This is a genomic window from Streptomyces sp. NPDC047982 (genome assembly GCF_043204165.1).
Lineage (GTDB): Bacteria > Actinomycetota > Actinomycetes > Streptomycetales > Streptomycetaceae > Streptomyces.
Genome location: NZ_JBIDBS010000002.1, coordinates 405,204 through 447,012, shown reverse-complemented (window position 1 = coordinate 447,012; position 41,809 = coordinate 405,204). Strand labels below are relative to the sequence as shown.

The window sequence follows — 41,809 nt, the reverse complement described above, 5'->3', positions numbered from 1 at the left end:
AGGTAAGACCGGGACTCGTCCCGGCACCGCGCAGCGAAGCGGGAACCCACCCGACACCGCAGCCTTCAACGGCGCGGTAGACGGGAATCGCCCTCGTTCACGGGGGCGAGGATGTCAATACGGCCGTCGGCTCCGGGCAACGGCGGTCTCCGGAAGCGGCGCCGCCTCTGAAAGGACGGGCGCCCGGCAAGGGCGCTCAGGACGTGTCCGCAGGGCGGCCGACCGGTCCGGCGGCGTGGTCGCGGCGCGGCTCGGGGCCATGCGGCCGTTCCTTGCGGGATCCGCTCGTCACGGCGGTCAGTTCCGCCACCAGCCTGACGAGATCGGTGGGCCGTTCCGGCCCCCACCAGTCCCCGAGCCACTCGGCCATCAGCCGTTCACGGGCCTCCGCGAGCTTCACGACCACTTCGCAACCGGCATCGGTGAGCACCATCCGCAGACCCTCGCGCCGGACCAGGCCACGTTCCTCCAGCTGCCGCGCCCCGTCACCGATCACCCGCAGGGGCACGGGAGTGGTGTCGGCGAGCAGGGCCGGTTCGACCGTGCCGTGATGCCTGATCCTCAGCAGCATCCAGCTCGCTGCGGGCAGCAGGTCGTACCCCGCCTCCCTGGTGATCTTCTCGTAGGTCTCGCGACGTCCCTGGCGGGTGGCGAGCACCGACAGGGCCCGGGCGCATTCGTCGTACGAGGAGCGCTCGACGGGGTTGGACGCCAGTGTCTCGCTGGGTTCCGGGGCGGTCACCGAGCCGCGCAGCCGGTCCTCCCTGAGGAACCAGGCGAAGACGAACGCGATCAGGACGATCGGAGCCGCGTACAGGAACACATCGGTGATCGATGTCGCGTACGCGTGGAGCACCTGCGTCCGCAGCGCGGGCGGCAGCCGGTCGATGGCGCGCGGGTCGGCGGCCAGCCGTCCGGCACTGGCGCCGTACGGCAGGGGGTGCCCGGCGAGCGCCGCGGCCAGCTCGTCGGTGAGCCGGTTCGTGAAGATCGTGCCGAAGACGGCGACACCGAACGAGGCTCCGATGGAACGGAAGAACGTGGCACCGGACGTGGCGACACCGAGGTCCCGGTACGTGACGGCGTTCTGCACGGCCAGCACCAGGACCTGCACCACCAGGCCGAGGCCGGCGCCGAAGACGAAGAAGCAGGCGCTCATCTGCCAGGTGCCGCTCGTCTCGGTCAGCCGGTGCAGGAGCAACAGGCCGAGCGCGGTGACGCCGGTGCCCACGATCGGGAAGACCTTCCAGCGGCCGGTACGGCTGACGATCTGCCCGGAGGCGGTGGAGGTGAGGAGCAGCCCCAGCACCATGGGCAGCATGTGCACGCCGGACATGGTCGGCGTGATGTGGTGCACCACCTGGAGGAAGGTCGGCAGATAGGTCATCGCGCCGAACATCGCGAAGCCGACGACGAAGCTGATGGCGGAGACGAGGGTGAAGGTCCTGCCCCGGAACAGCGTCAGCGGGATGACGGGTTCGGTGGCACGGCGTTCCGTGCGGACGAAGGCCACCACCAGCAGCACGCTCAGGGCGGAGAGCGCGACGACCTGCGCCGAGCCCCAGGCCCAGGTGGAGCCGCCGAGCGAGGCGACGAGGACCAGACAGGTGGCGACGGAGGCGATGAGGAACGTACCGAGGTAGTCGATGGTGTGCTTCGTACGGTGGACCGGGATGCGCAGCACGGCGGCGATCACGAGGAGCGCGACGACGCCGATCGGCAGGTTGACGTAGAAGACCCAGCGCCAGCTGAGGTGCTCGGTGAAGAAGCCGCCGAGCAGCGGCCCGAGAATGCTCGTCGCCCCGAAGACCGCACCGAACAGGCCCTGGTACTTTCCGCGTTCGCGCGGCGGCACGAGGTCGCCGACGATCGCCATCGAGAGCACCATGAGACCGCCGCCGCCGAGGCCCTGAAGGGCCCGGAAACCGATCAGCTGCGGCATGTCCTGGGCGACCCCGCAGAGGACGGAGCCGATGAGGAAGATGACGATGGCGGCCTGGAACAGCTTCTTGCGGCCGTACTGGTCGCCGAGTTTGCCCCAGAGCGGCGTGGCCGCGGTCGACGCCAGCAGGTAGGCCGTCACCACCCAGGAAAGGTGTTCCAGCCCGCCGAGATCGCTGACGATGGTCGGCAGCGCGGTGGACACGATGGTCTGGTCGAGTGCGGCCAGCAGCATGCCGAGGAGCAGCGCCCCGATGGCCACCAGGGCCGACCGGGTGGAGCGGTTCTGACCGGAGGTCGATTCAGATTCCGGTCCTGGTTCCGATTCCGGTTCCGATTCCGTGCCCGATGGCGATTCGGACGTCGGTTCAGGTTTCGGTGCAGCTTGCCGTGCCGCTCGCCGTTCAGCTCGCCGTTCAGTTTTCGGCCCGGATGTCGGTTCAGGTTCCCGCGCGGATGGCGGTTCCGGCTCCGGCGTCGGTTCGGATTCCTCTGCCGCTGTCCGTTCCGGTTGCTCTGCGGCTGCCCGTTCCGGTTCCGGCTCCGGGGGGCTCGGGTGCTGCGCCATGGAAACGTCTCCTCGGGTCCGCTACATCCCCATCCTGGATGTTTCATGCGGTTATGGCCTGCCGAGATCTCGGGCACCGAGCGGGACACACGGCGGTTGACCGCGTTTCGGACGGCATCGGCATTCCCGTGCCGGACCGCATAATCGCGGGCAGTTCAGAGGGGTCCACCATGACCGGGCATATGGGCCCGGAGTGCGGCATGCACATGTTCAGGCCGAAGAGCGCGGGCGGGGTCTCGATCATGAACGGCGATCCGGGCACCGGCCCCTGCGTGCGCGTGCGGGGAACGCGCCGCACGGTGGCCCCGGTGAGCGGCGGCGAGGCCGCCGAGCGCCGACGAGCCGAACGGCCGGCGGCCGACAGGGGCGCAGATCGCGGCGGAGGACTTCGATCCGCTACGCATCCGGCTGTACGTCAAGCTGCGGGGCGACGTGGCACCGGAGGCCGGCGACGCACGGCTCGCGCACCCCGGGCGAGCCTCACCACCGAGGACATGGGCATTCGGCCGGTCCGGGACTCTCCCCGGCCCGGCCGGCCCGTGATCCGGCTGTTCGCCGCCGCGCCCGGCAACCTTCCCGCCCCCGCCCCGACTGCCCCGCCGCTATCACCCGGTACCGCCCACCCGTCCCCGTCCGCCCCACCGCGTTCGGGGTTCGATTGGCGTTCCCACGCCGTTTTTTGTATCGTGATGGAACAAAGTAGCCTCCGCCCGCCACCCCCTGACCGGCGGGCGAGGCTGCTTGTTCTCCACCCCGCGCCGCCACCTCCCCGCGCCCTGGAGCAGCCCATGCCGGCCACCACCCTCACAGCCCGTGCTCTCCTCCTGGACATGGACGGCACCCTCGTGAATTCCGACGCCGTCGTGGAACGCTGCTGGCGGCGCTGGGCATCACGCGAGGGTCTCGACGCGGAGGCCGTGCTGAAGGTGGTCCACGGACGTCAGGGCTACGCCACCATGGCGGTACTCCTCCCGGACCGCCCCATGGAGCAGAACCACGCGGACAACCGGGCGATGCTCGCCGAGGAGACCGCCGACACCGACGGCGTCGTCCCGGTCACCGGAGCGCGGGCCTTCATGGACGCGATCGCCACGCTTCCGCACGCCCTGGTGACCTCGGCCGACGAGGCGCTGGCCCGTACGAGAATGACGGCCTCCGGCCTGCGGATGCCGTCGGTCCGCGTCACCGCCGAGCGCGTCGGAGCCAGCAAGCCGAACCCCGAGGGCTTCCTCAAGGGCGCGGCCGAGCTGGGCTTCGCCCCGGCGGACTGCATCGTCTTCGAGGACTCCGAAGCGGGCATCGCGGCCGGCCGGGCTGCGGGCATGCGTATCGTGGGCGTCGGCACCCGGGCGGCGGCGCTCTCGCCCGACGCACACGTCGAGGACCTGACGCGACTGCGAGTGGAGACGGCGGCCGACGGCTCGATCCGACTGCGCATCGAAGCGAACTGACCCCCTCCCCCTAGGGCGTCTTCCGAAAGTCCCGTCCGGCCCGCGACGCCTGACACGGCGCCTCGCCACGTCGCCGGGATCGTCCACGTACGCCCCGTACGAGGACGACCCTCCGCCTTCGGATGCACCGCACCGGACGCTGCGGGCCCCGCCCTTCGGGCGGACGACGCCACTTTCGAAACACGCCCCAGTGCCGCATCAGGCAACGTTCGCCCCGTCAGTCGGCCACCCGGCTTGCCCGTCAGCGCGATCACCCGCCCCGACCGTGCCCACCCATCCAGCCCCCGGCCGCACAACCACTCAGCCGCGGCCAGCCGCCCAGCCTCCCGGATCGCGAATTCCCCTTCCGCATGGCTCACTTGTCACCGTCTCAGCGCATACGCCCGCGCAGACGCATGCCCACGCCCCCGCACCCCAGTCCGGTTCACCAGACCCCTTGATGTGACGTGCTCATGTCGCCACCCTGTAACCTGGCGCCCACCCCACGGAAACCTGGCGCCGCCACGATGACCGGACCCGACCGGTCGCACGTCCAAGATCCCCCCACGTCAAGGGAGTTCGCATGTCAGGCGTCTACGCGCGTCACCTCGCCGTCGCCGCAGCATCCACAGCCCTCGCCGCAACGACCGGGCTGCTCAACGCACCGACCGCCCAGGCGGCCATGCCCACGCCGGTCTCGGCATCGACCGCACGTACGTATCTGAGCCAGCTCACCGTTGCGGCCGAGGGCTCTTCGGACGGCTACAGCCGGTCCAAGTTCCCGCACTGGATCACCCAGTCCGGCGCGTGCAACACCCGCGAGGTCGTGCTGGAGCGCGACGGCACGAACGTGCAGCAGGACTCCAACTGCGCTGCGGTCGGCGGGTCCTGGTACTCGGAGTACGACGGCGCCACCTGGACCCTCGCCTCCGACCTGGACATCGACCACGTGGTACCGCTCGCCGAGGCGTGGCGGTCCGGCGCAAGCGGCTGGACCACGGCCGAACGGCAAGGGTTCGCCAATGACTTGACGCGGCCTCAGCTCATCGCGGTCACGGACAACGTCAACCAGGCCAAGGGCGACAAGGATCCGGCCGACTGGCTGCCCCCGCGCAGTTCGTACGGCTGCACCTACGCGCGCGCGTGGGTGCACGTGAAGCACTACTACGACCTGGACGTCGACCCGGCCGAGAAGAGCGCGCTGCAGGCCATCCTGAACAACTGCTGAGCCCCACCGTCCCACCGGACACGACACAGCCACCGAACGACGGAGCCGCCGAACAGCGAAGCCACCGGGCAACGAAGCTGCCGGACCCGCGCAGCCGCCGGACACGGCGCGGCCTCCCGGCACCGCACACCCGGCGGACACCGAACACGACCGGCCGTCGAACGCGGCACGGAGCGCACACACCACCCCGCCCGGGCGGAAGCCCGGGCGGAAGCCCGGGCGGGGCTTTCCCGTGGCGCGGCCGGCCCGGCCGCGCGGGGGCAGCCGCCCACCCGGCGCAGACGCACCGGGAGACACGGGCAGCGCCGCACCCCCGAAGGCGCCGGCGCGTTTTCGGCCGACCACGACCGCCGCCCGCGATCACCCGAGCCCCCATGGGGGGCACCGTCCGGCACCTGTCGGCGATGAAGCACGCCGGACGAGCGCGAAGCCCCCACAGAACTCACGCCCGGAACCCGTTCCTCCCGTTTTCCGTGCATACGTGAGCTTCCCAACATCGTCCTTATTTTATGGATCATCGGATGAGTGTCGGGCGTAGGCTGGACAGCTGGCCGTGCCGCTCCTGCCGCTCCCCTGCGACGTCGCGGCGTTGTCCCGGACCGGGGAGTAGTACTTGCTTGAGAGTGTGGCTGCGTTGACCGGCAGCTCCTGGATATACGCGGTGGTCGCCGTTTCAGTGCTCCTGGACGTCTTCCTGCCCGTGCTGCCCAGTGGGGTTCTGGTCATCACCGCCGCCACCGCGGCCACCGCGGGCTCGACGACCGTGGCCGACGCCGCCTCCGTGGAACAGGTGCCCCAGGTCCCGTCACTCCTCGCGCTGATCCTCTGCGCGACCGCCGCCTCGGTCCTCGGCGACCTCGTCGCATACCGGCTGGCCTGGCGCGGCGGCGAACGTCTGGACCGGGCCATCGCCCGTTCCCGCCGCCTCACGTCGGCCCAGGAACGCCTGGGAGGCGCCCTTTCCCGGGGCGGCGGCATCCTCGTCATCATCGCGCGTTTCGCACCGGCCGGCCGGTCGGTGGTCTCGCTGGGCGCGGGCGCCGCGCACCGCAATGTGAAGGAGTTCCTGCCGTGGTCCGCACTGGCGGGTGCGGCCTGGGCCGGTTACAGCGTGGGGCTCGGCTACTTCGGCGGGCAGTGGCTCGGCGCGACCTGGGTGGGCACGGCCGTCTCGGTCCTCGCCCTGTTCGTGGCGGGCGCGCTGGCCGCGTACTTCATGCGCCGACCGGCCGCGGCAGTGACCGCGACCGGTCGTGCCTCCGCGGCGGCGACTACGGCGTCCTGACGGCGCCCCGTATCTCCAGTCCGTCCAGCAGCCTGGCGGTCGCTTCCGCGATCTCGTCGACGGCCCGGTCGAACACCTCCCGATTGTGCGCCGCCGGGGCACGGAAGCCGGACACCTTGCGTACGAACTGCAGGGCGGCGGCCCGGATCTCCTCCTCGGTGGCCTCTTCGGGAAGGGCGGGCGGTCGAAGCGTCTTGATACTGCGGCACATGAATCCAGTGTGACCCCAGCCACTGACAACGGCCGGGACGCGTACGCGCTCCTCGCTTCTCCGTGGCCCCGTACACGCCCCGCCCCGCGCATACCGACCCCGGGCATACCGACCCCGCCCCTGCCCACCGCGCCCCTGCCTCCCCGCCCGCCACGCCCACGCTCGGACCATCGAGCGATCAAGCAGTCGAACGGTCAGGCGGTGAAGCGGTCAGGCGATCACCGTCGACCGGTCCGTGCACAGGGCCCAGATGACGAAGGTGTCGATGGCGATGGAGATGATCGCCCAGAGCGGCTGGTACGGCAGCCAGGCGAAATTGACGACCAGGCTGACGGCGGCGAGCACCACACCGGCGGCGCGCGCCCACATCGCTCCCCTGAGAATGCTCGAGCCGATGATCACGAGCACGATGCCGAGGACGAGGTGGATCCAGCCCCACGAGGTCACGTCGAACCTGAACGTGTAGTTGTTGATGCGCGCGTAGACCTGGTCGGAGGCGAGGCCGGAGATGCCTTTGATCACCCCGAAGACGCCGTCGACGAGGAGCAGGACACCGGCGAACATGGTTCCGCCGACCGCCCAGGTGCTGGCTTCCCCGTGACCGCCGGTACGGATCGGGCCGGATGCGGGCGCTGAGTGTGCCATGGGAACTCCTTGGCCGGAACGGGACGAGCAGGACGTGTGGGCCGAGCGGCCGGTGAACCAAACGGAACCAGACGGAACCGATCGGAACCGGACGGAACCGAACGATTCGGATGGGTCGGATGGGACGGCGCAACAGAACCGACCTTGCGCCGCGCGTTTCGCCGCGACCACCCGTACGCGCCCGTGCGAGTGACGGCTCGCTGGGTGCCGGGGACGACTCGCGGTGGGCGGAGGACGGCGCGCGGTGGCGGCGGACGGTGGACGGTGGACCGTGGACGGAGGACGGAGGACGGAGGACGTTGGGCGGGGGACGGAGGACGGCGCGCGCGACAAGGGTGACTTTCGGCAGTGCCGGGACACCCTCCCGGCTGCGTACCGTCGTGCGGGTGAAGAGAGTGATGACCGGCGTCGCGGCCCGGCGGGGTGCCCGGGCGCACGCCCCGGACAAGGGCACGCGGCCCGCCGTCGTCCTGCGGTCCGCACGCGCCCTTGCCCCCTGGGCCCCGCCCGCCCTCGCCCCCGGCGGTCTGCTGACCGTCGCCGCTGCGGTCTGTGTCGGGCTGAGCGCCGTCAGTATGTGGTGGGCCCTACCCGCGGCGGTGGCTGCCTTCCTCGCCGGCCGGGAGCCAGGAAGGACCGGGCCCACGCTCCTGGTGCTCGTCGCCGTCGTCGCAGGCGGGGTCGTCGCGGTGGCGCTGGTGCCGTCCTGGCTGCTCATGGCGGGGCGGTACGTCGCCGTGGTGTCGGTGGCGGCGATGCTGCCCTGGTTCGCCGGGCGGTTCTGGCGCCAGTACCAGGAACTCGTCCGGGCGGGCTGGGAACGGGCCGACCGGCTGGAGCGCGAACAGCGGCTCGTCGCCGAGCAGGCCCGGTCCCGGGAGCGGGCCCGGATCGCCCAGGACATGCACGACGTCCTCGGCCACGACCTGAGTCTCATCGCCCTGTCGGCGGGCGCCCTCAAGCTCGCCCCTGGCCTGGACGAGGCCCAGCGGGCGGCGGCCGGTGAGATCCGGGCACGGGCAGCCGCGTCGGTGGAGCGGCTCGGCGAGGTGATCGGCATCCTGCGGGAGGAGGCGGACGACGAACCGCCGCGGGCATCCGGGACCGGCATCCCCCGCCTGGTCGACGACGCCGTGGCTGCCGGTCTCACGGTCGACCTGCGGATCGACGGCGACGGCGACACCGACGGCGGCGGCGTGCCGCCGACCGCCGCCCGGGCCGCCCACCGCGTCGTCCAGGAAGCCCTCACCAACGCCGCCAAGCACGCCCCGCTGGCCCCGGTGAGCGTATGGGTGACATACACCACCGAGGAGACCGCGGTCCGCGTGCGGAACGGCCCCTCGCCCGCGCGCGGCGGCCCGGAGACCGTGCCGGGCACCGGGCGGGGCCTGATCGGACTGGACGAACGGGTGCGGCTGGCGGGCGGCACCTTCGCGTACGGTCCCCGCGGGGACGGCTTCGAGGTCACCGCCCGGCTGCCGCACGCCCCGTCCGTCCGCCGCCCGGCGACGACGGCGCCCCACGAGCCGGCTCCGACACTGCCCCAGGAGCACCGCCGCGCCCGCAGCCGGGCCCGGCGGGCGCTGGTGACCGCGATCGTGCTGCCGCTGGTGGCCTGGGCGATGCTGAGTGCCGCCCTCATGGGCTGGGACATCCGCTCGGCCCAGCAGTCCGTACTGGCCCCGGGTGACTACGCCCGGCTGCGGGTGGGACAGGATCGGGACACGGTGCGCCCGCTGCTTCCCGAGCGTGAGACCACGCAGCGGCGGGTGGACGGGGAACCGAGGGAGAAGGGCATCGCATGCGAGTACTACGCGATGACGTCGGATCGCTTCGACGACCGGTCCGGGGACGCGTACCGGCTCTGCTTCCGCGACGGCAGGCTGATGTCGAAAGAGGCCCTGACACCATGAACCGGACACACATGCCCCACGCAGCGCATATGCCACGCGCGGCTCACACACCGCACGCACCCACTCGGAAAGGACGGTGACCGGCCGATGATCCGGGTACTGGTCGCCGACGACGAGCCGATGATCCGCAAGGGCGTACGCTCCGTGCTGTCCATCGATCCGGAGATCGACGTCGTCGCCGAGGCGGGCGACGGGCGCGAGGCCGTGGAGCTGGTCCGCCGCCACCGCCCGGCCGTCGCCGTGCTCGACATCCGGATGCCGGGCACGAACGGTATCCAGGCGGCGGCCGAGATCCGGCGCACGGTACCGGAGACCGGAGTCGTGATGCTCACGACCTTCGGCGAGGACGAGTACATCCTCCAGGCACTTGGCGGCGGCGCCACCGGCTTCCTGATCAAGTCGGGCGAACCCGAGGAGCTCATCGCGGGCGTACGCGCGGTGGCCGAGGGCGCCGCCTATCTGTCACCGAAGGTCGCGGCGCGGGTCGTCGCCCATCTGTCGGAGACCGGCGCGGGCGCCCGGGCCGGTCGCCGCAGCGCCGCGCGGGAACGGGTCCGCGCCCTCACCGCCCGGGAACGCGATGTGCTGGCCCTGCTCGGCAGCGGGCTGTCCAACGGGCAGATCGCCCGGCGCCTCCATGTGGTCGAAGGCACGGTCAAGGCGCATGTGAGTTCCATCCTGGCCCGGCTGGGGGTGAACAACCGCGCCGCCGCGGCGGTCGTCGCTCACGAGGCCGGAATCGTCGCGCCCGTTCCGCTTCCGGAACCGTCGCCCGAGCGCTGACGCCGCCGCCTGGGCGAGCGGCAGGAACGCGAGCAACACGGCCCCGACCACCGCGGCCGCGAGGAGCGCGCCGGCCAGCACGTCGTGCGGGTAGTGCACACCCACCATGACCCGCAGCAGTGCCGCCGCACCGGCCAGTGGCAGAACGACGGCCGCCAGGCGGGGCCGCAGGGCGGCCAGACCGACCGCGAGACCGGTGGCGAGCGTGGCGTGGTTGCTCGGGAACGACCAGTCGCCGGGCGGCGGGCACTCGGCGACCGCCTCCGCCGCACCGTGCAGGACCCGGCAGGGCCGTGCCTCGTCCACCACCAGCTTCACGGCCTCGCTGACCGCGTAGGCCAGTACGGTGCCGACGCCGGTGAGCACCATACCGGCGGACAGCCGGGTCTCCCCGCGCCGCACCGCGCCCCACCACACCCACACCAGCAGCAACCCGAGCACCACCAGGGTGCCCTCGGTGGCCGCCTCCAGCAGCGGTCCCGCCCACGACGGACCGTCCGCCACCGCCCCGGTCACCGACCGGTACAGGGATGCCGAGGCACCGCCCGTCACCTCCACCGGGCCGGCCGTGCCCCATCCGCCGGGCGCGAGCCACGCCACACCGAGGGCCCCCAAGCCCAGGACGGCGCAGGCGAGCAACGGCCGCGCCCCACTCCCGCCGCCGTTCCCGTCGCCGTGCCGGGCCTTGCTCCGGGCCCCGTTTCCGCTCAACGCTTGCTTCATGCAAGCGAACGTAAGTGCCGGGAGCACAGTGGATCCTGGCCGAACGGAAGGTCACGACCATGACTTTCGTCGGGGGCAGGGGCGCGCACGGCCCGAGCTACCAAGCACGGGCGCGCGTGCCCCCGTCCCCTTCCCGAGCCCGCTCCTACCGCGCTCCCGTCGACACGTCCCTGGCCATGGGCGCGTTCGAGGCGCCCTTCGCCGCCCCGGACCCCGAGGCCCGGGAAGGTGACCGCATGGCCTGGCGGCGCGAGTACTCGTGGCCTCTCCCCCACCCGCTACCCGCACCTGGCGTCCGCCGCCCCCTGCTTGGCCGAGGTCGACGAGGACGACCGCTTCGAGACCGCCCTGGCCCTGTTGCTGAACGCGGTCGAACTGCGCGCCCGGCGCACGCGGTAGGCCGGCCGCGACCAGACGCGGACCAACCGGAACCTCAGGGACGAGTCCGGCCGTCACTGCGGGGGTATGCAACTCGTACGAGCCACTCGTCCCGCCGGGAACGGACCACGTCCGTACGGTTGTCGGCGAGCGGCACGAAGTACAGGGTGACAGCGGCGGGTTCCACATCTGCGGCCCGTGTTCCGGGCGAAGGACCAGGCGGAGGAGTGGAGTCGGCGAACGGGACGGCCAACGGACGCGTGGGCCGGTTCCGGAATGCCGCGTGCACCGCAAGGCGAAAGGAGATTCCGTGGCAAAGCCTCTGAGTGCGGCACAGGTCATGTCCGCGCTGCGCGCCGAGGGCGTCCGTGTCGTCGAGGTCGGCAACTGGCGGACGCACAACCGAAATTCGAAGGGCGCGTGGGGCCCCGTCAACGGCTCGATCGTGCATCACACGGTCACCAAGGGCACCGCGTCCACCGTGGCCATGGTCCGTGACGGGTACTCATCCCTGCCCGGCCCGCTCTGCCACGGAATGATCGCGAAGGACGGCCGGGTCCACATGGTCGGCTGGGGCCGCGCGAACCACGCGGGCGGCGGCGACCCCCGCGTACTGGACCAGGTGATCGCCGAGTCGTACGGCAGTCGGCCGACCCCGCCCACCAAGGGCAACGCGAACGGGACCGACGGCAACGCACGGTTCTACGGCTGGGAGTGCGAGAACCTCGGCAACGGCAAGGACCCCTGGCCCAAGGCGCAGTACGACGCGATCGTCCGCGTACAGGCCGCCCTGTGCCGCGCGCACGACTGGTCGGCCAAGTCCGTCATCGGCCACCTGGAATGGAGCTCCGACAAGGTCGACCCCCGCGGCTTCACCATGGTCGAACTGCGCGCCGACGTGGCCGAGCGCCTGAAGCACCCGGCGAGCTGGAACCCGAACGAGGAGGACCCCATGGCGGGGATCACCAAGAAGGACATCTTCGACGCCGTATGGAAGACCGACGCGATCGCCGGCCCGACCGACGCGGCGGACCACAAGACGAACCCGACGTGGCAGGCGCAGTCGATCCTCAAGGACATGCAGGCCCGCATCCGCTCCATGGACAAAAGGCTGGCCGCCCAGACGGCCGCGATCACGGCCCTCGCCGGACAGCTCGGCAAGGGCGCCGACACCGCCACGATCGTCACCGCTGTCGAGAACGCGATCGAACGGGCCGTCACCGACGTGGACGGCGACACCGAGGAGGCGTGACGGTCAGCCTCATGGCCTGGGCGATCGGGCGTTCATGTGAGGGGCGGCGGCTTCTCGGTGAAGCGGCGTCCATGCGCGTTTGATCACGAAAAAGGTCCCCCGGCCGTAGGCGTCCGGGGGCCCAAGCCAGGCTTGAGAGTGATTGTTGGCTCGGTTCACGACGATATCGTGCTTGCCCGTGCTCACGAGTCCGAAAGTGACAGCGCCGAGGTTGCGTGCTCCGCGTCTCCCTTGGGCCGTACTGGCCGTACTGCCGTACTGGCCGTGGGCGCTTGCTCTCGTGGTCTGTGGCAGGCTCTCCCCGCCGCCAGTCCCTGATGGCCGGCCTGCCCAGCAGGCTGCGGATGTCAACTGCCCCTCGATGCGAACTCCCGGCTGTTCGGTCACCGAGGTTGCTCGGGCTGGCCGTTCGGCTCCTCGCAGGTACTGTCGGTCCGCTGAGGTCATCGCGGTTGCTGCACTTCGTTGCTGTACCGCACTGCTCGGCGCAGTTGCTTCGCCTCAGCATACTCGGCCGCCTTGAAGGTAGGCCGGTACGTGATCCGGGCGGCCGGAACGAGCAATGCTCAAGACCTGTGGATCGGTTCCGGGAGGGCACGCGGAAGGCATACCTTCCCGAATGATCCTTTGATGGTCACCGAGTAGGCCCGCGTTGCAGCGCGGGTCGGGAAGGCACGCCCGTGCTCAGCGTAGTCACCGACGACGGCTCCACCCAGTCCGGCTCCCTGATCGATGAGATCGTCCGCGAAGGCGCCCGCCGCATGCTGGCCGCCGCGCTGGAGGCCGAAGTCGACCAGTACGTAGCCGAGTTGGCTGCCGAGACCAACGCGGCGGGCCGTCGCCTGGTCGTCCGCAACGGTCACCACCGACCTCGCACCGTCGTCACTGCGGCCGGTCCCGTCGAGGTCAAGGCACCACGCGTGAACGGCCGCGCATCGACAAGGCCACCGACGAACGCAAGCGGTTCTCCTCGAAGATCCTGCCGCCGTGGTGCCGCAAGTCCCCGAAGGTCTCCGAGGTGCTGCCGCTGCTCTACCTGCACGGCCTCTCGTCCGGGGACTTCGTACCCGCGCTGGAGCAGTTCCTGGGCGGCGCGGCAGGGCTGTCGCCCGCGACTGTGACCCGGCTGACCAAGCAGTGGCAGGACGACCACGCCGCCTTCCAGCAGCGCGACTTGTCGCAGACCGACTACGTGTACGTGTGGGCCGACGGCGTGCACCCAAAGGTCCGGCTCGGCCAGGCGCACTCGTGCGTGCTGGTCCTGCTCGGCGTGCGCCTGGACGGCACGAAGCTCGTCGAGTCCGCCCAGGCCCGCTGGCGCGCGATCAGCGGCGCCCACCTCGTGGCCCCGGTCCGCGCCGGCGCCCGGTTCGAGAACGGCGTCCTGGTCGAGCGCGACGAACTGGCGGCATGAGCACGCGTCCGAGTGCGGTGCCCCGGGTGCGGCGTGCCGAGGAGGGTGAAGGGGGGTGGGATCGGGCGTCTACTCCGATCCCCGAGGCGTACCAGAGGGACCGTCCAGCCACCCCCCTTTGCCCCAGGCCGCCCATGGCAGACACTGCGGGCCGGAACCCGAGCGGGCGCCGCCCACCCTAACCCGCCCCGCTGACAAGGCCGCGGTCCCATCCACAGATCTTGACAATTGCTCGGCCGGAACTCCTTGTGCTCGAAGGCGCGAGACTGGTAGATCGTTCAGCACCCTGACCAAATCTTTCAAGGGGGGGGTCATGCATGACAGATACCGCGCCGCGTTTGTGGCGCTGAGCACCGCCGCGCTCTCACTCACACTTGGTACGCTCCCCAGCGCCGCCTATGCGGCTGGAAAGGAATACGGCGCCGGGGCCGAGGAGACATCGCTGAGCCGGGAGGGCTACTGGCCTTTGGAGGCGGCGCCCGGCGGAATCGCTCCCAATGTGGAGCCCGAGGGCCTCCCGCTGACTTTGAACGGCGATGCCTGGATTTACCACAATGATGACATCTTCGGAAACCCTCCACTGGTTGGCCAGGGCGATCTCAGGCTCGACGGTGACGGTGACTGGGCGGCGACATCCGCTGCACCGGTCGGCGGGGACAGGAGCTTCACTCTCGCCGTTCGCGCCCGCTTGGCCGCGGCCGACAACAGGACGCAGACCGTTCTGTCACTCCCGGGCTCCCACACCGACCGCCTCGGGATCCGGTATCAGGCGGCAAGCGGGGAGTGGGAAGTCGTGGTGTCCACCAAGGACGAGGCGACTGCTCCGCAAGTGGTCATCACTGAGGAGCAAGCTCTGCCCAACGACGATACCCACGGCGTGGGCGACCACTTGGCCATCGTCTTCGATGCCTCTGCCCACGAGCTTCGCTTTTATGTGAACGGGCAGCTGTCCAACACGTCTACTGCCGTGGACACGACATCATGGACGGCTTCGGGCGGCCTCCAGGTGGGCCGCTCGGCAGTCCGCGGTGAGTACTTCGCGGGCACCGTGGACGAGGTGCGCGCCTACTCCGGCGTCGCAAACCGAACGATGATCAGCCAGATGGCCGCCCTGACCGGACTTCCCGACCTCTAACTGCCAGGCAGGCCGGCCGCGCCCGTAGGGTCGTGAAGTCTGCGCAGCACTCCCAAGCCCCCCTGCACGTGGGGCATCCGTGTGCAGGGGGCCACGCATGCGTGCTACTCCTTCTCGCCCTGGGTCTTGGCTCCAAGGGTGAGCTGAGGTCGTTGCCAGAGTGGCTCCGAGTCCCCGCCTGCGACAGGTCGTCGTTGGTCATTGCTGTCCGCTGCCGAGTGTCTTCCGCCCGGAAGCGGCCCGGCGTTGACGCTCGTTGCGCGCTCGCGACAGGGCCGTCGTCAGTGACTGCGGCTAGGGTCGCAGACGCGCGTTCAGCATCCGAGGTACCCAGCGGCGGATTCCAGTAACCGTCGCAACACCTGGTCACTCGACTGTTGCGATGAGCCTACTGAAGTGGTGAGCCGGAGTCTGCCAGCCGAGGGTCTTGCGGGGGCGGTTGTTGAGTTCCGCTGCGACAGTGGCGAGGTCGGCCGCTGAGTGGATCGACAGGTCGGTGCCCTTCGGGAAGTACTGGCGGAGAAGACCGTTCGTGTTCTCGTTCGTCGGTCGCTGCCAGGGACTGCCGGGGTCACAGAAGAAGACCGGGATGTTCGTGGCGCGGGTGAACTCGTCGTGGCGGCCCATCTCGCTGCCCTGGTCCCATGTGAGCGTGCGCGCGAGCGAGACGGGAAGGTCCGTAGAAGGTGCGGACGAGGGCGTCCCGTACGTGCTCGGCGCCACGACCGAACGTCGGGAAGGTGGACGAGTGGCCGCCACGGTGGGGCAGGTAGATCGCCTGGTAGATGGTCTCTGTGGACAGATGCCGTTCCGGCTGGCCAGGGAACGCGGCTGGCAGCGCGCGTCGCGCGACTGATCTGCTCAGGGCTCCAGCGTTTGCCCAGGTGCAGCTCGACGACTCCTTCAGCTCCGGATCACGCCGGAGCTTTCCTTCCTTCGACCTGGCTCGCCGAGCCACGGCACGACGCTGGGCCTGGAAGGGCTGGTAGGCGCCGGTGGCGGGGTTGCTGTTGCGGTGGCAGCTCGCGGCTGATCGTGGACGGGCTGCCGCCAAGCCGACGGGCTATCGAGCGCGGCGAGTGGCCCGCGCAGAGCAGGTCGGCTATCTGTGCGCGCTCGTCCTCGGACAGGAAGCGGTCGGAGACCTGGCCGTCCTTCTTCTCAGCGATCGGCGCGTAGACGTAGTCCTTGCCGGTGCTGTTCTTCAGCGTCCGCCCGTAGGTCCAGCGGTTGCCCGTCTTGCGGTTGACACCGACCTCGCGGGCGCTGACGTGTGTGCAGGGCCGGCGGGAAAGCGCGCTGTCCACGAGTGGAGGTCGCAAGGCACGTCACGAGTACCGGATGGCGGTTCCATACCCCTGGTAGACCGTCCGAGTCTCGATCGACTCGCCAGACAAGAGGCCCACCCTCGTGTGCGTGTCTGGCACCGCGACGAAGCGCACCCCGATGACCGCATCGGCCGCCTGGCTCGCGGCAATCGCCTCAAGGTTGGAAACAGCCTCGGTAAGAGTCCGGGCTTCAGCTCCCCAGATCATCCAGTTCAGTGCTATCTCACGCCCCGTCATTGGTGAGTCAGTAGTGGTCATATGTACTGGCTGGCTCTGTCTCCCCATCGCATCAGTGTGATGGGGAGCGCAGGGCCAAGGAAACCCTGCCGCACCAACCGGCCACGGCGGTTGGTGCCGTCACGAGTGACTGCTCCGACGGGACGAGCCGCGTCACTCTGCAGGCAACCAGCGGGCGAGATCCGCCGCCAGGTCCCCGCCCGCCCGTCCCTCCGCGCTGTCGTCGGCGAGGTGCCGCAGTAGCCGCGCCGCCTCCCGCGCCTCGTCCGCGGTCAGCAGCGGAAGCCGAGGGTCGGACGGGTACGAGCCGGTGACCGGGGGATAGGAGCCCATGCCCAGGACAACTCGGCGACGCCTGCAGACGGCACGCTCACCACGGGGCCGGCCACAGTTCTGGCCCACCCCCACGCCAGTCGATCACCCCGGACAGAGCCACGTCGTCTTCGCTGATGTCATCCATCCCAGCCCGGCGCAGAAACTCAGTGACATCCCGAAGCGAGTGGGCCATCCCGAGAATCTCCCCATCCACGCGCACCCGACGCCCGCCCGACTCATCAGGCGGGTACACCACCACAGGCAGATGGCCAGACATGGGTGTCAGTCAGTGACGGGGTGCAGCGATTCCGCCTCAAGGCCGACATCGACGTCGGCGCGCTCATAGTTCGCGAGGGCCAGGCCGAGGGCGAAGAACGTCGGCGCCCACTCACCCACGAAAATGCCCCACCGGTCCGCACGAGCCACCCCAAGCGGCTCGACCGTCATCGACCCGAACCACGAGGCCACGGACAAGCCGATCGAGAGGAAGCCGGCGCAGTAGGCGTGCTCGGACTTCAGGCCCTTCTCATGCAGCATCTTGACGATCATGACTCTCCCAGGGGAGTGGGTTCAGTGCTCTCTCCACCGTCGCGCAGGAGGCCACCCGCCGCATCTGGGGGACATGGCGAGGCCCCAGCCATAGAGCTGGGGCCTCGTCGTGCAACCTCTCAGCTGACTGTCGGGCACCCCGCAACCTCTCAGCTGACTATCGGGCACCCCGGGGGATTAACCGCCAGCGGGGCAAACCACGGAGACTCCGGATCGATCGAGGCATTCGGGCAGCATCCGGTTCAGCGTGTTCGCCAACCGCAGGCATTGTTCATGGCAGCCACCATCCCCAGCAGCCACAATCCGCAGGCCGAGGATCGCCGCCTCCAAGCGCGCGGCGCCGACGGTGACAGGCGGGCCGCTGGGGCCGTCGAGAAGGTCCCACATCCGAGCCTCTACCGGACACCAGAGCGGGCAGACAAGCCCATCGCCAGGGCATACGCCCGCGACGGCCTTCCCGCCCCGGAAGTGACCATCACCGATCTGCGCCGACAGTACGTCCCGCAGGACCGCGACCCGGATGCCGGCACGGACCAGCGCACGTACCGGGACCGGTGGATCGTGTCTGGCACTGGCGGAACCAGGCGTACGGGCCGGAACGGTCGCTGCGCAGGCAGACTTGGGTGCTCGCCCATATGAAGGGCCCGGAGGGCGCTGCGCTGTTGTCGACCAAGAAGGTCAACGTCTGGAGGCGGTGATCGGCCTCGCCGAGGCGGCTCTGGGGCTCTGTGGCAGGCCGCAAGTAGCCCCACCTCCGCGCGCGGACGGCCCCTCGATCACTTTCGAGGGGCCACGAAAGTGATCGAGGGTCGGGGAACAGCGGAACGAAAACCCGCGTCTGTACGCTCCGTGACGATCCACCGCGGATGATGGCCCGTTATCCGCGGCACCGTCGCGATGAACTGCGGCTACGCTCGGCCGAGGTCGCGTGAGGCGGCCCCGATATCTGCGGCAAGGCCGCTGGCGCCAGTCCTCGTTCCGTTGTTCTGCAACCCCCAACTCCCTCGGTGAGTGACACCCAGCCAACCTATGGTCCGAGCTTCACTCGTGGCTATTTTGCGGCTGATGCCTGAGCCAGGACATCGAGGCCAATAGAATCGCCAGCATTCATCAGATTGTCCAGAACATGACCTATCCGGATGGTTGTGCGAGTTCCTACAGTCCACTGAGCGTCGGATGAATCGGCGTAAGAGGTAGGGGGAAGCATGCGTATCCGTTCACGCACTATCCGTATTCTGGCTGCCGCTGCTTTGGCGGCTGGTGGACTGACGGCCGCAACTACTTCCACGGCCACCGCGGGGCCCCTCACGGCCCAGTCCTGCTACGGCAGCGCGAAGTCCTACTCCAAACCGGCGGGGGACCGGTGGTACCCGAACAACGGATCCACCACCCTCACCACGACCAGCAACTGCAACGACATCAACATCAAGCCCAACACGACGACCAAAATCGCGGTCTGCTTCTACCAGAGTTCTGGCAGCAGGTACTGCCAGAGTTCCTTCAAGACCGCCTACGCGGGCCAGTGGACCGTGGTCGCCACCGACGTCTTGGACGGCACCCGCTTCATCTTCGACTTCGGCTCGACCACAGCGAACTCTGGCGTCTGGGCCGGCTGAATCCAACGCAGTCCGCGCTCGGGCACCTGAGACGGGGGTTCAAGAACAACGGAACGAGGACTGGCGCCAGCGGCCTTGCCGCAGATAACGGGGCCGCCTCACGCGACCTCGGCCGAGCGTAGCCGCAGCTCATCGCGACGGTGCCGCGGATAACGGGCCATCATCCGCGGTGGATCGTCACGGAGCGTACAGACGCCGGTTTTCGTTCCGCTGTTCCCCGACCCCCTGTTCCGCCCCCTCCCGTGCGTGTTGCGGGAGGGGGCGGTTTCGTGTGTCCGGGCTCATCCGTCGGTGCCGTCGACCGGGTGCCGGACGGCACGCTTCAGCGCGGCCTCGACCTCGTACCAGGACTGCCCCGTCGCCTCGGCGTGGGCGGTGATCGCCGCTTGCACAGCCGTCGCGGTCTCGACCGTCAGTCGGTTCCCCTGCTGCTCGGCCCAGGCCGCGCGCTCCAGTTCGATCAGTTCGTCAGGTAGTTCGATTGCCACAGCCCGGATCGCACGACGGTGCGGGAAGGACTTCTGGGAGCCGCGCGGCCTCCCCTCAATGCGTCGCCCGCCCCTACGCTGACGGAACCGACCGCCGACGGAGGGGACCCATGACCCACCCCGCATCAGATTTGGGCATTGGCGAACGAATCCGAGTCCTATGCGAGTCACGAGGCATGACCCGGCCGGTCTTGGCGGAGCTGTGCGGCCGGGGCCCGGACTGGCTGAAGAAGATTGAGACTGGTGAACGGGAGCTTCGCTCGCACACCCTGCTGCTCAGGCTCGCCTCCGCGCTTCAGGTGTCCGATCTGTCAGTCATCACCGGCACCGAGGCCGGTCCCGCGCAGCCGGTGCCGCTCGGCCGCCTCTCGCACCCGGTCATGCCGGACATCTGGGCTGCGGTCATGACGCGGAGCCTCGCGGCCCCGGCCGCCGGGCCCGTCTCCCCGGCTGTGCTTCAGGGGCGCGCGGATCAGACGTGGAGGCTGTGGCACACCTCGGCCAGGAATCGCACCGAAGTCGGGGCCCTGCTGCCCGCGCTGATCCGCGACGGAGAGACGGCCGTGCGTACGCTCGACGGCGACGAGCGTCGAGCCGCCCTGGTCGCGCGCTGTCCGACATCTACCGTCTGACCGGGCAGGCGACCGCGTACATCGCCCCGGCCGAGCTGGCGTGGGTGGTGGCCGACCGTGCGCTGTCGGCTGCGCAGGATGCCGACCAGCCCGCGCCCATAGCGGCGAGCGCCTGGAACATGGGCAACATCATGCGGGAAACCAGCTACCCGGCGGAGGCGTTGCGCGTCGTCGACGAGGCCGCCGACCCGATCCGCCCCCACCTCGAGAACGCGCCGGACGACTGGCGGGGCATCTACGGAGCCCTCCAGCTCCACGCCGCAGTGACGGCGGCGCGCGAGGGGCGGGAGGGCGACGCCTGGCGGTACTGGGGGAAGGGTGACCAGGTCGCGAAGTCGTTGCCTGCCTCGTACGTGCACCCGTCCACGGTCTTCGGCCTGGGCGAACGTCGACTTCCACGCGGTGTCGGTCGATGTCGACTTGAAGAAGGCCGGGCGCGCGCTCGGCGCCGCTGACGACCTCGACCCGGACGTGATGCCGTCTCGCGAGCGGCGCGCCCGCCTCTGGGTAGAGGTCGCCCGCGGGCATCTTCAGCGCGGGAACCGCACGGCAGCGCTCCACGTCATGAAGATCGCGCACGAGATCGGGGCCGAGACCGTCGCTTTCACCCCGTCCGCCCGCACGGTCGCATCGGACCTGTGGCGTACCGCCCCGCGGGCCCTCCGAGGAGAGGCCAGCCGCCTGGCCGCCGCCGTCGGCGTCGCCACCGGGTAAGGGGGACACCCTGGGACGGGGGGCAGACTGTCCCCCTCCCAGTTCCGCGAGCCCTCTACCGTGATCGCCCAGCAACCGGTCGACGTAGGGGGTTCCTGCATGTCCGTCACGTCCTGGCACGCCTCGCCGCAGCGCGCCGCGATGCCGCACAGCGATCCGAGTACGGGCGAGGTACGCGTCCCGGTGGCGCTGTACGCGTGTCAGGCGTGCGCGGGGAGACACTCCTGCCCCTCCCATGCGCCGTACTCTCTGTGGTCAGCGCACGTCCTCCACCCCCTCGAACGAGTGATGGGCAGTGCTCATCTTTTGGGGATGTGGACTCTGAGTGGACTTCGGCCAGAGAAAGGCCCCTCAGTCGATCGCGACTGTGGGGCCGAATCAGGCTCTCACCTGCAATTTCTCACGGTGGGCGCGGACGGTTTCGAACCGCCGACATCTGCTTTGTAAGAGCAGCGCTCTACCCCTGAGCTACGCACCCGTGGATGAACCAACAGGGTACATGGCCGATCGACCACGGTCACAAACGGTCCCGGGCCGACGGGGGCGACGAAGGTGCGGCAGGCGGAGAATCGGGCCGGGGCCGGGTGAGGTGGGGGGTTATCCCCACCCCACTCACGGTGGCCGACCGGATTCCGGCGGTCGGGGCCGCGTGCGTACGGTGAGGCCACACCGTCGGGGACCACCCGTCGTAATCGTGGGGGATAGATCATCGTGGCAGTCCGCACCCGTGCTCTCATCGCGTCCGGTGGAGCCCTGCTCCTGGGGCTCGCCGTCAGTGGTTGCGGGAGTTCGGATCCCGGTGACGCGCCCGCCGAGCACAAGTCGTTCGCGCTCGGCGAAGGAACCGGGAGCACAACCGGGAGGACACTGACCATCGACGCCGGCAACACGACGCTGGAGCTCGCACCCGCCGATGTACGGAACGTCGAGGTGACCCGGCACGTCGACGGCTGGGTGTTCGCCGGGAGCGGGCCCGAACCGCAGTGGAGGCTGCGGGACGACACGCTGACGCTCCAGGTGAAGTGCCGGGCCCTGATCAGTGACTGCAGCTCGCGGCACCAGGTGAAGGTGCCGCGCGGAGTGGCGGTGATCGTCGAGGGCGGCAACGGGAAGGTCACCGCCTCCGGCTTCGACACGCCCCTCACCCTGCGCAACAACAACGGCAGCGTCACCGTCAGGGACTCCAGCGGGCCACTCGAGTTGGAGAGCAACAACGGAACCGTCGTCGCGGAGGGGATCTCGGCCACGTCCGTGAAAGCGCAGTGCGACAACGGCGGGATCCGGCTCGGCTTCGCCTCCGCTCCGGACCTCGTCAAGGCCCGGAGCGACAACGGAAGCATCACCATCGGCCTGCCGGGCGGCTCCGTGGAGTACGCGGTGAGTGCCACCGCCCGCAACGGAAGGACCTCGGTGGACGTGCCGCGCAGCGACGACAGTTCTCATGTCGTGAAGGCTCGGAGCAACAATGGCGGGATCACGGTTCGAACCGCGAACTGATCGGCCCGTGTGTTCGTCCTTACCTGGTGGGAGAATGTACCGGGCAGGGCGGAACGGCACGGGAGAGGGATGTGACGGCGACACACGCGCGGCCGCAGGCGAGAGCGGGTCGGGATTCCGCCGGTGACACCACCGCCAAGGGCACCATCGCCAGGATTTTCGCCGCCAAGGGTGCCCAGGGTGCCAAGGGCTCAGCCGTCGCGGACTCCGGGAGCGAGGCACCCGGAAGGTCCAGGAGTTCCAGGGGGCGCGGGAGGCCGGGGAATGCCCGGTTCCGCGGAGCACTCGGGGATGTTCTCACGCTGACGCTGCTCCCGTTGCCGCTGCTCGCGGCGGCCCTGCCCGCAGCGTTCGCCGGTGGGGGTACGAGGCGTTGGTTCGGCGGGCGCGGCGGGAGTCAGCGCGCCGAAGCGCAGGTCGCGAAGGACGCCGCGGCCGCCGCCTTCTACGAGCTGGACACGGCCCAGCGCGATGTGCGGATCTCGATCGAGACGATCACCGCCGTGGACAGTTCGCCCGACTCGCGCAGGGCCGTCGACGACTTCGACGCTCTCGGGCGGCGGATCGACGAGGCCAGCCACCGGTACATCACCGCGGTCGACGCGCACGATCTCGACCGGGACGATCTGGAGCCGGCCGTCGCGGCCCGGGCCAGGACGGAGCTGACCGCGGCCAGGGACGAGCTGGTACGGGTCAAGGGTGAGCTGGACCGGTTCGCTCGCGGCCTCGGGCCGCTCCTGGGCAAGGCGGAGACACAGCTCGCCCGGCTCGCGCCGGCCGTGGAGCGGGCGCGACAGGCGCTCCTCGGAGCGAGCAATGCTCTCGATGCGGTCCGGGCGTCCGGACTGCGAGCGGATGACCTCGCCGCGCGGTTGGCCGCCCTCGCCCCCGAGCTGACCAAGCTCAATGAAGGCGCCGGGCGGCATGGCGTCCAGGAGACCCTGCAGCGCGCGGACCGGGTGCTGCGGGACGCCGAGGCGGTACGTGCCGATGCGGACCGGTTGCCCGCACGGGCCGCGGAGATCGACCACCGGCTGGTGTCGCTGCGGACGCGCGCCCAGGCACTGACGACCCGAGCGGCCTCGGTGGAGCCGGTGCTGAGCGAATTGCGGCGGCGCTTCTCGGCCTCGTGCTGGCAGGACCTTCAGCCGGTCCCCGAGCAGACGGCGGTCAACGTGCGGCAGGCCGAGGAGAAGCTGAAGGAAGCCGCCCGAGCGCGGGACGAACAGCGGTGGGCCGACGCCACCTCCCGTCTGAGCACGGCACGCGCCCTGCTGAACGCCACGGACGAGGCGATGTCCATGGCCGGCGACCGGCTGGGCCGACTGAACGACGTGTCGAAGGACCCGCAGCAGGAGATCCAGCGGACCCGGTTCACGATCAGGGACGCCCAACGCCTGGCCATGGCCGGACGCAACACCCCTGACCCCCGGCACGCCCGCCCGCTCGACGACGCGGTGGCCCGGCTGGAACGCGCCGTCGCCGGACTGGACGAGCACCACCCGGACTACTGGCACTTCCTCACCGAGACCGAGGCGGTGCGGCGCACGGCCGCGCGGGTGGTCTCGGAGATCCGTGAGGAACGCGGCGCGGGCGCCTGATCCGTTCGGGCGGGGGCTCCTCGTCCGGCCCGGGTCACCCCGGTACGCGCGCCGCCCCGGACGTTCGCCCCGCCCCTGTGCCCTCTACGTCTCTGAGCCTCTACGTCCCTGGGCGGCCCTGTGCCCTCTACGCCCCTGTCCCTCTGCACCTCTGGGTCGTCTACCGTCCCCTGATGCGTCCATGCGTGCATGCGTCCATGCCTGCCTGCTGGTGCGTGCCTTGCCTCTCATGCGTACCTGCCGCCCCGGTGCGCGCACGTTCCTCTCCGATCTGATGTGTATGCGTTCCTCTGATATGCATCCCTGTCGCCCTCGACGGATCCTGGGAGTAGGCGCGAAGGCCCTGAAGGAAGCCCTGAAGGAGGCCGACATGGCCACCCACGCACCGCATGCCATCGGACGCCGGACTCCTCGACGCCGCAACCGGAGAGTCCCCCGGCTCGACCAGCACCTCCCGGTCGATCACCGGCTCAACCGCGTCTACCGGATCGGGGCCGGGCTGATGGGGCTGGTGCTGCTCGCCTTCGGGATCCTCGGGCTGATCGACAGGATCGGCTTCTTCAGCACCGGCGGCGCCACCGTCGCGGGCCTCAACACGAACGGGGCGCTCAGCGTCCTCTCCATCTGCGTCGGCCTGCTGCTCTTCGCCGGAATGGTGATCGGCGGCAACTTCGCCTCGACGCTCAACATGGTCCTGGGTGTCGCGTTCATCCTCAGTGGCTTCGTCAACCTCGCGTTGCTCGACACGAAGTTCAACTTCCTCGCCTTCCACCTCCAGAACGTGCTGTTCAGCTTCGTGGTCGGCCTGATGCTGATGGTCTTCGGGATGTACGGGCGGGTCAGCGGCGGGCTCCCCCACGACAATCCGTACTGGCGGGCCCGCCACCCGGAGGAGGCCGAGCGCGAGCTGGGGCTGAGACGGAGAACGGCGACGATGCCGATCGTCCGCCGCCCCTGACACCCGCCCGCGCACCCACCACTCCTGCCGGCCGCCCCCGCACCCGCCACCCTCTGCCACCGACGCCGGCCGGAGACATGTCTGTCTGCCGTCGTCCCGTGACGGATAGCCTGGGGGCATGCCTCGTTACGAGTACCGCTGCCGCTCCTGCGGAGACACGTTCGAACTCAGCCGCCCGATGGCCCAGTCCTCGGACCCGGCCTCCTGCCCCGCCGGACACTCCGACACCGTGAAGCTGCTCTCCACCGTCGCCGTGGGAGGGTCGTCCGCCAAATCGGCGGCGTCTGCCGCCCCGTCGGCGGGTGCCGGGGGCGGTGGCGGCTGCTGCGGCGGCGGTTGCTGCGGCTGAGCGCGCGTCCCGGCTCCTACCGCTTGCGGGAGAGGGCCAGCCCGTCGGCCACGGTCAGCATCACGCTTTCCATCCGGGGATCGGCGGCCACGTGATCGTTGAACGCCCGGATCGCCGCCGCGCTGCCGGTCGCCCGCGGATCGGTCACCAGGCCGTGGAAGAGCACGTTGTCCGCGACGAGGAGACCGCCCGGCCGCATCCGGGGCACCAGTTCTTCCCAGTACGGGATGTAGTTGTCCTTGTCCGCGTCCAGATAGGCGAGGTCGATGTGCGGCTCGGCCGGCATCGCCCGCAGCGTGTCGAGCGCGGGGGCGATGCGGAGATCGATCCGGTCGGCGACTCCGGCCCGCTCCCACGCCTCACGGCCGTAGGCGGTCCACTCCTCGGAGATGTCGCAGGCGATCAGCCGCCCGTCGGCGGGCAGTGCGCGCGCCATCGACAGGGCTGAGAAGCCGGTGAACGTACCGACCTCCACGATGTGCCGGGCCCCGATCAGCCGGACGAGGAAGGCGAGCAGCGGTCCCTGTTCCTCCGCGGACTGCATGCCCGCGTGCTCGGGCAGGCGCGCGTACGTGGTCTCGACGAGTTCCCGCTGCACGGCGTCGAGCGGCGGGTTGTGGGCCAGCATGTACGCGTACAGCTCATCCGTGATCTTGGTTTCGTTGCCCTTGGCCATCGCACGCTCCTGTTCGGTCCCACCGGGTTCGGGGCCGCCTGTTCCCTGGGCTCCCCCGGCTCCGGATCTTCCCGGGCCTGATTGTGCCCCGGCCCTCGCTTCCCGGGATCGTCGTGCCCCAGCCTCCCACACCGGAGGACGGGCGGGGACGGACCAGAATGGGCGAGGGCAGGCGACGACGGGCGAGCAAGCGGCGATCGCAAGCCGCTGCTCACCACGAGTGCACGTGAACCCGGCGCCTGTCGGCGAGTCGGTGTGTGTGTCGGTCACCCGCGCATGTCGGCAGTCGGCGCGCCGGACGTCCCGCACCGGACCGCACCGGACCGCACCGGACCGCACCGGCGAGCCGGGACCGACGCACGCCCGCCCCGGCGCCGACGCACGCCCCCCGGATCAGCGCGCACGCTCCGAATCGGCGGACCCGTCTCCGGATCGGCGCGCCCGCTCCGGTCGGGGCCCGGGAAGGAGGTCCGGGCCGGAGGCCCGCAGGAGGTGTCTCAGGATCGCCTCGCCCGCGGCCACCCCGTCCTCGGCCGTGGCCTGGACGTGCGGGACGTCCCAGCCGGTTTCGGCGAGTTCTCCGTGGGCCGGTCGCCAGGCGTGGTCGGCGGCCAGGAGCAGATCGGCGTCGAGGAGGCTGTCACCGGCCGCGAGGGTGCGCGTGGCACCCGTGCGCCGGGCGACCTCGCGCATGGCGGCGCTCTTGGTGAGCGAGGCCGGTACGGCGTAGATCTTGCGGCCCTGGAGAGAGACCGTCCAGCCACGGCTCCCCGCCCACTCCCCCAGTTCCTCGACCCAGCCGTCGGGCAGTTGCGAGCGTTCCACGACGAGGTACGCGAAGAGGTCCTCGGCCACGCGCTCCTTGAGCAACCAGGCGGGGTCGGCCGCGGCCAGGAGGCGGGCGCGGACCTCGGCGAGCGAGGCCGACTCGGCGGCGAGCCTGCGGGAGACCCGGGCCTGCCAGTCGCGGTCGGACTCGCCGTCGACGAGAAGGTGCCCGCCGTTGGCACAGATCGCGAACCGGGGCGCGGGGCCGGGGAGGCGGATGCGCCCGTACTGCTCACGGGTGCGGGTGGTCGTGGGGACGAAGACCGTGGTGCGGGCCAGTTCCTCGAGCAGCGCCGCGGCCGTCTCGGTCAGGTAGGAGAGGGGCTTGTGCCCGTACACCTCCACACAGAGCAGACGGGGGGCCTCGGCGTCCGGCATGGCCAGCCGGAGCGCCGCCGCGGAGTAGATCAGGGTGCGGTCGAGATCGCTGGCGACCAGGGTCACGGAGTCGCGGGACATGTCCGGTGCGGTCACTTCGACTCCACCGCCCTGCCGTCCGCGCCCGTCGCGCCCCGGGTGTACTTCGGGTGGATCAGCCCGACGCACGTGTACGGGAGTCCGTCGACCTCCTCGATCGGCACCCCGCGCTGCTGCGCCAGCAGCCGGATGTGGGCGAGGTCCGCGCCCGCACCGCGCCTGGCGAGGATCTTCCACGGGACACGGCGCAGCAGAACGCGGGTGGTCTCGCCGACGCCCGGCTTGACCAGGTTCACATCGTGGATGCCGTACTCCTCGCTGATGCGCTCCACCGCGGCCCAGCCCTCCCAGGTGGGGGTACGGTCGGCCGCGAGCAGTGCCGCGACCTCCGCGTCCACGGCGTCGGCGACCTCGTCGAAGCACGCGGTGACGGTGTCGAGGAAGTGGCCGGACACATCGCCGTCCGCGAGCTCCCGGTAGAACTTCGCACCGTGGAAGTCGTCGGGACCGACCAGGTCGGAGCGGAGAACCGTACGCGAGACCAGCCCGGACACGGTGGAGTTGAGGCAGGCCGACGGGATCAGGAAGTCCTCACGGGTGCCGAAGGTGCGCACGCAGCCGCCCGGGTCGGCCAGGACCGCGATCTCCGGGTCGAAGCCACCGGAGCGCTTGGCCCTCACGCCCCCCTCGCCCCCTTCCGCGCCGTCGAACTCGGCCAGGGCCTCGGCGAGTTCGCGGGTGATCGCCCCCTTGCCGGTCCAGCCGTCGACGAAGACGACGTCGGCCGGGTCGTGGTGGGCGGCCAGCCAGCGCAGGGCGTTGGCGTCGATGCCCCGGCCGCGCACGATGGAGACGGCGTAGTGCGGCAGGTCGAGACCGTGCCGGTGGCGGGCCCAGCGGCGCATGAGTATGCCGACGGGGGTGCCGGCCCTGACGAGCGAGACCAGGACGGGGCGGGGTGTGCGCTCGGCGAGGACCGTCTCGGTGACGGTGCCGACGGCACGGGCCACGCGGGCGGCCGACAGTTCCAACGCCGCCTTGAACAGGCTCTGGTACCGGGCGGACGGCTGGTACTCGACGGGCAACGACTCGGCGTAGTGCGCGCCACCGCTCTGTATCGCCTCCTCGCGCTCCTCCACCGGCGCCTCCAGTTCGACGTGCGAGAGGTCCTGGAGCAGCCAGCCGACCTCGTCCGGCGCGTAGGAGGAGAACACGGGGCCGCGGAGGGGCTCGGGCAGCACGGTGGGAGGCTCCTGCCGTTCGGAGGCGTAAGAGTCGCAGGCGTATGGGTCAGGAACGTGCGAGTCGGGGACCTGCGAGTTGGGGAGGTGGGGGCGGGGGCCGCACGAGGGGACGTACGACGGAACGACGGCGAGCAGGACACGGTCGGTGTGCGCGGCGAGCCGCGCCAACAGGCCGCCGGGGGCATGGAGTTCGTGGGTGTCGGCGACGGAGTCGACAGTCACGACCACGGCGTCGAACCCGGCGCCCGCGACGTTGTACGCGTACCGGTCGCCGGGCCCGTCGGCCGGGTTGTCGTGGGCCGGGAAGACCAGTCGGCTGCGTATCGCGTAGCCCGGATCGTCCACGGCGAGGACGGGGGAACGCGTGGTCGTCGAGTAGCGCACCTCGGCGTCCGTGCGCTCCTCCAGTGCCGCGGCCAGTCGGAGGGGGGCGTACATCAGCTCCTCGAATCCGAGGACGAGTACGCGTCGGGCGTCGCCCAGCTCGGCGGCGACGCGGGCGGCCATGGTGGGCAGTGCCCGTTCCAGGGCGGTCCGGTGGGCGGGGGTGAAGCCGTGACGTCCGCCGTCGGGCACACCGGCCGGCCACCGCAGGTCCACCCGGGTGCAGGACGCGCGCCCCGGGCCGGCGACCGGCTCCCGGCTGCCGGATCCGGCCTTCTCGTGTGCGGCGACCAGCGCCCGGCCCTTCTCCAGGACACCGTCCGGGAGCGTGACCGTGCCCGAGCCCCGCGCGACCAGGTCGACGCGCGCGCCGATCTCCGCGGCGAACGCGGCCAGCCGTCCCCGGTCGGCGGGTGAGCGCATGTCCACCAGGGCCACGACGACGTACCGTCCGCGCGGGTAGCGCTCGTGCAGGGCGCGGATGGTGTTGAGCACGGTGTTGCCGGTGGAGAACTCGTCGTCCACCAGCACCAGCGGCGCGTCGGCGACGGCTCCCGGCTCCCCGGCGACGACGCCGGGCGCCTTGCCGTCGCCCCGGCCGCCGCCCGCCAGCAGCCCGGGGTCCTCCGGGAGCAGCAGATGCGAGGTGGCGTGCGAGTGCGACTCCTCGAAGCCGCCCGCACGCGCCACGCCGTCGACGGGCCGGCGCGTGGAGTGGAGGTACGGCGCCACGCCGAGCCCGTCCGCGACCGCGTGCCCGAGACCGGTGGCCGTCTCCGCGTATCCGAGCACGACCGCCCGGCGCGCCTCGGCCTCGCCGAGGAGCGCGCGCACCCGCCGGCCCAGCTCGAATCCGGCGCCGTACACCACGGAGGGCTTCTGCGGCACATGCTTGCCGAGCACGTTCGACACGAGCAGATGGGCCCGCTTGGGGTTGCGGCGCAGGGCGAGGCCCAGCAGTTCCCGCAGGTCACCGTCGCCGTCGGGCCTCCCGTCGCCGACGAGTTCGACGCCCAGCCGTTCCGTCACCCAGTTGCCCGACCACACCATGCCCGACGTCCGCTCCTCACTCGGGGCGCTCATTCCACGCCCCCCGCCGCCAGCAGCTCCACGAAGCCGACGTCCTCCCTCGCCACGCCGAAGACCTCGGCGCGCCGCAGGGTCCGCTCGGCCCAGGCGCGGTGCGGCTTCACCTCGTTCATCTTGTTCGTGTACGCGGAGCGCATGACGCCGCCGCCGTCGCGTTCGGACCGCAGGATGTCCTGGGCGTCGCTGAACTCCTCGTGGCTGACCACCGACAGCGCGTGCACGGGCGCGACGTGTGACGGATGGATGCAGGTCTTGCCGAGGAGACCGTTGGCCCGGTCCAGCTCGATCTCGCGCAGGAGACCGTCCAGGTCGTGCTCGATCAGTGCCGTGCGCAGTTCCTCGGCCCGGCCCTCCAGGAAGGGGCTGCGGCGCAGCTGCGGTTTGAACATGCGCTTCTGGAGCCGGAAGTACTCCCACACCGGTCCGGTGATCGTGAAGCCCGTGCCGTCCGCCCGGCCCAGCACGTTGACGACGTCGGCGATGACGGCGCCGACGATCTGCACGTCGTACGCCGTCATGTCGGGCGGCCTGCGAAGGCCGTACGCCGAGCAGAAGTCGGTGACGCCGAGTCGCAGCGCGAGCACGCGTTCGCGGTACTTGTCGACGGTGCGGGCTATTCCCCGGAGTGTTTCCCGGCGCGTCTCCAGGTGCAGCAGCTCGGGCGATTCGAGAACGGGCATCGCGAACAGGCGCCGCCCGCATGCCTTTTCGGCTTGAAGGAGGGCTTCCAAGAAGGGCATGCCACGCTCTTCCGTGAACTTCGGAAGTACAAATCCAGACAACAACCGGACGGCACTGCCGAGTCGGCGCACCAGATCGACGATCTGGCCGGGTTCCCGGACCCGGATGAAGAGCAGGGGGAGCTCGTCGCCGCGTGCTTCGAGGTCGGCGAGCTGCCTGACCAGGTTCTCCTCGGCACCGGCGACCTCGGAGTCGTCGATCGAGTCCTCCAGGCAGAGCACCATCGACACGACTCCGCGCGCGACCTGCTTGATGATGTCGTCGGCGAGTCGTGGTCTGGTGGCGGGGCTGTACAGAGTCGCCCCGAGAGCGGCCGAAAGAACATGGGCTGGCGAATCCGCCCCGAACACGCAGGGGTCCCGGAAGAACAGCCTCTCTCGGGCCGAGGGCGCAACGTGCCCGAAATGACGCATTTATTTCCCCGTACTACCTGGCGGACCGGACGACACATGGCCGGTAATAGTACGTACGGAAGAGTGTCAAGAGTTCCCCGTGAGCATGAACTCCAGGTAACTCGTCCATTTACCGACCACTTACCGACCACGCGACGTGCGGCGATTCGCCCTGCTACGCGCCGCCTCCGGGAAACCCCGAGCGACCCCCGCGTTGTCCGCGCGGGCAGCCAGAAGGCAGGATGACGGGCATGACGCACGCGATGGTGAAAGGCTCGAACGTCCCTCTGGACGCCATGGCCGTACGGGCCGTGCTGCGCTGGACGCCGGGCACCGGGGTTCCGGATGTGGACGCCTCGGCCCTGCTGCTGGGAGTCGACGGACGCGTGCGCTCGGACGAGGACTTCGTCTTCTACAACCAGCCGCGCCACCCCTCCGGCCTGGTACGACGGCTGCCGAAGCGCAGTGTGCCCGAGGGGCTCACGGACAGTATCGAGGCCGACCTCACCGCGCTCGACCCCTCGGTCGAGCAGGTGATCATCGCCGCGTCCTCCGACGGCGCCGCATTCGCCCAGGTGCGCGATCTGCGCATCCTGCTGTACGACACGGCGGGCACCGGCGAGGAGCCGCTGGCCGTCTTCGACGTACGTCCGGAGACCGGCGAGGAGACGGCGATCATCTGCGGGGAGCTCTACCGGCGCGGCGATGGCTGGAAGTTCCGGGCCGTGGGGCAGGGCTATCCGACCGGGCTGGTCGGCCTGGCGACCGCTTTCGGCATCTCGGTCGACGAGACGGAGCCCGTGGCGGAGCCCGCTCCGTCGCCCTCGGCCTCCGCGGTCACCTCACCGACGCCCCTGCCCACGCCGTCCCCCGCGCCGTCACCCTCCCCGATAGCGGCGTCCCCGCCCGTGGCAGCGCCCGTGCCTGCTCCCGCGTACCCGCCGCCCGTGCCCGCGTTCCCTCCCGCCCCGGCGCCCGGCCCCGACGCGCACGTCACGGTCCAGCACCAGCAGCCCGGATACGGCTACCCGCAGCCCCCGATGGCCCCGCAGCCGGCCGTCCCCCCGCCCGCTTACGGGTACCCGCAGGCGCCCGCGTCCCAGGCCGCCTACGGCTATCCGCAGCCCGCCCCGGCCGCGGCGCCCGCCCCCGACCCGAACTTCGTGCTGCCTCCGCAGGGGCCGCAGTTCGTACGGCAGTAAGTCCGCAGTTCGTACGGCAGTGAGATGGCGCCGGGGCGGCACGCACCCGGCACCAGGACGTCTGTCGTGGACCGACCGCGGCCCGGCGCGCCGTTCTCAGGTCCGGGACTTGTAGCCGCGCCCCCACTGCATACCCCAGCCGTACATGCGGTCCAGCTCCGACTGGAAGCCGTACACGAACTTCACCTCGCGCCGCACGACGAACTCGTCCTTGGAGTTGTCGACCGTGAACACCGCGCAGGAGCGCGCCTCCGGGGCTTGCTCGTCAAGCTCGATCTCGATCTGCGGACCGTTGCCGGGGTAGAGCGTCACCTTGGCGTGCGTGCGGTCGAAGGCCGGTGTCTGGTCGTAGATGTAGACGAAGAACAGCAGCCGCTTGAAGTGCTCGCGCTGGTCGAGATTGATGTAGACGGTCTCGCCCGACGGCGCCCCGAAGCGGTCGTCCCCGCTGAGCCGTATGTACGGCGGTGCGCTCAGGTCGCCGAGGAAGTTGCCCAGCGGCTGGACCACGCCCTTGGTGCCGTCCTTCAGCTCGTACATGCAGCCCAGGTCCAGGTCCACGTTGACCATCCCCTGGGTGTGTGCCTGGACGACATCGGGCTGGAACATCTTCAGGGGCCGCAGCAGCCGGCCGCTCTGCCGAGATCTGCCTTCTATGTCGGACGTGCGCATCCGCCAGGAGAGGTTGACCCGCAGATTGCCGTTCAGCGCGCCGCTCTTGGCCAGCGAGACCGTGGCGTGCCGCTTGCTGAGCACGATCGAACTGGTCAGCGCGTTGCCCGACTCGAACTGCGGCTGCCGTCCCGGCCACAGGTTGTCCAGGAACCCCATCCCCAACCCCCACGTCTCTCGGTTCTCTCGATCGGAAGTGCCCCCGGCCCGATGGCGACGGCCGTCCCAAAGCTCGCACAGCCACCCACATCACCGCGGGGCGGGCCGCCGGGCCGGTTCCGTCTCCGGAGAACCGTCGCCACGCGGACCGCCCCGCTGAGAGCGTTCCTCATTCCCCACCGGGTCACACCCCGGACGCGACTTCCGTCCTGGTTCCCGCCTCGTCGTCCCCGCCCGCGGCCGCCAGCGCCTTGTTGCGCCGGACCGAGGACCAGAAGGACCAACCGATCAGCAGGACACCGACCATGCCGGTGATGAGCTCGTGGATCTGGTACTGGATGGTGATGAGGAGGATGACGGCCAGCGCGCCGATGGCGTAGTGGGCGCCGTGCTCCAGGTAGACGTAGTCGTCGAGGGTGCCCTGCCGCACCAGGTAGACCGTGAGCGAACGGACGTACATGGCGCCGATGCCGAGGCCCAGGGCCATCAGCACGATCTCGTTGGTGATGGCGAAGGCGCCGATGACACCGTCGAACGAGAAGGACGCGTCGAGCACCTCCAGGTAGAGGAACATGAAGAACGCGGCCTTGCCGGAGAGGGCGATCGCGGAGACCTTCTTGCCGCTCTTCCGGGCCTCCTCCTCGGCCTCGTGCTCCCGCTCCTCCTCTTCCTCCAGCCGGTTCTCGAAGTAGCCGGACAGGCCGCCGACGACGAGGTACGTGATCAGACCCGCGACCCCGGCGAGCAGGACGGTCTCCGCCTTGTCGGCGTGCCCGCCGCCGTGCTGGTGCGCGTTGGTCGCGAAGGTCATGGCCGAGATCAGCAGCACGATCAGCGCGATGCAGACCGACAGCATGTCGACCTTGCCCAGCTTGGCGAGCGGGCGCTCGATCCAGCGCAGCCACTGGATGTCACGATCCTCGAAAATGAAGTCGAGGAAGATCATGAGCAGGAACATGCCACCGAATGCGGCGATCGCCGGGTGGGCGTCCGTGACCAGTTCCTGATAGCGCTCGGGCTGGCTGAACGAAAGGTCGACCGCCTCGATGGGACCGATCTTGGCGGTGACGGCCACGATCACGACGGGGAACACCAGTCGCATACCGAAGACCGCGATGAGCACACCGATCGTGAGGAAGATCTTCTGCCAGAAGGCATTCATCTTCTTCAGGATTCCGGCGTTGACCACCGCGTTGTCGAAGGACAGAGAAATCTCCAGGATGGACAGGATCGCCACCACTCCGAAGGCTTCCCACCCCCCGTAGATGGCCGCTGCGGCCAGGCCGAGCGCGGTGACCGCGAACGACCAGCCGAAGGTTTTCAAAAGCACTGACTACCCCATTCGTGTATGTATCGGGTCTCCCCCGGCTTGAACGGGGCTCCCCCGCGCCATGCGCGGCTTTACGAAACGTTGACCCCAAAGTCTAGAGCGATCCCGCGCAACCCCGACGCGTACCCCTGTCCCACGGCGCGGAACTTCCATTCGCCGTTGTACCGGTACAGCTCGCCGAAGATCATCGCGGTTTCCGTCGACGCGTCCTCGGTGAGGTCGTACCGCGCGAGTTCCTGACCGTCCGCCTGGTTGACCACGCGGATAAACGCATTGCTGACCTGGCCGAAGGTCTGCCCCCGACTGTCCGCCTCATGAATGGAGACCGGAAAAATGATCTTGTCGCAGTGCGCCGGGACCTGGGTGAGGTTCACGATGACCGACTCGTCGTCGCCGTCGCCCTCGCCCGTGAGGTTGTCGCCGGTGTGCTCCACGGAGCCGTCGGGGCTCTTGAGGTTGTTGTAGAACACGAACCATTCGTCGCCGAGCACCCGGCCCGACTGGCACAGCAGCGCGCTGGCGTCGAGGTCGAAGTCGGCACCGGTGGTGGAACGCGCGTCCCAGCCGAGCCCGACCAGCACCTGAGTGAGGTTGGGTGCGGCCTTGGAGAGGGAGACATTGCCTCCCTTGGCGAGTGTGACGCCCATGGTGTGGTCCTCCCCGAGTCGATGAGTCATGAAGCCGTCTGTTGCGCAGGGATCGACTGCTGAGCCCGTCCGGCGCCGCACACGGTGTGCGGCGCCGGACGGGCTGTGTGCCTGGGTGGACCGGGTCGCGTCCGACGGACCGACCCGGTCCCGTGCCTGTTCGACCGCCGTCACCTCGGCGTCCGAGCCCTCACCTCGGACGCCGAGAACCCCGGGACCGGACGTCGGCACCCCGGAGTTCGGGGTCCCGGACGACGGGACCCCGATGTCCGGGGCTCGGGTGGCGAGACCCCGGATGCCGGATCTCAGACGTTGACGCCGAAGTCCTGCGCGATGCCGCGCAGCCCCGAGGCGTACCCCTGGCCGATGGCCCGGAACTTCCACTCCGCCCCGTGGCGGTACAGCTCGCCGAAGACCATGGCGGTCTCCGTGGACGCGTCCTCGCTCAGGTCGTAGCGCGCCAGCTCGCTGTTGTCGGCCTGATTGACCACGCGGATGTACGCGTTGCGCACCTGGCCGAAGCTCTGCTGACGGGTCTCGGCCTCGTAGATCGAGACCGGGAAGACGATCTTGTCGACGTCGGCGGGAACGGTGGACAGGTTGACCTTGATGACCTCGTCGTCCCCCTCGCCCTCACCGGTGAGGTTGTCACCGGTGTGCTCGACGGAGCCGTCGGGGCTCTTGAGGTTGTTGAAGAAGACGAAGTTGCCGTCGTTGCTGACCTTGCCCTGGGCGTTCGTCAGCAGGGCGCTGGCGTCGAGGTCGAAGTCACCACCGGTGGTGGTGCGGGCATCCCAGCCCAGACCGACGATCACGGCGGTCAGGTTGGGCGCGGCCTTGGTCAGCGAGACGTTGCCGCCCTTGCTGAGGCTGACTCCCACGAGTCCTCCCATTGGTTTCCTGGGGGCCGGCGGGCGCCGGCGTCTCCACGTTGCTTGGCATCCGATCAACGAGTGGATCCTAGTGACCGGTTCCCGGCCGAAGCATCCTTTTGGCCGGATTGGATCGGATCCACCGGTGGCCGGTCGGATCGGAGGGCTCCGGCTGGATCGGAGGGCTCCGGCTGGATCGGAACGGTCCGGTGGATGGGGCACCCCGGCGGATCCGGGGCGCCCAGGGGGATCAGAGTGCGTCGAGCGCCTTGATGTAGTCGTTGAGGTCACGCGCGTCGGGCAGGGCGTTGACCACGGTCCAGCGCACCACGCCCTCCTTGTCGATGATGAAGGTGCCGCGCACCGCGCAACCCTTCTCCTCGTCGAAGACGCCGTACGCCCGCGAGGTCTCGCCGTGCGGCCAGAAGTCCGAGACCAGCGGGTATTCGAGACCCTCCTGCTCGGCGAAGACCCGCAGGGTGTGGATGGAGTCGTTGGAGACGGCGAGGAGCTGCGTGTCGTCGTTCACGAACTTCGGCAGCTCGTCGCGGAGCGCGCAGAGCTCACCCGTGCAGACGCCGGTGAAGGCGAACGGGTAGAACAGCAGTACGACGTTCTTCTCGCCGCGGAAGTCGGAGAGCTTCACGGTCCGGCCGTGGTTGTCCTTCAGCTCGAAATCCGGGGCCTGGGTGCCGACCTCGATCGCCATGAGACGCGTCCCTTCGCTACGTTCACCGGGCTGGGCTGTCCGGGTGGCCCCAGCCTACGCAGGACCCGTGCCGCCCCGTACGGCACCCGCACGGGGCCGGCGCCCCTCCGGGCGACGTCTACCCCTTCGCACCGCCGCCCGGCACCCACGCTCGCGGCACTGCCGGAGTCGTCCGTATACGCCCCGGGCGGACCGTACGAGCCGCGGCGGCCCCGGCAACCACGCCGACCCGAGCCCCCGGGCGACCACGTCGGCGGCTCGCGCACGGGCGACCGTACGACCGGGGACGACATCGGCGACCCGGGGACCGTACGACGAAGGCCCCCTGCGGCCGCAGCCGGCGGGGGCCTTCGTGACTGACTCGTACGCGTTCAGCGCCTTTCAGCGCCTGCCGCGGGCCGCCTTCGGCGGGACCAGACGGCTGCCCGTCCAGTCCTTGCCCGCGCTGATGCTCTTCGTCTGGGAGAGACCAGCGGTCTGCGCGGCCTCGTTGATGTCGCTCGGTTCGACGTACCCGTCGCGGCCGGTCTTCGGCGTCATCAACCAGACCGTGCCACCGTCCTCGATCAGACCAATGGCATCCACCAGCGCGTCCGTAAGGTCGCCGTCCTCGTCGCGGAACCACAGCAGAACGGCGTCGGCGACGTCGTCGTAGTCCTCGTCGACGAGATCCTGACCGATCGCGGCCTCAATGCCCTCACGGAGCTCCTGCTCGACGTCGTCGTCGTAGCCGATCTCCTGGACCACCTGTCCGGGCTCGAACCCCAGGCGTGCCGCCGGGTTGGTCCGCTCCTCCGCGTGGTCCGCGGTCGCGCTCACGGGTTGCCTCCTGATCATGTTTCGGAAAATGCTTCGGCCACGCGCGTGCGCGAGGCGTTGGCCGTAGTCCACACGGGAGTGGCGGATCGCGCAAGTACCCAGCGTCCGAGACCGCCTAAACGAGGACGTTCCCTGCCACGTCCCCGCGGTGTCGGCGGCCTCCCTGCGGGGCCCCGGCGCCACCGCCCCCATCCTTTACGTCCTTCTACGTCCTTCCACAGCTTATGCCGTTTCGGTCCACCATTCGGACTCGAACAGCCTTTGGGAACGCTTGGACGGCTTGGGCGTATGGTTTCCGTTTGCGCCGACCCGTCCCCGCGCCCTGGACGCGATGTCTCGTGACCACAGGTGTTACCCCTCGGTAGAGATGACGTTTGCGCCCTTGCGGTACACGATGGTGATGGCGTACTGGCACCACACCCCGGGGGCACGTTCTCCCGTGACCGGCCCCGTAGAGCAGCACCGAACAGCGAAGGAACAGCGTGGCTTCCGGATCCGATCGCAACCCGATCATCATTGGCGGCCTGCCGAGCCAGGTCCCGGACTTCGATCCCGAAGAGACTCAGGAGTGGCTCGACTCGCTCGACGCCGCCGTCGACGAGCGAGGCCGTGAACGGGCCCGTTATCTGATGCTCCGGCTCATCGAGCGTGCGCGCGAGAAGCGTGTCGCCGTGCCCGAGATGCGCAGTACGGACTACGTGAACACGATCGCCACGAAGGACGAACCGTTCTTCCCCGGCGACGAGGAGATCGAGCGCAAGATCCTCAACGCGACCCGCTGGAACGCGGCCGTGATGGTGTCGCGCGCCCAGCGCCCGGGCATCGGGGTGGGCGGTCACATCGCCACCTTCGCCTCCTCCGCCTCGCTCTACGACGTGGGCTTCAACCACTTCTTCCGGGGCAAGGACGACGGCCTGGGCGGCGACCAGATCTTCTTCCAGGGCCACGCGTCCCCGGGCATCTACGCCCGCGCCTTCCTGCTCGACCGGCTGAGCGAGGCTCAGCTCGACGCCTTCCGCCAGGAGAAGTCGAAGGCGCCCGACGGGCTGTCCAGCTATCCGCACCCGCGGCTGATGCCGGACTTCTGGGAGTTCCCGACCGTCTCGATGGGCCTCGGCCCGCTCGCCGCGATCTACCAGGCGCGGATGAACCGCTACATGGAGGCGCGCGGCATCGCCGACACCTCGCAGTCGCACGTGTGGGCGTACCTGGGCGACGGCGAGATGGACGAGCCGGAGTCGCTGGGCCAGCTCTCCCTCGCCGCCCGTGAGGGCCTGGACAACCTGACCTTCGTGGTCAACTGCAACCTTCAGCGGCTCGACGGCCCGGTGCGCGGCAACGGCAAGATCATCCAGGAACTGGAGTCGCAGTTCCGCGGCGCCGGATGGAACGTCATCAAGCTGGTCTGGGACCGCTCCTGGGACCCGCTGCTCGCGCAGGACCGCACCGGCATCCTGGTCAACAAGCTGAACACCACGCCGGACGGCCAGTTCCAGACGTACGCCACCGAGTCCGGCGCGTACATCCGCGAGCACTTCTTCGGGGACGACCCGCGGCTGCGCGAGATGGTCAAGGACATGACCGACGACCAGATCCTGCACCTGGGGCGCGGCGGCCACGACCACCGCAAGGTCTACGCGGCGTACGCGGCGGCCAAGGCCCACAAGGGCCAGCCGACGGTGATCCTGGCGCAGACGGTCAAGGGCTGGACGCTGGGGCCGAACTTCGAGGGCCGCAACGCCACCCACCAGATGAAGAAGCTCACGGTCGAGGACCTCAAGCGGTTCCGCGACCGGCTGCACCTCCCGATCAGCGACAAGCAGCTGGACGAGGGCTACCCGCCCTACTACCACCCGGGTCGCGACTCGGACGAGATCCAGTACATGCACGACCGCCGCAAGAGTCTGGGCGGTTACGTCCCGACGCGTGTGGTGCGTGCGAAGCCGCTGGTGCTGCCCGGGGACAAGACGTACGCGACCGCGAAGAAGGGTTCGGGTCAGCAGTCGATCGCCTCGACCATGGCGTTCGTCCGCATCCTGAAGGACCTCATGCGGGACAAGGAGATCGGCAAGCGTTTCGTACTGATCGCACCCGATGAGTACCGCACCTTCGGCATGGACGCCTTCTTCCCGAGCGCGAAGATCTACAACCCGCTGGGGCAGCAGTACGAGTCGGTGGACCGCGATCTGCTGCTCGCGTACAAGGAGTCGCCGCAGGGCCAGATGCTGCACGACGGCATCTCGGAGGCCGGCTGCACGGCGTCGCTGATCGCCGCCGGTTCGGCGTACGCCACGCACGGCGAGCCGCTGATCCCGGTGTACGTCTTCTACTCGATGTTCGGTTTCCAGCGCACCGGCGACCAGTTCTGGCAGATGGCCGACCAGCTCGCACGCGGTTTCGTGCTGGGCGCGACCGCCGGCCGTACGACGCTGACCGGTGAGGGTCTCCAGCACGCCGACGGCCACTCCCAGCTGCTGGCCTCGACCAACCCGGCGTGCGTGGCGTACGACCCGGCGTTCGGCTACGAGATCGCGCACATCGTCAAGGACGGTCTGCGCCGGATGTACGGCGGGACTCCCGAAGAGAACGAGGACATCTTCTACTACCTCACCGTCTACAACGAGCCGATCCAGCACCCGGCCGAGCCGGAGAACGTGGACGTGGAGGGCATCCTCAAGGGCGTCCACCGCTACAAGGCCGCCGAGCGGGGCGAGATCCCGGCCCAGATCCTGGCATCCGGCGTGGCCGTGCCGTGGGCGGTCGAGGCGCAGCGGATCCTCGCCGAGGAGTGGAACGTCCGGGCGGACGTCTGGTCGGCGACCTCCTGGAACGAGCTGCGCCGCGAGGCCGTGGAGGTGGAGCGGTACAACCTGCTGCACCCGGAGGAGGAGCAGCGCGTCCCGTACGTGACGCAGAAGCTTTCCGGCTCCGAGGGGCCGTTCGTGGCGGTCTCGGACTGGATGCGTTCGGTGCCGGACCAGATCGCGCGATGGGTGCCGGGTGCGTACCAGTCGCTGGGCGCGGACGGCTTCGGCTTCGCGGACACGCGTGGCGCGGCCCGCCGGTTCTTCCACATCGACGCGCAGTCGATCGTGCTCGCGGTGCTGACGGAGCTGGCGAAGCAGGGCCGGATCGACCGGTCGCTGCTGAAGACGGCGATGGACCGGTACGACCTGCTGGACGTGACCGCGGCCGACGCGGGCGTGGCCGGCGGCGACGCGTAGGCGCGAGGCACATCCGCCGAGGGCGGACGAGGGGTGGCGCGGACCGGACGGGTCCCCGCCACCCCTCGGCGTGTCGGGCCATATCCCTGAGCCCCGGCGTGTCGGGCCGTATCCCCCGTCGCGGCCCGACACCTTCCGGTTGTGTCCAGCCGTGTCCGGTCAGTTCTCCCATACCTTGAACGCCCGGACCTGGTACGGGGACCGGGGCACCCAGGTACCACCGCCCGGGTAGGTCTCGAACTCCCCGGTCTCGGCACATTCCGCCGACTGGTACGTGGTGACCGGGCGGCCCGTGCGGTTGGCGAGTGCCTGGACCCTGGCGCCCGCCCGGAGCGCGACACAGCTCTCGATGTCGACGGTGGACAGCTCGTGGATCTGCCGGGCTCCGGTGAAGTCCGGCTTCTCCCAGAGGCAGAGCTGGCCGCTGTCGCAGGCCCCGAGCCGAGCGGGCGCGGAGCGGGCAGCGGCCTGCGGACCCGGCGACTGCGCGGCTGCGGCCTGCGGGATCAGGGCGGCAGCGGCGAGCGCGGTGACAAGAGCGGTCGTACGCATCGTGTGTGCCGCTCGCGGCGTGCGTGTTTTACGCGGCGCGTGTCTTGTGCGCATGGAAATCGACCCCCGTGGTCGTGCGAATCGGTTGCACGCACCCTGACCTGCGCGACACTGCCCCGGAAAGGGGCCACGGGACACACCACCCGGATAGGCGACAGCCCCGCCGGAGCGGTCCGACGGGGCTGTTCTACGCGGTGTGTTGACGGCGGCGTGCTGTCGGCGCGCCGGCACGTCGGGGGACGGTGCGGACGGTCAGATGTGGCCCACGCCCGCGCCCGCCTCGGCGTTCTGGCCGCGCTTGGCGAGCGTGGCGACCAGCGCGGCCACCACGGCGACGACGCCGGCGACCGTGAATGCCGTGCTCATGCCCGACACGAACGTGTCATGGGCGACATCGGTGATCTTCTGCGCGATCTCCGGCGGCATGGTGCCGGACACGGGCGGGATGCCGACCTCGACGGCCGCGGACGCCTGGTCCAGTTGCTGCGGGCTGAGCGGCGGAAGCTGTGCGGCCGTCCAGTTGTCGCCCAGGTTCGAGTCGACCTGGGAGGCCATGACCGCGCCCAGCACCGCCGTGCCGAGGCTGCCGCCGACCTGCATGGCGGACTGCTGGAGACCACCGGCGACACCGGACAGCTCCATCGGTGCGTTGCCCACGATGA

General features: G+C 70.0%; 40 protein-coding genes, 1 tRNA gene and 3 pseudogenes (1 of these 44 running past the window's edge). 20 read left to right on the top strand and 24 right to left on the bottom strand.

Annotated features, from left to right (window positions below; all coding sequences use genetic code 11):
* Positions 1-196 precede the first annotated feature (196 nt).
* A complete protein-coding gene (locus tag ACGF2V_RS03885; RefSeq protein WP_392910673.1) occupies positions 197-2,206 on the bottom strand; it encodes a DHA2 family efflux MFS transporter permease subunit in 2,010 nt (669 codons plus the stop codon).
* Positions 2,207-3,297: 1,091 nt separating this feature from the next.
* On the opposite strand from ACGF2V_RS03885, the gene ACGF2V_RS03880 reads away from it, so the two are divergent.
* The 3 genes from ACGF2V_RS03880 (at position 3,298) to ACGF2V_RS03870 (ending at position 6,452) form a co-directional block, all read left to right on the top strand.
* Entirely contained in the window at positions 3,298-3,960 is a 663-nt protein-coding gene (locus tag ACGF2V_RS03880; protein WP_362628276.1) for an HAD-IA family hydrolase, read from the top strand.
* A 562-nt stretch (positions 3,961-4,522) separates the two neighbouring features.
* Positions 4,523-5,167, top strand: a complete 645-nt coding sequence (locus tag ACGF2V_RS03875; RefSeq protein ID WP_362628279.1) for an HNH endonuclease family protein — start codon at positions 4,523-4,525, stop codon at positions 5,165-5,167.
* A gap of 613 nt (positions 5,168-5,780) precedes the next feature.
* Positions 5,781-6,452: a VTT domain-containing protein gene (locus ACGF2V_RS03870; RefSeq protein ID WP_362704468.1), complete on the top strand. Its 672-nt coding sequence runs from the start codon at positions 5,781-5,783 to the stop codon at positions 6,450-6,452.
* On the opposite strand, the gene ACGF2V_RS03865 is transcribed toward ACGF2V_RS03870, so the two are convergent.
* Together ACGF2V_RS03865 and ACGF2V_RS03860 are read right to left on the bottom strand one after the other, a co-directional pair.
* The gene (locus ACGF2V_RS03865) at positions 6,439-6,663 is read right to left on the bottom strand and encodes a DUF2277 domain-containing protein (RefSeq protein WP_362628285.1); all 225 of its coding nucleotides are present in this window, start codon (positions 6,661-6,663) and stop codon (positions 6,439-6,441) included. The genes ACGF2V_RS03870 and ACGF2V_RS03865 overlap by 14 nt on opposite strands.
* A gap of 210 nt (positions 6,664-6,873) precedes the next feature.
* Positions 6,874-7,308, bottom strand: a complete 435-nt coding sequence (locus tag ACGF2V_RS03860; RefSeq protein ID WP_362628288.1) for a hypothetical protein — start codon at positions 7,306-7,308, stop codon at positions 6,874-6,876.
* 386 nt (positions 7,309-7,694) lie between these two features.
* On the opposite strand from ACGF2V_RS03860, the gene ACGF2V_RS03855 reads away from it, so the two are divergent.
* Entirely contained in the window at positions 7,695-9,221 is a 1,527-nt protein-coding gene (locus ACGF2V_RS03855; RefSeq protein WP_389048667.1) for a sensor histidine kinase, read from the top strand.
* 87 nt (positions 9,222-9,308) lie between these two features.
* Complete coding sequence (locus ACGF2V_RS03850) at positions 9,309-10,004, top strand: response regulator transcription factor (protein ID WP_362628290.1); 696 nt, start codon at positions 9,309-9,311, stop codon at positions 10,002-10,004.
* 90 nt (positions 10,005-10,094) lie between these two features.
* Here the strand turns inward: ACGF2V_RS03850 and ACGF2V_RS03845 are convergent.
* Positions 10,095-10,727: pseudogene (locus tag ACGF2V_RS03845) on the bottom strand (phosphatase PAP2 family protein); the annotation flags it as partial.
* Positions 10,728-10,955: 228 nt separating this feature from the next.
* On the opposite strand from ACGF2V_RS03845, the gene ACGF2V_RS03840 reads away from it, so the two are divergent.
* The 4 genes and pseudogenes from ACGF2V_RS03840 to ACGF2V_RS03825 all read left to right on the top strand — a co-directional run bounded on the left by ACGF2V_RS03840 (position 10,956) and on the right by ACGF2V_RS03825 (position 14,906).
* Positions 10,956-11,126 carry a TetR/AcrR family transcriptional regulator C-terminal domain-containing protein gene (locus tag ACGF2V_RS03840; RefSeq protein ID WP_362628293.1) on the top strand — a complete coding sequence of 57 codons (171 nt, stop codon included), beginning with the start codon at positions 10,956-10,958 and terminating at the stop codon, positions 11,124-11,126.
* 289 nt (positions 11,127-11,415) lie between these two features.
* Positions 11,416-12,357 carry a peptidoglycan recognition family protein gene (locus ACGF2V_RS03835; protein WP_362628296.1) on the top strand — a complete coding sequence of 314 codons (942 nt, stop codon included), beginning with the start codon at positions 11,416-11,418 and terminating at the stop codon, positions 12,355-12,357.
* Between the two features lie 680 nt (positions 12,358-13,037).
* A pseudogene (locus ACGF2V_RS03830) lies at positions 13,038-13,648 on the top strand (transposase); the annotation flags it as partial.
* Positions 13,649-14,084: 436 nt separating this feature from the next.
* Complete coding sequence (locus ACGF2V_RS03825) at positions 14,085-14,906, top strand: LamG-like jellyroll fold domain-containing protein (protein ID WP_362628299.1); 822 nt, start codon at positions 14,085-14,087, stop codon at positions 14,904-14,906.
* Between the two features lie 366 nt (positions 14,907-15,272).
* Here the strand turns inward: ACGF2V_RS03825 and ACGF2V_RS03820 are convergent.
* The 6 genes and pseudogenes from ACGF2V_RS03820 to ACGF2V_RS03795 form a co-directional block, all read right to left on the bottom strand.
* Positions 15,273-15,581: pseudogene (locus ACGF2V_RS03820) on the bottom strand (IS30 family transposase); the annotation flags it as partial.
* Between the two features lie 239 nt (positions 15,582-15,820).
* Positions 15,821-16,213, bottom strand: coding sequence for a helix-turn-helix domain-containing protein (locus ACGF2V_RS03815; protein WP_392910646.1), 393 nt, complete (start codon positions 16,211-16,213; stop codon positions 15,821-15,823).
* Positions 16,214-16,234: 21 nt separating this feature from the next.
* On the bottom strand, positions 16,235-16,492 hold the full coding sequence (locus ACGF2V_RS03810) for a hypothetical protein (RefSeq protein ID WP_362628302.1): 258 nt from the start codon (positions 16,490-16,492) through the stop codon (positions 16,235-16,237).
* A gap of 132 nt (positions 16,493-16,624) precedes the next feature.
* Entirely contained in the window at positions 16,625-16,804 is a 180-nt protein-coding gene (locus ACGF2V_RS03805; protein WP_362704465.1) for a hypothetical protein, read from the bottom strand.
* Between the two features lie 37 nt (positions 16,805-16,841).
* Positions 16,842-17,063, bottom strand: a complete 222-nt coding sequence (locus ACGF2V_RS03800) for a hypothetical protein (RefSeq protein ID WP_362628305.1) — start codon at positions 17,061-17,063, stop codon at positions 16,842-16,844.
* 5 nt (positions 17,064-17,068) lie between these two features.
* Positions 17,069-17,335 (bottom strand): hypothetical protein, encoded by a 267-nt coding sequence (locus ACGF2V_RS03795; protein WP_362628308.1) that lies wholly within the window; start codon positions 17,333-17,335, stop codon positions 17,069-17,071.
* Positions 17,336-17,889: 554 nt separating this feature from the next.
* Between ACGF2V_RS03795 and ACGF2V_RS03790 the strand changes: the two genes are divergently transcribed.
* Positions 17,890-18,033, top strand: a complete 144-nt coding sequence (locus tag ACGF2V_RS03790; protein ID WP_362628310.1) for a hypothetical protein — start codon at positions 17,890-17,892, stop codon at positions 18,031-18,033.
* 552 nt (positions 18,034-18,585) lie between these two features.
* Complete coding sequence (locus ACGF2V_RS03785) at positions 18,586-18,951, top strand: hypothetical protein (RefSeq protein ID WP_362628313.1); 366 nt, start codon at positions 18,586-18,588, stop codon at positions 18,949-18,951.
* A gap of 281 nt (positions 18,952-19,232) precedes the next feature.
* On the opposite strand, the gene ACGF2V_RS03780 is transcribed toward ACGF2V_RS03785, so the two are convergent.
* Positions 19,233-19,439, bottom strand: coding sequence for a hypothetical protein (locus tag ACGF2V_RS03780; RefSeq protein ID WP_362704463.1), 207 nt, complete (start codon positions 19,437-19,439; stop codon positions 19,233-19,235).
* 110 nt (positions 19,440-19,549) lie between these two features.
* Between ACGF2V_RS03780 and ACGF2V_RS03775 the strand changes: the two genes are divergently transcribed.
* Genes ACGF2V_RS03775 through ACGF2V_RS03765 form a run of 3 tightly spaced genes read left to right on the top strand, consistent with a single transcriptional unit; the run spans position 19,550 to position 20,785 of the window.
* Positions 19,550-20,071: a helix-turn-helix domain-containing protein gene (locus tag ACGF2V_RS03775; protein ID WP_362704460.1), complete on the top strand. Its 522-nt coding sequence runs from the start codon at positions 19,550-19,552 to the stop codon at positions 20,069-20,071.
* 44 nt (positions 20,072-20,115) lie between these two features.
* Positions 20,116-20,526, top strand: coding sequence for a hypothetical protein (locus ACGF2V_RS03770; RefSeq protein ID WP_362704457.1), 411 nt, complete (start codon positions 20,116-20,118; stop codon positions 20,524-20,526).
* Entirely contained in the window at positions 20,474-20,785 is a 312-nt protein-coding gene (locus ACGF2V_RS03765) for a hypothetical protein (RefSeq protein ID WP_392910639.1), read from the top strand. The genes ACGF2V_RS03770 and ACGF2V_RS03765 overlap by 53 nt, the downstream gene beginning before the upstream one ends.
* A 406-nt stretch (positions 20,786-21,191) precedes the next feature.
* Here the strand turns inward: ACGF2V_RS03765 and ACGF2V_RS03760 are convergent.
* Positions 21,192-21,263 (bottom strand) — tRNA-Val (locus ACGF2V_RS03760).
* A 233-nt stretch (positions 21,264-21,496) separates the two neighbouring features.
* On the opposite strand from ACGF2V_RS03760, the gene ACGF2V_RS03755 reads away from it, so the two are divergent.
* The 4 genes from ACGF2V_RS03755 to ACGF2V_RS03740 all read left to right on the top strand — a co-directional run bounded on the left by ACGF2V_RS03755 (position 21,497) and on the right by ACGF2V_RS03740 (position 25,190).
* Positions 21,497-22,282: a DUF4097 family beta strand repeat-containing protein gene (locus ACGF2V_RS03755; RefSeq protein ID WP_362704451.1), complete on the top strand. Its 786-nt coding sequence runs from the start codon at positions 21,497-21,499 to the stop codon at positions 22,280-22,282.
* Between the two features lie 71 nt (positions 22,283-22,353).
* Positions 22,354-23,883 (top strand): hypothetical protein, encoded by a 1,530-nt coding sequence (locus ACGF2V_RS03750; RefSeq protein WP_362704448.1) that lies wholly within the window; start codon positions 22,354-22,356, stop codon positions 23,881-23,883.
* 370 nt (positions 23,884-24,253) lie between these two features.
* Entirely contained in the window at positions 24,254-24,841 is a 588-nt protein-coding gene (locus ACGF2V_RS03745) for a DUF4383 domain-containing protein (RefSeq protein ID WP_362628330.1), read from the top strand.
* A gap of 118 nt (positions 24,842-24,959) precedes the next feature.
* Positions 24,960-25,190 (top strand): zinc ribbon domain-containing protein, encoded by a 231-nt coding sequence (locus ACGF2V_RS03740; protein WP_362704445.1) that lies wholly within the window; start codon positions 24,960-24,962, stop codon positions 25,188-25,190.
* Between the two features lie 16 nt (positions 25,191-25,206).
* Here ACGF2V_RS03740 and ACGF2V_RS03735 read toward each other — a convergent pair whose 3' ends face one another.
* The 4 genes from ACGF2V_RS03735 to ACGF2V_RS03720 all read right to left on the bottom strand — a co-directional run bounded on the left by ACGF2V_RS03735 (position 25,207) and on the right by ACGF2V_RS03720 (position 30,982).
* Entirely contained in the window at positions 25,207-25,866 is a 660-nt protein-coding gene (locus ACGF2V_RS03735; RefSeq protein WP_362704442.1) for an O-methyltransferase, read from the bottom strand.
* Positions 25,867-26,259: 393 nt separating this feature from the next.
* Positions 26,260-27,153, bottom strand: a complete 894-nt coding sequence (locus ACGF2V_RS03730) for an HAD family hydrolase (RefSeq protein WP_362628360.1) — start codon at positions 27,151-27,153, stop codon at positions 26,260-26,262.
* A gap of 11 nt (positions 27,154-27,164) precedes the next feature.
* Complete coding sequence (locus ACGF2V_RS03725; protein WP_362704440.1) at positions 27,165-29,822, bottom strand: phosphoribosyltransferase; 2,658 nt, start codon at positions 29,820-29,822, stop codon at positions 27,165-27,167.
* The gene (locus ACGF2V_RS03720; protein WP_362628341.1) at positions 29,819-30,982 is read right to left on the bottom strand and encodes an HpcH/HpaI aldolase/citrate lyase family protein; all 1,164 of its coding nucleotides are present in this window, start codon (positions 30,980-30,982) and stop codon (positions 29,819-29,821) included. Before ACGF2V_RS03720 ends, ACGF2V_RS03725 begins: the two co-directional genes overlap by 4 nt.
* Positions 30,983-31,212: 230 nt before the next feature.
* Between ACGF2V_RS03720 and ACGF2V_RS03715 the strand changes: the two genes are divergently transcribed.
* On the top strand, positions 31,213-32,163 hold the full coding sequence (locus ACGF2V_RS03715; RefSeq protein WP_362704437.1) for a TerD family protein: 951 nt from the start codon (positions 31,213-31,215) through the stop codon (positions 32,161-32,163).
* Between the two features lie 96 nt (positions 32,164-32,259).
* Here ACGF2V_RS03715 and ACGF2V_RS03710 read toward each other — a convergent pair whose 3' ends face one another.
* The 6 genes from ACGF2V_RS03710 to ACGF2V_RS03685 all read right to left on the bottom strand — a co-directional run bounded on the left by ACGF2V_RS03710 (position 32,260) and on the right by ACGF2V_RS03685 (position 37,371).
* Complete coding sequence (locus ACGF2V_RS03710) at positions 32,260-32,994, bottom strand: Tellurium resistance (RefSeq protein ID WP_362628347.1); 735 nt, start codon at positions 32,992-32,994, stop codon at positions 32,260-32,262.
* 184 nt (positions 32,995-33,178) lie between these two features.
* Positions 33,179-34,324 (bottom strand): DUF475 domain-containing protein, encoded by a 1,146-nt coding sequence (locus ACGF2V_RS03705; protein WP_362628349.1) that lies wholly within the window; start codon positions 34,322-34,324, stop codon positions 33,179-33,181.
* Positions 34,325-34,395: 71 nt separating this feature from the next.
* Positions 34,396-34,971 (bottom strand): TerD family protein, encoded by a 576-nt coding sequence (locus ACGF2V_RS03700; RefSeq protein WP_362628363.1) that lies wholly within the window; start codon positions 34,969-34,971, stop codon positions 34,396-34,398.
* 305 nt (positions 34,972-35,276) lie between these two features.
* A complete protein-coding gene (locus tag ACGF2V_RS03695) occupies positions 35,277-35,852 on the bottom strand; it encodes a TerD family protein (RefSeq protein ID WP_362620684.1) in 576 nt (191 codons plus the stop codon).
* A gap of 241 nt (positions 35,853-36,093) precedes the next feature.
* Positions 36,094-36,552 (bottom strand): peroxiredoxin, encoded by a 459-nt coding sequence (locus ACGF2V_RS03690; protein WP_362620667.1) that lies wholly within the window; start codon positions 36,550-36,552, stop codon positions 36,094-36,096.
* 381 nt (positions 36,553-36,933) lie between these two features.
* Positions 36,934-37,371 carry a DUF3052 domain-containing protein gene (locus ACGF2V_RS03685; RefSeq protein ID WP_362620665.1) on the bottom strand — a complete coding sequence of 146 codons (438 nt, stop codon included), beginning with the start codon at positions 37,369-37,371 and terminating at the stop codon, positions 36,934-36,936.
* A gap of 482 nt (positions 37,372-37,853) precedes the next feature.
* Between ACGF2V_RS03685 and aceE the strand changes: the two genes are divergently transcribed.
* On the top strand, positions 37,854-40,595 hold the full coding sequence (aceE, locus tag ACGF2V_RS03680) for a pyruvate dehydrogenase (acetyl-transferring), homodimeric type (protein WP_362620663.1): 2,742 nt from the start codon (positions 37,854-37,856) through the stop codon (positions 40,593-40,595).
* A gap of 159 nt (positions 40,596-40,754) precedes the next feature.
* Here aceE and ACGF2V_RS03675 read toward each other — a convergent pair whose 3' ends face one another.
* Together ACGF2V_RS03675 and ACGF2V_RS03670 are read right to left on the bottom strand one after the other, a co-directional pair.
* Positions 40,755-41,147, bottom strand: a complete 393-nt coding sequence (locus tag ACGF2V_RS03675) for a peptidase inhibitor family I36 protein (RefSeq protein WP_362620661.1) — start codon at positions 41,145-41,147, stop codon at positions 40,755-40,757.
* 252 nt (positions 41,148-41,399) lie between these two features.
* Positions 41,400-41,809, bottom strand: the 3' portion of a protein-coding gene (locus ACGF2V_RS03670; RefSeq protein ID WP_362620659.1) for an MFS transporter. The gene runs 1,201 nt beyond the window's last position; only the last 410 of its 1,611 coding nucleotides appear in the window; its start codon lies beyond the right edge, outside the window; it ends in the stop codon at positions 41,400-41,402.

Coding starts and splice junctions, on each gene's coding strand:
- ACGF2V_RS03880 (WP_362628276.1), top strand. CDS start 3,298: ATGCCGGCCACCACCCTCACAGCCCGTGCTCTCCTCCTGGACATGGAC.
- ACGF2V_RS03875 (WP_362628279.1), top strand. CDS start 4,523: ATGTCAGGCGTCTACGCGCGTCACCTCGCCGTCGCCGCAGCATCCACA.
- ACGF2V_RS03865 (WP_362628285.1), bottom strand. CDS start 6,663: ATGTGCCGCAGTATCAAGACGCTTCGACCGCCCGCCCTTCCCGAAGAG.
- ACGF2V_RS03860 (WP_362628288.1), bottom strand. CDS start 7,308: ATGGCACACTCAGCGCCCGCATCCGGCCCGATCCGTACCGGCGGTCAC.
- ACGF2V_RS03850 (WP_362628290.1), top strand. CDS start 9,309: ATGATCCGGGTACTGGTCGCCGACGACGAGCCGATGATCCGCAAGGGC.
- ACGF2V_RS03825 (WP_362628299.1), top strand. CDS start 14,085: ATGCATGACAGATACCGCGCCGCGTTTGTGGCGCTGAGCACCGCCGCG.
- ACGF2V_RS03810 (WP_362628302.1), bottom strand. CDS start 16,492: ATGACCACTACTGACTCACCAATGACGGGGCGTGAGATAGCACTGAAC.
- ACGF2V_RS03805 (WP_362704465.1), bottom strand. CDS start 16,804: ATGGGCTCCTATCCCCCGGTCACCGGCTCGTACCCGTCCGACCCTCGG.
- ACGF2V_RS03800 (WP_362628305.1), bottom strand. CDS start 17,063: ATGTCTGGCCATCTGCCTGTGGTGGTGTACCCGCCTGATGAGTCGGGC.
- ACGF2V_RS03795 (WP_362628308.1), bottom strand. CDS start 17,335: ATGATCGTCAAGATGCTGCATGAGAAGGGCCTGAAGTCCGAGCACGCC.
- ACGF2V_RS03775 (WP_362704460.1), top strand. CDS start 19,550: ATGACCCACCCCGCATCAGATTTGGGCATTGGCGAACGAATCCGAGTC.
- ACGF2V_RS03745 (WP_362628330.1), top strand. CDS start 24,254: ATGGCCACCCACGCACCGCATGCCATCGGACGCCGGACTCCTCGACGC.
- ACGF2V_RS03740 (WP_362704445.1), top strand. CDS start 24,960: ATGCCTCGTTACGAGTACCGCTGCCGCTCCTGCGGAGACACGTTCGAA.
- ACGF2V_RS03735 (WP_362704442.1), bottom strand. CDS start 25,866: ATGGCCAAGGGCAACGAAACCAAGATCACGGATGAGCTGTACGCGTAC.
- ACGF2V_RS03730 (WP_362628360.1), bottom strand. CDS start 27,153: ATGTCCCGCGACTCCGTGACCCTGGTCGCCAGCGATCTCGACCGCACC.
- ACGF2V_RS03725 (WP_362704440.1), bottom strand. CDS start 29,822: ATGAGCGCCCCGAGTGAGGAGCGGACGTCGGGCATGGTGTGGTCGGGC.
- ACGF2V_RS03720 (WP_362628341.1), bottom strand. CDS start 30,982: ATGCGTCATTTCGGGCACGTTGCGCCCTCGGCCCGAGAGAGGCTGTTC.
- ACGF2V_RS03715 (WP_362704437.1), top strand. CDS start 31,213: ATGACGCACGCGATGGTGAAAGGCTCGAACGTCCCTCTGGACGCCATG.
- ACGF2V_RS03710 (WP_362628347.1), bottom strand. CDS start 32,994: ATGGGGTTCCTGGACAACCTGTGGCCGGGACGGCAGCCGCAGTTCGAG.
- ACGF2V_RS03700 (WP_362628363.1), bottom strand. CDS start 34,971: ATGGGCGTCACACTCGCCAAGGGAGGCAATGTCTCCCTCTCCAAGGCC.
- ACGF2V_RS03690 (WP_362620667.1), bottom strand. CDS start 36,552: ATGGCGATCGAGGTCGGCACCCAGGCCCCGGATTTCGAGCTGAAGGAC.
- ACGF2V_RS03675 (WP_362620661.1), bottom strand. CDS start 41,147: ATGCGTACGACCGCTCTTGTCACCGCGCTCGCCGCTGCCGCCCTGATC.